Below are 56,423 nucleotides of genomic sequence, written 5' to 3' on the forward strand. Positions count from 1 at the left end.
GGGGATCATGGTGGATGGTTACGGCTATGAGTCCTTCTTTGTGTATGCGGCGGTGCTGGGTATTCCTGCGGTGCTGTTGGCGATATACATGATGTGGCGGGACAACAAGCCGAACACTCAGGTTTAGGGTTGCCAGCGATACTGTCGTAACGACACTTTGCCTCCCGTTAGCACAACCCCTTCGGCCAACAGGCGTTGTTGCTGTCGTATCCAGTTATCGGAGCCTGCAGGGAATGCAATCTCGCCTTTGCTGTTGATTACCCGCTGCCAGGGGATCTTGCTGCCTGTGGGCAGGTTTTTCAGCAGCGTTCCCACAAAACGGGCGTGGTTGGGTGCTCCGGCCATGCGTGCGATATCGCCGTAAGTGCTTACGCGACCTTTGGGGATTGAGCCAATTACCTGCAGCAGGCGTTGTTTTAATTCAGCAGAGGACATGGAGTAGAGGGTAGAGCAGATTAGGGAATGGGGCCACCGGAAAATCATCCTACAGAGGCAGGAGGATTTTCCGGCAGTAAAATAGGCGGTGCTTAGCGCAGGCCACCGTCCACTTCTACAACTCGACCTGTGAAATAGTCGTTTTCAAAAATGAAGGTAGCGGCTTTGGCGATGTTGCTGGCTTCACCCAAGCGCTTCAGCGGCACAGCACTGACCAGACGATCGCGGGCTTCTGGCTTCATCGCTGCAATCATGTCGGTATTGATGGTGCCGGGGGCAATGGCACCGGTACGGATGTTATAACGAGCCAGTTCTTTGGCCCAGGATTCGGTCATTGCAACCACACCCGCTTTAGCTGCGGAGTAGTTGGTTTGGCCGAAGCTGCCGTGACGGGCCAAGCTGGAAATGTTCACGATCACGCCTTCGTCTACGCCCAGTTCAATCATTTTGGCTGCCGCTTCACGGGCGCACAGGAACACGCCGGTCAGATTGACGTCGATAACGGTTTGCCATTGCTGGGTGGACATTTTGGTGATGACGCCGTCTTTGGCTTTGATCAACAAGCCGTCACGGGTAATGCCCGCGTTGTTTATCACGCCACTCAAGGTACCGAAATCTGCAACCACATCGGCGAACAGTTTTTCGACTTCCTCTTCCTTGGCAACGTTTACTTTATAACCTTTCGCCTTCACTCCCAGCTCTTCTGCCAGAGCAACGGTTTGTGCAATGTCGTCTTCGTTCAAATCCACTACGGCTACATTGGCGCCTTTCTGGGCAAACGCCAGAACCATACCACGGCCCAATCCGCGACCTGAACCGGTGATGACGACAACTTTATCTTTTAATTCCATGACTGCTTAACCCTCTATGTTCGTGACTATAGTTAGTCCGCTGTAGCTGTAATAGTCGGTTCGACTAGCGAGTCGCGATTATTCCCTGTTTGTGGCCGGATTTCCAGAGGGGAAAGGGTCAGCGGGGCCGGTGTCCGGGCCGTCATCACGCCCAGTGTGTGGTTGGCAGCGAATGAAAACTCAGTTAAGGTGCCGAGTCAGGGGGCTAACAAACCTAGGTGGCGCCTCCAAGGATGAAAGTTTAAGTCGGTTGAATAATTTAATCATGAGAAGGACAAATAGCATGAAGGCCAAGGGTATAGCAGTGAGGCTCGTAAGCATAATGGGTGCGTTGATGATTGTGGCTGGCCAGGCTCAGGCTGAAGTGCCAACCCGTGAAGACGTAACGTTGGTGAAGGTAACTGAGGTGGTTGAGGCGATCAATCACGAAACCCGCGAAGTCACTCTGCGTGGGCCAACCGGCAGCCTAAAGCAGATGACAGTTGGAGACAACGTCAAGCGCCTGGATGAGGTTAAAGTGGGCGATGCGGTCACTGTGGATTTCTTTCTGTCGGTGGCTTACGAACTGCGTGAACCCACTGATGCTGAGAAGCAGGAGCCGTTTGTAGTGCTGGATCAGGCGGTGAAGGCTGATGCTGAGCAATTGCCCGGCGGCGCTGTTTTGAAACAGTTTCGTGCCTTATGCACGATAGAGGGCCTTGATCGAGTGACGGAAACCGTAACCCTGAAAGGCCCCCGTGGTAACTATGGTTTGGTGGCCGTTAAAGATCCGGCCAATTTGCCCAAGCTGCGCATTGGCCAGTCAGTTGTGGTGACCTATACCGAGGCGTTGGCCATATCACTGGAAAAGCCCAGCAGCAGCCTTCCTAGTGCGCCTTCCGGCATGATGTTAAACACCACTAACTAACGGTTCAGAACGGTGTTCCGGCAAACAGGCGGATCACCGTGCCAAACGGGTTGCGCTGGACACCCAGCCCAACCCGGTTTACCTTTGTTATCCATAGATCGATAGGCTTCGGGGCATACAGTGATGCGCCAAGTTCGTAATTCAGATCCCTGGCCGTACGCGATTTGAACTGATCCGCATAGTCGATGCCGTTGTGGCTCCAGGATACCGATCCATACAGGGTAGGGATGGCCATACCGGCTTTCAGGCTCAGGTACATGCCGGACTTGTAATCGAAACCGGTCAGCAGTTTTACATAGTTGTCTTCCACGTTGCTGGAGAAGGTCCGGTATCCCGCCAGAATCAGTTTGTTCACCCAAACGTGGTTATCGATCTCGCCTTGGGTATAAAAGCGGGTATGCAGGCCGGTGGAGAACACTTGGGCTTCTTCTTTGGTGGAAAAGTTCTTGGCGTAGCCGTAATCAATGTGAGGAATCAGCTCCCAGCGATGGTTCACTTTGTAGACCTTTTCAACCCCGGGAATAAGGGTGAGGGTGCCGATGGAGTCCGGTATTTCCAGATCGCCGAGGTTGTCTCTGTCGTAGTCAAAAAAGCCGGCCGAGGTGGATAGGCGGATGCGAATGTCCTCCCGATCCCGCCACTGGAAGGTCATCGGGATATTGAGCACGAACAGCGTGCTATTGGTGGCACCGTATAAACCGCTGCCCATGTAGGTGGCAAAGGCATAGTTGGCTGGTTCTTCGGGCGGCGGTTCGGCGGCGTAACTTAAGCCAGAAAGCAGCATCGCCAGCATGGCGGCTGTCAAAATCCTTAACATGATGTTCGGCTTACTCTCCATCTCCTGAAAAAAACAGCAGGCATGTTACCATCACCTCATGATAAGCGCAGTCACTACCAATAGTAGTTATTGCCCAGGTATATAGAGAGGATGACCATGGAAGCAGGCAAGCGCGCCCGCACGGTGTTGCAATCGGTATTCAGTGGTGTGTTGAGTACACACTCGCAAAAATATGACGGTTATCCGTTCGGCTCTGTGGTGCCTTTTTGTCTGGATCAGACCGGCCAGCCCCTGATTTTGATCAGCCGCTTGGCGCAGCACACGCAAAATATTCGAGCTAACCCAAAGCTGTCACTGACACTGTTGGAGGCCAACCCCGATAAGGGGGATGTCCAGCAGGTGGAGCGCCTGACGCTGATTGCCGATGCCGAGCCGGTGAGCGAGACAGAAGCGGCGGCCCAGCTGTATTACCACTGCTTTCCCCAGGCTACCGGCTATCACAACCAGCTGGATTTTGAATTCTACCGGCTCAATCTGAAGCAGCTGCGCTTTATCGAAGGTTTTGGTCAGGCGCGCTGGCTGTCACCGGGCGATGTGGTGCAAGCCAGCCCGTTTTCGCTGGAACAATGGTCGCGTATAGTGGGTCATATGAATGAGGATCATGCAGATGCCATTCAGCACTATTGCGCATTGCAGGCCATTGCCAACCCGGATCGGGATGCCTGTATGGCCTCTATCGACGCAGAGGGAATGGTGCTGAGGGTGCAAGCCCGACTGTTCAGGGTTGAATTTGAACGAATTGTCACCACATCGGAAGAAGCCAGGGCGATTTTGGTGGAAATGGCCCGTACACCAGTCAAGCAGGATTAAAGCTATGGGATTTGGGCGCGTTTTTATTTTTATTTTTGTTTTCGCTCTGTTGGAGGCCATTGTGTTGGGGCAAGTGGCCCAGAGCATTGGCTGGGCGGTGACTATTTTGCTGACGGTGCTCACGGCGATGATGGGCTCGTTGCTGTTTCGCTGGCAGGGTGTAGAGACCTGGATCCGCCTTAATAAACGTATGCAGCAAGGTGAGATGCCCGGTGCCGAGATGGTGGAAGGGGTTATGCTGCTGTTGGGTGGTGCGCTGCTGATCACCCCTGGTTTCATTACGGACGCAGTGGGTTTTCTGCTGTTGCTGCCTCAAAGCCGTAAGGCTTTCGCCTCGTATGTTGTTAAAAAAGGCATGATGCAGGCATTTACCCGCGGCCCAGGCCAGGGCAATGTCTGGGTTTATCAGCGTGGCAGCTACGGCCCTGGAGCGACTCAACCGGATTCAGATCAGCAGCGGCCGACCGTCTACGAAGATCGTCAAGGCCATTTCGTAATCGAAGGCGAAGTGGAGAAAAAAGACGAAACCCCTTAAAAACTGCTGCTTTCTTCACCAGTATTCACTGATTTTTATAAAAAAAGTTCGATCAGCCCCTTGAAATCACTCTTCGCAGCCCCAGTTATGGGGCATCGCCGACAATGTGCCCGGAAAGGTAATCTGAGCTCTTGACGGAAGTTTTCGCGGCACTATTATTAGCACTCTTGGATTGAGAGTGCTAATAACTGGTATCGCTCTAATCGTTGTATCAACCTGGCTAGCTACTTGGCCAACATCAAGGTTAATTGGGAGATAAAAAACTCATGAATATCCGTCCTTTACATGATCGCGTCGTGATTCGTCGTGTTGAAGAGGAAACTAAAAGCGCAGGTGGTATCGTTCTGCCCGGTTCCGCCACTGAAAAGCCTTCTCAAGGCGAAGTGCTGGCTGTGGGTCCTGGTCGAGTATCAGAGACTGGCGAAGTTCGCCCTCTGGATGTAAAAGCTGGTGACAAAGTTATCTTCGGTCAATACGCCGGTAGCACCGTAAAAATCGACGGTGAAGAGCTGTTGATCATGGGCGAAAACGAAATCTTTGGTGTTCTGGAAGGCTAAGCCTCCGCCACATTTCACTCATTGAAGAAACTAACGAATTCTAAAGGATACAATCATGGCTGCTAAAGAAGTTAAATTCGGTGACGCCGCCCGCGTCAAAATGGTTAAGGGCATCAACATCCTGGCGGATGCGGTTAAGGTAACGCTGGGCCCCAAAGGTCGTAACGTTGTGTTGGACAAAGCCTTCGGTGCTCCCACCATCACCAAAGACGGTGTTTCCGTAGCGAAAGAAATCGAGCTGGAAGACAAGTTCGAAAACATGGGCGCTCAAATGGTTAAGGAAGTTGCTTCCCAAGCCAATGATGCAGCCGGTGACGGTACCACTACTGCAACTGTTCTGGCTCAGGCCATTGTTAGCGAAGGCCTGCGTGCCGTTGCTGCTGGCATGAACCCAATGGATCTGAAGCGTGGCATTGATAAAGCGACTTCTGCGGTCGTTGCTGAACTGCAAGGCATGTCTATTCCTTGTGAAGATTCAAAAGCCATCGCTCAGGTAGGCACCATCTCTGCCAACAGCGACACGTCTGTGGGCACCATCATCGCTGAAGCGATGGAAAAAGTGGGCAAAGAAGGCGTTATCACTGTTGAAGAAGGCAGTGGTCTGGAAAACGAACTGGACGTAGTGGAAGGTATGCAGTTCGATCGCGGTTACCTGTCTCCTTACTTCATCAACAACCAGGAAAAAATGAGTGTTGAGCTGGAAAGCCCATACATCCTGCTGGTTGATAAGAAAATCTCCAACATTCGTGACCTGCTGCCGATCCTGGAAGCCGTTGCCAAGTCCGGCAAGCCTCTGCTGATCATCGCTGAAGACGTTGAAGGCGAAGCACTGGCTACTCTGGTAGTGAACAACATGCGCGGTATCGTGAAGATTGCTGCGGTAAAAGCACCTGGTTTCGGCGATCGTCGTAAAGCCATGCTGCAGGATATCGCTATCCTGACCGGTGGTACTGTGATTTCTGAAGAAGTGGGTCTGTCTCTGGAAGGCGCTACTCTGGATGATCTGGGTACTGCCAAGAAGATCTCCATCACCAAAGAAAACACCACTGTAGTGGACGGTGCCGGTGTTGAAGCTGAAATCCAGGCTCGTGTTAAGCAGATTCGTCAGCAGATCGAAGAAGCCACTTCCGATTACGATAAAGAAAAACTGCAAGAGCGCGTAGCCAAACTGGCTGGCGGTGTTGCCGTAATCAAGGTAGGTGCTGGCTCTGAAGTTGAAATGAAAGAGAAGAAAGCCCGCGTTGAAGATGCTCTGCACGCTACCCGTGCTGCGGTTGAAGAAGGTGTGGTTCCTGGTGGTGGTGTGGCGCTGGTTCGCGCGCTGTCCAACATCTCCTCTCTGGAAGGTGCTAACGAAGATCAGACCGCTGGTATTCAATTGGCGCTGCGCGCTATGGAAGCCCCTATTCGCCAAATCGCGTCTAACGCTGGTGCCGAAGCATCCGTAGTCGTCGACAAAGTGAAAAGCGGCTCCGGCAACTTCGGTTACGATGCTGCCACTGGCGAGTACGGTGACATGATCGAGTTGGGTATTCTTGACCCTGCCAAAGTAACCCGTTCAGCGCTGCAAGCTGCTGCCTCTATCGCTGGTTTGATGATCACAACCGAAGCAATGGTTGCTGATCTGCCAGAGAAAGAAGGTGCAGGTGGTGGCATGCCTGATATGGGCGGCATGGGCGGAATGGGTGGCATGGGCGGCATGATGTAATCATTCCCCCGGCGCTTATACGCTGATATAAAAAAGCCCCGCTCAATTGAGTGGGGCTTTTTTTTGCCTGCTGTTTACTTACTGAGTGGTGTCGATGGCAAACCACAGCACCAGCGCTGCCTCGTTATCTCCGGTTTTCCACATGGCAGGGCCAAGGAACAAGCCTGGCGATACCTCCCGTAGCTCATCACGTATTTTGCGCACAAACCATGGGTTTTCTGGTAGGTCATAATCCAGATAGATGCAGTCCTTGCCGTCGATTACCGATGGCTCCACGCGAGTATTAAAGGGAAACCACTGTTGTTTTAGCAGGGTCAGATTGATGCGGTTGATGCCTGTGCCAGTGCAATCGCTGGTGGCGTTAAAGCTTTTGCCTTCCCATGGAAATACTTTGGCTTTGCTCAGCAGGCTGATAGGGCCAAACAGGGGTGTTTGATCCAGGGTTCGAATGGCCAGCATGCGCCCTTTGGGAGTGCCGTTCAGTGTGTTAAAGCTGGAGGGGAGGGTGCCTTGGCGGTAGAGCGAGTCCAGCTCGTCAACCTGCATGGACGATAGCTGATCCAGGTGCAGAGTATCATCGGAAATGGTTGATGCGGTTATTGTGGTCATGATGTCCCTCTTTATGTTTGCGAGTTGTGTTGTGGTGAGTCGATAGCGTGGGGTGGGCTGCGCTCATTTCAGCAGCATCTGCCAGCACACCTCCTCTGCCTGCCGCAGCACGCTGTGGTTGAGTCGGGCATAGCCCAATTTGCCAGCTTTCATCAAGCCGACGAATGCCCCCCAGATCATGGCCATCATGGCGTCCGCAGGCAGGCTCTTGAATAGCCCTTTGCGGCCGTATTCGATGCAGAACAGACTGATGGGGGCGAGCACCTCCAGTTCCAATTGTCGGCTGGCGTCATCCAGGTAGGGGGCGTGATCCTGAAGCTCCAAAAAGTGAAAGTCTTCAGGGTTGTCTTCGGTGAAGCGAATCAGGTTGTTCCAGAAACGATGGAACACCTGCCGTGGCTCATCGTCGAAATGGTCTTCATGCAGATAGTGTTTCAATTTGGCTTTGGCGCTGCGAAACACGGCGTTCACCAGCGCTTCTTTGTTGTCGAAGTAACGGTAGATCGTGCCTGACCCGACCGCTGCTTTCAGGGCAACCTGAGGTACCGCTGTGGCTTCATAGCCTTGGGTGGCAAACAAATGCAGGGCTGCAGTCAGAATGCGTTGTTCTTTTTCAGCGGCATTTTGGGCTTTCTTCGACATCAATACGGTTCCAATCATAAAACGGAATGAACGTTCATTCCGTTTTATGATATGGCTGCGGGCAGCCCCTGTCAAACCATAAGTTTGTTTAAGGCTACCCCTTTGCCTGCTTATCGCTAAAATGAATAGCTAAGCGTTTGAATAAATTAAGGAATGAGCAGGGATGTCAGTGGTGACACGCAAGCAAAAGCGAAGACGGAATGTGTTGGTGATGTTGTTTGGCCTGCCCTTTTTAGGTTTTGGCGTGGGCTTTGGCTACTTCAAGGTGTGGCCGGAATTTTCCTACTGGCTGGATGCCAGGAGCTGGCAGTATACCGAGGGCCAGTTGCTCTCATACCGTTTGAATACAGCCAAAGGCAGTGAAGGTGGTTCCACTTACTCCATCAGTGCCCGTTTTCGTTTTGAGGTATCGGGCCACATCTACGAGTCGTCGCGTTATGGCATTCATACCGGCAACGACAATATTGGCAACTATCACCAGCAGCAGTATCAGCGCTTGCAGCGGATTGAGCGTGACCAGTTGCCACTCACCGTTTGGTACGACCCCGCCGACCCCAATCAGGCCGTTGTGGATAGGGATCTGCGTTGGGGGTTGATGCTGATGCAGGCGGTGTTCGCCGTTGTGTTTGCCTTAGTGGGGTTGGTTGTGGTGATTGTTGGCTGGTTTGGCAAAGCTCAATCTACAGGCGTTGGCGCTGAACCCATGGCAGGTGAAATGGCAGCGCCGTTTGATTTCAGTGATCGTCAGCCGATATCGCCAAGTGTTACCGGGCAGCACTGGATGATGTGGCTGTTTGCCACCTTGTGGAACCTGATTGCTTTCCCGGCTTGCTTTGCAGCCATGGATGAGATCAGCCGCATTCAAAAAACAGAAGATTATCTGCTTCTGTTGATTTTGTTGTTTCCTCTGGTGGGCGTGTTTCTCGTCTGGCAGGCCATTAAGGGTTCAATCCTTTATGTTCGTTACGGCAAATCCCTGCTGCGACTGGATCCCAATCCTGGTCAGGCCGGGGGGCAGGTGGGGGGTGATATTGAGCTTAGCAAGCCACTGCCTCTGGATGCCCAATGCGAGATCCGGCTTGAGTGCCAGCATTCCTATGAGACCCGTAACAGCAAGGGGCATAAGCGCATTTCCACCAGTGTCAGTTGGCAGGATTCTATTACCGTGCGGGGCCGACGTGAGGCAGGCAAAACGCGGGTGCAGTTCTTGTTTGATGTACCGGCAGACTTGCCTGCGACTCAGCCCAAGTCCACCGACTGGCATCATTGGCAGCTCCATATTTGTGCCGACATCCCCGGTTTGGATCTGGCGCTGGACTTTGAATTGCCGGTTCAGAAGGGTGAGGCAAAAAGCCGCATTCGAATCCCCGGCCACGCACGGCAGCAGCAACTGCAGCGATCCCAACAGTTGGCTCAAGTGCTGAATGTAGAGCAGCGGGGGGATACGCTGTTTATGCATTCCCGATACGGGCGTGAGCTGGCGGGCTCTGTAATGGCGGCCCTGTTCGGGGCCATATTTTTTGGTGTGGGGGTTGGGATCGGTGTTGTGGATATGGGGGCTGGGTTGTTGGAATGGCCAGTGAAGTTGTTGTTCTGTACGGTCTTTGGTGGCATAGGCTTGTTGCTTCTGCTGGCGGGGATCGCTACTCCCACAACAAGGCTTGAGACCGCCATTGATCGCCACTCGGTGCACGTGCGGCGCTGGTTTTTGGGCAAGCTTGTTTACCAGAAAAGCATCGCTCTGGACGGAGTATCCCAGCTGGAAACCCACAAAAAAAGCAGCAACAGCAATGGCAAGCATATGCAAAACTGGTTTGAGATCCGTTTGCAGCACAATACAGGCAAGCAGCCTATCGCAGAATCCATTCCCGGACGGGTGTTGGCGGATGAAGCGCTTGCTTTTTTACGTAATAACACGGGTTTGCCATAAGATCTGCCCCGGTTTGCTATCATACTAACCCTTGGATATAGTTACCCGCCCGCGGTCAGCGGCGGTTGAGATTTTGCCCGTACCGGCCCATTATAATCGGCAGGGTTCCGGCTACCCCATTGGAGAGAAACATGAGCGCCACCGAAAAACTCATCATATTCGACACTACCTTGCGCGACGGCGAGCAAAGCCCTGGGGCCTCCATGACCCAGGAAGAAAAGCTGCGCATCGCCAAGGCGTTGGAACGCATGCAGGTGGATGTGATTGAGGCGGGTTTTGCTATCGCCAGCCAAGGGGATTTTGAATCCGTTAAGGCCGTTGCCGAGAGTATTAAAGACAGTCGCGTCTGTTCACTGGCCCGCGCCGTGGATGCCGATATTGATCGCGCTGGTGAGGCATTGAAAAATGCCACTGCCGGGCGCATTCACACCTTTATTGCTACTTCTCCTATTCATATGGAATTCAAGCTGCGTATGTCCCCGGATCAAGTGGTGGAACAGGCAGTGAAAGCCGTTACTCGGGCGCGTAACCTGTGTGATGATGTTGAATTCTCCTGTGAGGATGCAGGGCGCTCTGAAATCGATTTTCTGTGCCGAGTCATAGAAGCTGCTATCGATGCCGGTGCCCGTACCATCAATATTCCAGATACTGTCGGCTACGCCATGCCTCAGCAGTACGGTGACACCATTCGCCAGTTAATCGAGCGTATTCCCAACTCCGACAAAGCTATTTTTTCAGTGCATTGCCACAATGATTTGGGGTTGGCCGTGGCTAACTCACTGGCGGCGGTTACCTGTGGGGCCCGTCAAGTGGAATGCACGATCAACGGTCTGGGGGAACGTGCAGGTAACGCATCCCTGGAAGAGATTGTCATGGCGGTCAAAACCCGTGCCGATTTCTTCAATATTGAAACCGGCATCAACACCCGAGAGATCGTACCGGCATCACGACTGGTATCCTCTATTACTGGCTTCCCGGTGCAGCCCAACAAGGCGATCGTGGGTGCCAACGCCTTTGCTCATGAGTCCGGTATCCATCAGGACGGAGTCATCAAGCATCGCGAAACCTATGAGATCATGAAGGCTGAAGACGTAGGCTGGAATGCCAATCGTATGGTCTTGGGCAAGCACTCCGGTCGTAACGCATTTCGTGGCCGTTTGGATGAGTTGGGAATCAGCCTCAAATCCGAACAGGAGTTGAACGATGCGTTCCAGCGCTTCAAGGATCTGGCGGACAAAAAGCACGAAATCTTCGATGAAGACATCCAGGCCTTGGTAAGCGATACCCAGAAAGCCACTGAAAACGAACTCTATTCGTTGGTTTCGCTGAGCGTCTGTTCCCAAACCGGTGAAGTACCTAACGCCACCATCGTCTTGAACATTGGTAATGAAGAGCAACGCTCACAGAGCGAGGGGGCAGGCCCCGTGGACGCCACCTTCAAGGCGATCGAGCGTATCGTTAGCAGCGGCACCAGTCTTGAACTGTATAATGTCAGCGCCATCACCAGTGGCACCGATTCTCAGGGCGAGGTTACTGTGCGTCTTGAGAAAGGGGGGCGTATTGTGAATGGTCACGGCTCCGATATTGATATTGTGGCGGCTTCTGCCAAGGCTTATTTGAATGCGTTGAACCTGCTCAGCGCCGAAACCCAGAAAGCCCATCCGCAAACCTCAGGTGTATAAGCCTTGATGCTGGAAAGTGAGCGCCAAGCCTATTTGCACGCATTGGGTATCACCCAGTATGTTGCGCTGGATACCATTGCGGGCGCTCCGGTTTTGCCTGAGCTCACAGCCGAGCAAATTTGGCCTGCCGCCCCAACCCCTGCAATCAGTGCTGAGCCTGCTCAGCCTGATATCGCACCCCAGCCGCCTGAGTCATCACCTGCTGTCGCCGAACAGGCAGCTCCAATAAGCGAAGCGTCGCCCCGGCCAGACATCGAGGACGATGGCTCTATTCCACAATTGGACGTAAGCAAGCTCAGGCAGGAACAGGTTCAGCCCAAAACCGCACCCGCCAAGCCAGTGATAAAAGCGCAGCGATTTGCTTTGGCGGTGATTACCGTGCCCGAGCGATTCCGGTTATTTGTGGAGCTGACATTGCCTGACGCGCCAGGCCTGTCGGCAGTGGAACACCGCATGGTGTCAGATCTGCTGGGGGTGCTTGGCCATCATAATGCGTTAGATCAATACGGTGCCAAATTGTATCGCTGGCCCATGGTAGACAACCCGCGTATTGCCGCCGATTCACAAGCAGCGCGAGAAGGCTTGCTGGGCTTTGTAGCCAGCGCTCCCCCTGTTATCAAAAGTGTATTTCTGGGTACTAAGGCTGCGTCTGTAATCAGTGACGCAGCCACAGGCCAGTCGTTCGCGCTGAATGGCTCCGCTCTGGATGCCGTTGCCTGCTGCTCTCTTAGCGAAATGCAACATGATTGGACGCGCAAGGCTGAAGCCTGGGGCATCATTCATCCCTTCCTTAACAGCATCGATTAGGCTTAGCTCCCATGCAGATTGGCCTGCTTAGTTTCAGCCATCTTCCCCAGGTTATGGATATTGAGAACGAGGCTTACCCCTGGCCTTGGACAGAAGGCATGTTTGCCGACAGTATACGTAGCGGGCATCTTTGCTATCTGGCGTCAGACGGCGATCGTGCTTTGGGTTATATCGTCGCCTATGTGGCAGCAGGGGAGTGTCACATACTGAATGTGTGTGTGGATCCAGCAGAGCAAGGTAACGGCCTGGGCCGCAAATTGCTTCGCTACGCATTAGGCGTGGCACTGGATCTTGGTGCCAACGAAGCGTTTCTTGAAGTGCGCGTCAGTAACGACGCTGCCATCAATTTATATGAAGCAACGGGTTTCGAAGTGGTGGGCGTTCGTCCACGCTACTACCCGGCAGACGATGGGCGCGAAGACGCATTGGTGTACCGATTGGAACTGTCGACCATTAATCGATAGCAGGTATAGAAAGTGATGTTGATTAAAAAGATGTTTTGCAACCAGTGAATTAGGTCTTACTATCTGTTTTTCACAACATAATGCTCCTAACATCGAGACTGAAGAGGCGTAACCATGGAATTGGATAAAGTTAACGTACAGCCGATCATCGACAAAGCCGCTGAGATGGTCATGTTTTATGCACCGAAACTGTTATTAGCGCTCATTACACTTTTTATTGGCCTGTGGTTGATAAACATGGCCTGCAAAGGCGTTGGCTTTTTGCTAGAAAAGCGTGAGTTTGACGTGTCCTTGCGCAAGTGGCTCATCAGTATCCTCGGTGTAGCGTTTAAGGCCTGCTTGTTTATTTCAGTCATCTCCATGATCGGCGTGCAGACCACTTCGTTCATCGCCATTTTAGGTGCCGCAGGCCTGGCCATCGGTTTGGCGCTGCAGGGCAGCCTTACCAATTTCGCAGGTGGCGTGCTGATTCTAGTGTTTAAGCCCTACAAAGTCGGTGACTACATCAAGACGAATGGAGAAGAAGGCTTCGTTGAAGCCATTGATGTGTTCTATACGTTTCTGCATACCGTAGACAGTAAGCATGTCATCCTGCCCAATGGCCCCTTGGCTAATGGCAACTTGGTGAATTACACCAAAGACGCGAATCGCCGAGTTGATCTGTCCGTGGGCATCAGCTACCACAGTAGCTTCGAGCACGCAGAGGCCGCATTGCTGGAGATGATCAAGAAAGAGCCGCGAGTGTTGCAGGATCCACCCCCCTTTGTTGGAGTAACCGGTTACGGAGACAGCTCCATTGACCTTACTGTTCGTGCCTGGTGTTTGAACGAAGATTATTGGGGTGTGTTTTTCGAACTTAACAAGCGCATCAAGCCAGCCCTGGATGCCGCTGGAATCAGCATTCCATTCCCACAGCGCGACGTGCACCTGTTCCAGCAAAAAGGCTGATCCTCTCTGATTGCTTGGGGTTGTCCGTTTGCGGGCAACCCTTGCTTTCTCAGTCTTGCCCTGCGTTCTTATAATCGCAGGCTGGTGCGCCGCATTTCTGGCCTTTCATCATGATATGTCCACAGCCAGCAAGTGGCATGCTCCAGAACCTCCTCAATTGAGTCAAACAGATATTGGCTCAACCAGTCATATCGAACACTGCGGTTGTAACGCTCCACATACGTATTTTTCTGAGGGTTCCCAGGCTGGTAAATTCCAATTTGATCGCCTGCCTAGAAGCCCACTCTGCCAGTTTTCTCAGGGCGGGCGATCTATAACAGCGTATCTCCAGTCTGATCGCTTTGGCGGGTAGGGCTAGAGCTTGTTCCTAAGAAGGTCGTGCCTGCTATTAAGTCTATTGTGCGTAGTAGTATAAACATATTGTTGCGTCTATACCTGAAGTACCATCAATATCGTGAGGTGAGCTAGAAAAACTGAAGAAGGCAATGGACAGTATCGAGTAAATCAAGCCAAGTCCTTCTGCTGTTAAGGCGATTGAATCTTCTAGAGAGGCTTTGGAAAAGGTTGTTAAGACTAGTGCGATTTACCAAATAGAAGATGCCATCAAGCCTGAGGCGTTAGAGGCTATCAGGAAAACGACGCGTAAGATGAATAGCTTGCGCAGTGCGCTAGCGGGTCAAATGTCCGTTCATGCTTCGCTTGTCTTGACTCCGCTTATCGTCAATCTTAAGCCTCAAAAGCGGTTTGGATTTTGATGGATATTGGTACTCTAAGTACCAATATAGGCTGTTTTTTAAACTATGTCTGATCCTTTAAGAGATCAGACAGGAACATCGTGAAGGGCTCGATGTTTTGATCGACACTGGCGGCTTCCAGTGCACTCATATAGTCGCTTCGTCGCTCCACTGGAATAACAAGCCACGGATAGCCGCCAGCGGCTAACATGACATTCATTAGGAAGCGACCTGTTCTGCCGTTTCCATCCATGAAGGGATGGATATAAACGAAAATAAAATGTCCCAACACAACGCGAACTTCTGGGCTTTGTTCTTCTCTTAGCAGCTCAAAGAAGGCTGGTATTAAATCGCGTACCGCTTCTGGGCTTGGTGGCGTGTGCATTGATTGGCGAATATATACAGCTCTATTGCGATAGCCTGCTAAATCAGCCGCACCGATAATACCAGCCACTACGCTTGGCCCGAATAACTCTCGATACCATGCGCTGTAATCATCTTCAGCCGCCTCACCTGCGTCTTTGCCTTCAAGAACATCCTTGATGGTTTTCTTAACCGCTTGGAAGGCTTGCCAGTAGCCTCTCGCGGCAAGGGTGTTTTGTTGGTCTCTATCTCTTTGTGATTGGGGGTCGGCTTTGATGCTAGCGGGGTTCCAGTTACCTTCGCGCACACGCTCGATCAGTTCAGCGCTAACCTTATAGCCCTCAATCGATAGGGAGTGATAAGCGTCAGATGCATAGATGTCGTCGATCTGTGTCAGATAGGCTTTGATGTCTTTGGGTATATTGGTGGCAGGGGGGAAATGCTCCAGGATCGGTTCCCGAAAAGCCGCCCACATCATGCGTAGTCTGTTAACGTAGGGTGAGACTTCACGGTTGCCAAATAGTACCGTGGATTGTTCAGCAAAGGGATCAGTCTCATTAACCGTATGACCAGCACTGCGCATTGTATCTAGTATTGTATCGGCGATTTTTGTTCTGCCGATATTTCTAAATGCACCCGCTAGGCGTCCCGCAACTGTGCTGTGATTGCCTTCGAGCAATCTTCTCAGTACGTCAGAAGGTTCATTGATCATAGACAGCGCTGAGCGCATCTCTAATGGCTTCGCCGTATAATAATTCGGTGGGCAGGCGATGAGCGCAGCAGGTAGGCTCATGGTGCGAAGACCATCCAGCAGCACAATATCATCCTTATCTGGTAGCTCTAAGCGCAGATCAAATATAGACGTATCGTGTAGCAGTCCTGTGGGTTTGTTGCCGCCTTTGGGTGTGCGAACAAGTAACTGTCTTGGTACTGTCCAATTCCCTGAATGCAAAGCCAAAGATTGTTCAGGGGACAGGCACCAATCTTCATCAAAGCGGGAATTAAGATAATCTCTCGCAAAACCCCAGAAAGACGCATACCATGCCGTGCTCTCGCCTGGCGCTTCGTCAGCGCGGGCAGGGATATACCAGCCTTTCATCACTTCGCGAATAAAACCGTTCTTTAACAGTCGTTCGCGGTGGGTGCGCGTCATGTCGCCTGCGCGGATCGCGATTTGCCCTCTATCCTGAATTTCTTTGAGGACAGATAATGAGTGCGCAAGCTTTTCAGAAGGAGAGGCCATGACAGACTTTCTAGGTTTTTGGGTTTGTCGATATTTAGGTTATTAAGTATTTGTAATTTTAGGCTATTGTGTCAAGTGTTTTTTAGGTTATAATGCTGCAATAGTTGTAGGTCAGTCCGTGGGGCTGGCTAGTGAGCTTGTAGATAAGCCTTCGTTAGAGCATTGAAGGTGGTTATACAAACGGGTGTAAATTTAGGTGTAAATAGGGTTTGGTCGGGTATGGGCGATAGCAATTTTATTAATGAAATCAAAAAGCGACGCACGTTTGCTATCATCTCTCACCCCGATGCTGGTAAAACCACCATGACCGAGAAGCTGCTGCTGTACGGAAACCAGATCCAGGTGGCCGGTACAGTTAAAGGCCGCGGCTCAGACCGTCATGCCACCTCCGACTGGATGGAGATGGAAAAAGAACGGGGCATTTCGGTGACTACCTCGGTCATGCAGTTTCCTTATAAAGATTGCACCGTAAACCTGCTGGACACTCCCGGACACGAAGACTTTTCGGAAGATACCTATCGAACCCTTACTGCTGTGGATTCGGCTTTGATGGTGATTGATGGAGCCAAAGGTGTAGAGCCTCGAACCATCAAACTGATGGAGGTTTGCCGCCTGCGGGACACTCCGATTCTTTCCTTCATCAACAAGATGGACCGCGATATTCGCGACCCCATCGACCTGCTGGATGAAATAGAGAGCATTCTTAACATAAATTGCGCACCGATTACCTGGCCGATTGGGATGGGCAAACTGTTCAAGGGTGTTTACAACCTGTATCAAGATACCACCTATCTGTATAAAACCGGGCAGGGCCACACAATCCAGCAAGTGCGGGCAATCAAAGGCCTGGATAACCCTGAACTCGATGCTGCGGTGGGTGATCTGGCCGGGGATCTGCGGGATGAATTGGAACTGGTAAAGGGTGCCAGCCATGAGTTCGACATGCAGGACTTTCTCGAAGGCAGATTGACCCCGGTTTTCTTTGGAACCGCGTTAGGGAATTTCGGTGTGGATCATTTGCTGGATGGCCTGGTGCAATGGGCTCCATCTCCGCAAGGGCGCGAAACCGATACCCGGATGGTGGAAGCCAAGGATGAGAACTTCACCGGCTTTGTCTTCAAAATCCAAGCTAACATGGATCCCAAGCACAGGGATCGTATTGCCTTTATGCGAGTGTGCTCCGGCCATTACGAAAAAGGGATGAGAATGCGTCATGTGCGTCTGGGCAAAGACGTGCGCATCTCTGATGCGTTAACCTTTCGTGCCGGTGAGCGCGAACACCTGGAAGATGCCTGGCCTGGCGATATTATTGGCCTGCACAACCACGGCACCATCCAGATCGGCGATACGTTCACCAATGGTGAGGTGATGAACTTTCAGGGCATTCCTCATTTTGCTCCTGAGTTGTTTCGCCGGGTGCAGTTACGTGATCCCCTCAAGAGTAAGCAGCTTCAGAAAGGCATTACTCAGCTGTCGGAAGAGGGCGCGACGCAGGTGTTCATGCCTTTGCGTAACAATGACATCATTGTGGGCGCGGTGGGGGTGCTGCAGTTTGATGTAGTGGCCTATCGCCTTAAAGATGAATATAAGGTCGAATGCTCCTATGACAATATCAGTGTGGCTACGGCTCGCTGGGTGTACTGTGAAGACGCCAAGATGCTGGAAGACTTCAAGAAGAAATGCCACGATAACCTGGCCATTGATGGAGGCGGTTATCTAACGTATCTGGCACCCACAAGGGTGAATTTGGAGTTGACTATGGAGCGCTGGCCGGATGTTAAATTCAAGAAAACGCGGGAGCACTGATGGCCGGTTATTTGGTGGGATCACTGTTGCTGACCTGGGTGCTTTGCAGCGCTCTTAATGGTTTTATTGAATTTGCGGCGATTCGGGAGTGGCTGGATCGGGGCAAGGCCTTTGTGGGTATGATCCTGGGTGTGTTCGTAATTGCTGGGATGATGGTTGCTTTGTCTTTGTGGGGGCTGCCTGGCTCCCATCTGGCCCAGGACATAATGACACCGCAGCAGCTGACCATGGTCATCCGTACCAGTATTATCGTCAATGTGCTATTCGCGTTGGGTTATTGTGCGTTCCAGTTACGCCGCTTTTGGGATGAATAGCCTAATAAAACGTCGGCTTTTTTTACACGGATTCACTCAGTTGAAACTCCTTTTCCGCGCATCCTGCTTGATAGCGTGATTCTTTTATCCTTGATGTATCCACTTTCGTGCTTGCTGTATAAAAAACGCACTATAGCGGTGCTAATATTTTGTTCGAAATAGTCAATCAACCTACTCTATTGTCCTGTTGGGTTTACGCTTGCTATAGCGTCGAATTTACTTACATCTGGTACGCTGGTGCAATATATTATTGTGATATAAATCAACCGCTTATGCAGACTGGACTGGTAATTGCTTTATATGTTGCAGGCTTCTGTGAATGCTTGCTTGTCAGGTGTAATTGGGGCAAAAACAGGGAGGACATTGAACATGCTTTCCATGTTTTACTTACTACAAACTAGGGGTAATTATTATGAAAATTAAAAGCTTGATCGCTGCTGCTGCACTGGCTCTGCCATTTGCTGCTAGCGCTAACGTTATTACTACTACATCTTCTGTGACTGCGTCCGGCGCAGGTACCGTAGATTATGTATCTTTCAACCTGGATGCTTACAGCACTGTTCGATTGAACTCTTCTTCTTCATCTTTTGATACATATATGTATCTGTTCCGTGATGACGGATCGCTGGACGCTAGCGACTACATTACGGCTAACGATGATTATCCTTATTGCTGTAATTCTCAAATTACTACTAACTTGGCCGCTGGTAACTACATCGCTGCTATTGGCGACTTTTACCTGAGCCTGTCTGAGGCTGTTGCTGGCCTTAACGGTGGTTATAACTCCAGCGGTGCTTACAGCTTCCGTGCTGAAACTATTTCTGGCGGCAATGTAGCGTTTGGCGCTGCTGCCGTGCCTGAGCCAGCTACTCTGGCTCTGTTTGGTTTAGGTCTGGCTGGTCTGGGTGTTTCTCGTCGTCGTGCGGCGAAGTAATATCGGCTGATCACCAGCACTAATGAAAACGCCGGGGTTAATCGCCCTGGCGTTTTTTTATGCCAGATATTTATGGGCGTGAATACCGCATTCGGGTGCCTTTCTCGTTGGATAGCCGAATCTCTTCAGGCGAAAGCTCCTTGGGGAAATAGCACCCCGAAATCTTGGCATCACACAGGCTGGCACCTTCCAGGTTGGTGTTGCGCAGATCAACTCCGCGCAAATCTGCTCCCCGAAAGTAAGCATCCTGCATATCCAGGCCATCGGCATTCATATTGCGCAGATCAATGCCTCTGAACAGCGCGCCTTGCAGTTCAACGGTTTTGCCAGACTTGCGGGCATCGTTAAATGCCTTGATATTTTCATCCAGCAGCATCTTATAGAGCGGGTCGTTCGGGTCGTAGGCCATAATTTACCTTCCTTTTCTTAAAGTTATAGACGATCCTTCGCCGCTTTGCCGGTTGTTACATGGTAAATGGCGCTTGTAATGTGATTTAATGGCGTCGTAAACCGTTGTTGTCGCTCGCATTCAGGAAACCGTCGTGAATCGGATTTCAAAAAACCTCGGCCAGACTTTGCCCGTACGATTATTCCAGCGCGTGACTCGTGCTATTCCCATGGTGCGTAAAGCCACCACCGCACCACGGCGGACATCAACCGTACTGGAAAACGCCTATGAGGCGGTGGTGACCGACATCAAGCGGGAGACCTCCCGCTCTGTTACCGTTGAATTTGAGCTGCTGGAAGGGTATCGCTTGAGCTATAAAGCGGGCCAATGTGTCACGGTATCGCTGCCGGTTGGGCCAACCCTGTTTCAGCGTTGCTATTCGTTTTCCAGTGCACCCCATGAACGCCGCTATGCGATCACCGTGCAACGGATCTTTCATGGGCGGGTCTCGACTTATTTCAACAACTCCCTGAGCGTTGGCGATCGGTTTTACATCGACGACCCCATGGGCGAGTTTGTGCCGCCGGTAACGCATCCAGAGGATCAACGCTATGTCACGGTGGCCGCAGGCGCCGGTATTGTGCCGGTATTTTCCTTGATCAAGGATCTGCTGGGTAAGAATCCAATGGCAGACATACAGCTGATCTACGCCAGCCGCAATCAGGAGCAGGCGATATTTTATCGGCAGTTACAGCGCTTGGAGAAGGAGCATCCTGGGTTTAGTCTGCGTTTTCAGTTTACCCGCCGGGAAGGGGACGGACACGACCCTTACCGACGCTTGAATGGAGAAAAGATTCTGTCTCGGGTCGCAGATCCCACCAGCGCCCTGTTCTACATTTGTGGCCCCTATGGGTTGGTGAGCAAATGTACGGAAGCCTTTCATCATGCGGGTATCTCGGAGTCCAGGATTAACATTGAAACCTTTGGCTCGCCACCGGCCACCCTTATTTCCGACGAACTCAAGCCTCGCTCCATCACATTTTTGCCGCCAACGGTGCTGGGTAACACAATCAGGGTGCGTCAGCGTCAGGTAGAGACGGTTCTGGAAACTGCGCGGCGCAATGGCGTTAGCATTCCGCAGAAATGTACGGTTGGCAATTGCCAGACCTGTAAGGTGAAAATCAAGTCGGGGATGGTCATCATGGATGAGCCGAACTCGCTGTCCCTCGAGGATGCGAAAAACGGCTATGTGCTTGGCTGTATGTCGTATCCTTGCGAGTCACTTATTATAAAGCTGCCCGGTTCATGATGGGGTTGCCTTAGAGTTGCGTAAACAAATAGTCCATAGCAGGTGCAGATTTCTGATGCTGCAGCCGCAAAGCCAAGTGCTGCAGTCGTTGATTTATGCAGGGTGTGATCAGCTGTAGTTGCTGCTCACTGAATGCGTTTCCTGCCCAGTGAGGGGCGATGGCCATGGCTCCTTCCAGTGTTCGGGTCGTACCCTGAAATTGAACCTGAGCTACTTGATGCCCGTCCAGGGCGCACCATACCTTGGCTTCAAGTTCATTCATTTGTTCTTCTGTGTGGGGTGCATCATCCTGAGGTATGGTGATTACCTTGTCCTCAGCACTGTGATTCAGGGTTGGTTGTTTCATCAGGCTGAAAATGCCCAATAGACCGAGGGCAATTACCCAGCTGGCAGTAATGGATTTCATGTTCATGGTTTAATCCTGTTTGCTCTTTCGATCAGAGGCAAGCGTAAGCGGTCTTGTGTGCTGCATGTCCTTGTTTACTATTGTGCTCTGATCGGCAATCTTTTCTACTGAATAACATCCATGTAAATTGTGAAAAAATACCGTACCCGTATAGGTTGATCTGTATTTTTCTTGTAAGTTTATGAATTTGTGGGAAAAACCATATCATGCTAACTAGAACCATTCTCATTTGCCGAGGTCAAAGAGCGACGAATATCGGATCAGAGATGGTGTGGAGGGGATGTGGTAACAATTAAGAACACCGCCACCCGGTACGGCGTGGTTAGCATTGCAATCCATTGGGTATCATTTCTGATGGTGGCCGGGCTGTTTGGCGTGGGTGTGTATATGGTTGAACTGACCTATTACGATCCTTTGTATCACGAGCTGCCTGAGTGGCATAAATTGTTGGGCGTGATATTAGGGGGGCTGACGTTGATCCGACTGGTTTGGATCTGCCTGAGTCGGCCGCCCCGTGTGTTGTCTGAACATCGCTGGCAGGCTGTGCTGGCCAAGTTGGTTCATGGCTTGCTTTACCTGATATTGCTGCTGCTGGTGATCAGTGGTTATCTGATCTCGACGGCGAAAGGAACGCCATTGAGCAGCTTTGATGTACAGTTGCTGCCGGCGCTAATGAAACTCGCGCCGAATCAGGTTGATTTGATCGGTCTGATTCATCTTTGGGTGGCGTGGGTGTTGGTCGGCCTGGTTTCTGTGCACGCACTGGCCGCGCTCAAACACCATTTTATCAATCACGATCAAACGTTAACGCGCATTTTTACCATCAAGGGGTAATCACCCCGCTAAACCGCAACAGGAGCTGATTATGAGAATGAACTTTCACCGTGTGTTGACCGCCGCTATTGCCGGAGCGATGTTGTTGTGCTCTGGATTACTGCAAGCAGCACAGACGTACAAAATGGATACAGCAGGCAGCCATGCCTTTATTCAATTCAAGATTCAGCACTTGGGGTACAGCTGGCTGTTAGGCCGTTTCAATACCTTTGAGGGTGAGTTTGTCCTGGATGAGGCCAATGTTCAGAACTCCAAGGTGAACGTCACCATTGATGTGGCAAGCGTGGATTCCAATCATGGTGAGCGGGACAAGCATTTGCGCGGAAAGGATTTCTTTGATGTTTCCCAGTTCCCCAAGGCCACGTTTGTCAGCACTAAAATCGAAAAAACCGGTGATAAAACTGCCAAAATCACCGGCGACTTTACTTTAAAAGGGGTAACCAAACCGGTAACCCTGGATGCCGTATATGTGGGGGGAGGTAAAGATCCCTGGGGTGGTTATCGTCAGGGTTTTGAAGCAACGACGCAGTTGCGCTTAAAAGATTTCGGTATTGATTACAATTTGGGGCCAGCGTCTGAAGTGGTGGATATCTACATTTCCGTGGAAGGTATCAGGCAGTAAGCCTGCAAGCGCAAATGCTTTAAACAGCGCGTGAACAGCCAGAAGTGGGCTGTTCACGCGCTGTGTGCATCAGTTGAATTGGGAAAAGTCTGGCTTACGTTTTTCTAAAAACGCGCTAAACGCTTCCTTGGCTTCAGGGCCTTGCAGCATCTCGGTAAAGTAATCTTCCTCCATCTTCATGATGGCTTTGAGTTGTTCCGCATTACCCGTGCGCAGTAATTGCTTGGTTACCCGGATCGAGCGCGGCGGCAGCACAGCCAGTTGCTGAGCCTTGGCGATGGCGTGGGCTTGATATTCTTCCGCATCCACAACTTCATTAACTATGCCCATTTCCACCGCTTCGTCGGCGCGAAACATTTCGCACAGCATCAGCAGTTTGGCTGCTTTTCGATAGCCGATCAGCTGGGGGAACAGCAGGCTGGATCCTGCCTCCGGGCACAGGCCTAATGTGGCGAACGGCATTTGAAATTTGGCGCCCGGTGCGGCGTATACCAGGTCGCAATGCATCAACATGGTGGTGCCTACCCCTACAGCCGGGCCATTTACTGCGGCTACCAGAGGCTTGGTCAGGTTGGGGAGGGTGCGCAGAAAACGGCCCACGGGGGAGTCACCACCAATACTGGAGCTGTTAAGGAAATCCACCAGATCGTTACCAGCGGTAAAGCAATCCTTTGTGCCCGTGATCACGCCAACGCGCAGGTTGGAATCGTTTTCCAGTTGATCCAGAGCATCGGAGATGCCGTTGTACATGTCCCCGGTGAGGGCGTTTTTTTTGTCCGCCCGATTCAGTCGGATGATGATGATGTGGCCCTGAATCTCGGTGAGTACTTGTTCGGTCATGGGAGGGTCTTCTCTTTGTGGCTATTGTTGTGTTGATTGGGTTGTTCATCTACAGACGCATGGGCCGCAGCGATGGCTTGGGTTTCACTGCGTTGCGCCTGAACCAGCAGGTTAAGGTGCTGGGCGCTGTCGGGCAGTGTTGCGGGTGTTACCCCGGGTGCCATTTCTTTAAATGCTGCCAAGGGTGACACCCGTTTGCCAGTTTTAATGCTCACCATTGCCATTCGGATGACCGCAGCGGTAAATACGGTTTTGCGGTAAGTAAACAGTTGCTCCATGTAGATGTATTTTTCATCCCAGCTGCTGATGCGGGTTTCTACCTTGAAACGTTGCAGTGGGCGTATTTCTTTAACGTAGCTGATTTCGGTGTTGGCGATGAGGGCTTTAAAGCCGCGGCCATGCATTTCCTGCAGCCACGGCGTGTGTATCATGAACTCAACCCGCCCACGCTCCAGATATTTCAGATATTTCACATTGTTCATGTGAACGTTGGCATCCAGATCCCAGGGCATGCAGCGATAGCGTGCGAACACCCAATCCTGAAAGGTCTTGGTGGGTTTTATTTTCTGAACGTAAAGCGCAAAAATGAACCGAACTATAAACCACATGATACTACCTGCACTGGTTTGGGTTTGTTTGGTGTGCTGACTACGGCGTGGCCGTTACTGCATCGTCAGTACAACTTTTCCAACCGCCTTCCGTTGCAGCAATAAATTCATCGCATCCGCTACCTGTTCAAGCGGGTAACTGGCACACACGTAAGGCTTGATCTTGCCCTCCATCGACCACTGGAACAGTTCTTTAAAGTTGTCCTGATTGGCTTGGGCTTCTTTGGCCAGGGAAGCGCCCCAGAACACGCCCACTACAGAACTGCTTTTCAACAGAGTCAGGTTGGCTGCCAGCTGCGGAATATCGCCACTGGCAAAACCCACCACCAGCAGGCGGCCGCCCCAGTTAATACAACGCATGGCTGTTTGAGTGTATTCGCCACCCACTGCATCGTATATGACATCAGCGCCGTTACCGCCGGTCAATTTTTTCACTTGATCCTTCCAGTCCGCATCGTTGTAATTGACGATGTGATCCGCCCCGCGTTGTTGGCACACCGCCAGCTTCTCATTATTGCCACCTGCCGCGATGACCGTTGCCCCCATCAATTTACCTAATTCCACGGCGGCCATGCCCACACCGCCAGATGCACCCAGTACCAGCAGGGTCTCACCTGCTTGCAGTTGCCCTCGCTGCTTGAGCGCGTAGTAAGAGGTACCATAGATCATGGTGAAGGCGGCGGCCTCTTCGTAACTGAACGCCGACGGCATAGGGAAACAGCTGGCTGCTGGCACCACGATTTCTTCCGCGTAGGCACCCACAAAGGCAAAACCCATCACCTGATCGCCTGGTTTAACGTGGGTTACTTTGTCGCCTACGGCTTTCACGGTGCCCGCCACCTCTGTACCGGGGATGAAAGGCAGGGGCGGCTTGAATTGATACTTGTTTTCGATGATCAGCGTGTCGGGAAAGTTAATGCCCGCAGCATGTACGGCGATCAGTACGCCGTCAGCGCCAACACTCGGGGAGGGTACTTCTTCCACCACCAGTTTTTCCGCCGGACCGTATTCTTTACAAAGCACCGCTTTCATGGGTATGTTCCCTTTCGTTGTCGTATCGTTGTTGTCGTGGCAGAGAAGGTTACGCAGTCTGCAATTTTGAAGTCAATCAGAAGCGCGATCACTGACTGAAAAGGCTAATTAACTGTCAGTTTTGGCCAGTAGCGTGTTGATATTGCCCTGTGTATACTTTCGACCCGATAGTCACACCCATACTCAAATCATCAAAATTTATTATGTAGGCGAGGATTGAACATGGATTTACAAGGCAAGATTGCTGTCGTAACCGGGGGCGCGTCAGGTCTGGGTAGAGCGACCACAGAAGCGTTTTTGGCCAAAGGTGCCAAGGTTGTTATTTTCGATCTGAACGAAGATGCCGGTAATGCGGCTGTTGCTGAGCTGGGCGCTAACTGCCGATTCGAAAAAGTGAATGTGGCCGACGAAGCGTCTGTGCAAGGTGCCATCGCCAACGTATTAAGCGCTTTCGGTGCGCTGCATGTTGCAGTGAACTGTGCCGGTATTGGTTCTGCTATGAAAACCTACGGCAGCAAAGGCCCGCACTCGCTGGAAATTTTCCAGAAGGTTATTGCGGTAAACCTGGTGGGTACTTTCAATGTTACCCGTCTGGCGGCAGAAGCCATGGCTAAAAACGATCCGGTTACCGAAGATGGTGAGCGTGGAGTGATTATCAACACGGCGTCGGTTGCGGCGTTTGATGGTCAGGTTGGTCAGGTGGCGTATTCTGCGTCTAAAGGTGGTGTTGTGGGCATGACATTGCCGATAGCTCGTGACTTGTCTACCTACGGCATTCGAGTGAACGTGATAGCTCCGGGGATCTTTAATACTCCGTTAATGAATGCAGCCCCCGACGCGGTGAAACTGCCACTGGTTGAAATGACTCAGTTCCCCAAACGTCTGGGGCATCCCCCCGAGTACGGTCAGCTGGCCTGCCAGATGGTTGAAAATGGATTCTTTAATGGTGAAGTTGTGCGTCTGGACGGCTCTATCCGTATGGCGCCTCGCTGATCGAACCCACAAGGTTTGATGGCCGCTAAGCCCGCTTTTATAAGCGGGCTTTTTTGTGGATGACGTTTGATGGCCGCTGTACGGAATGAGGTGGAAGCGTGTAAAGTGAGGGTTTGACGGCTTTTGATATTCTGACCAAGGAACCTCACCATGATAAGAAAAATTGGATTGATTACTGTACTGGTACTGGCTGGTATCACCCTGTCTGGTTGCACCACTTGCGATGTGGCGCTTTGGCTGGGGGATGATGTTTGCGCTATTGGTAGTATTTGATTGGGCGTTGTTGCGGGCTGAGTGAAACGCAGCTTGGAGCGTAGGGAAACCGGTGAATTATCGTAACCTGATCCTTTTGGTATTGGGGCAATGTACCCTGGGCGCCACTGCACCCATGTTGGTGTTAATCAACGGATTTATCGGTACAGAGTTGGCTCCCACCGAAGCTTTGGCGACACTGGGAATGGGTACGTTGGTGGCGGGTACGGCGCTGGCCACTGTGCCTGCTGCCAGGTTGGCGCAGCGGCGGGGCCGCCGCTTTGGCTTTATGGTGGCAGCAATGCTGAGCATTCTGGGCTCGGCTCTGGCCATTGGCTCCATTCACTTCCACAGTTTTACCTTGTTTTGTGTGGCCATGTTTGTGCTGGGCACCACCTTGGCATTTATGCAGCAATTTCGTTTTGCCGCAGCGGAGAATGCCAGGCCAGACCAGATCAGCCTGGCGGTTTCCATGATTCTGTTTGCCGGAATTGGCTCTGCCATGATCGGCCCCCGGCTGGGGGTGGCCGCAGCGCCGTGGCTGCCAGAGCTGCCTTACGCTGGATCATTTGTTGCCCTTGCTGTGCTGGCATTGGCGTGTTTGTTGGTGATGTCCTTTTATCGCTCCCAAGCCCGGCCCAGTCAGAGCGAGCCCACTTCGGTAACCCGGGTGCAGCTGTGGCGTCCAGGTTATGTATTGGGTGTATTGTGTGGTGCCACGTCGTTCTCGGTGATGAGCTTGGTGATGACAGCCACACCCATCAGTATGCACCACCATCAGGGGTTGCCCTTGGCTGAAACCGCCGACGTGATTCAGTGGCATATTGTGGCCATGTTTGTGCCGTCTCTTTTTACCGGTTATCTAATCAAGCGCATAGGCGTGCAGTGGGTTGCACTACTGGGCATCCTGATCAATATCGCCTGCGTATTAATGGCGCTGTCGGGTGTGACATTGCAGCACTATCTGGTGGCGCTGGTGCTGTTGGGGCTTGGCTGGAACGCACTGTTTATGGCGGGAACCCACTGGGTCGCGGTTACCCATGCCGGAGAGGAGCGCTTTCAGGCGCAGGCCAATAATGATTTTATTGTGTTTGCTTGTCAGGGGGTTGCATCCCTCAGCGCGGGTTTTCTGCTGGCTTTGATTGGGTGGCAAGGGCTGAATTTGGTAGCGCTTGCCATGTTGTTGATTTGTATGATGGTGTGGTTCCACCTAGTATTGATCAGACAGGTTCACCGTCTAGGTGTGGCAACGTAGGTTCTAAGCAGGCTTTGTGATGTATACGCCGGATTCATTTTTGGTTTCTGAACGGGAAGTGTTATATGACTGGATCGAGCGCTGGAGCTTTGGCAAGCTGGCGACAACCCAGCGTGGACGCATAGAAATCAATTCGTTTCCGTTCTATCTGGATCGGGAGAAGCATGAGTTGGTGGGCCATATGGGGCGCACCAACAGGCAGTGGCAAAGCTTGATGCGGGCAGATGACCTCTTGGTGTGTTTTGACGGCCCCCATGGTTATGTTTCGCCGCGCTGGTACAGTCAGCCGGATGGTGTGCCAACGTGGAATTTTTTGAGTGTTCAAGTGGTTGGAGCGGCAGAGCTGATTAAGACAGAAGCCGAATCCGTATCGGTTCTACGCCATATGTCCGAAATAAATGAAGAGCACTATGGCGAGGGCTGGACGCTTGATGAGCTGGCTGCGGACAAGTTGAGCATGATGCTCAAAGCACTGGTGTTCTTCCGTATCAAAATCCAATCAATGGAGGGTAAGGCCAAGCTGAGCCAGAATCGCAGCAAAATGGATCGCGTAGGTGTGATTCAGAAGTTTGCAGCCAGCCCGGATACTCAACTCCAGGCATTAGCCCGTTTGATGAAGGATGCTCTCAAGCAGGAGCAGAAGTAAACCTTGCAGCTATGGCAGCAAAGTTGAGCTAGAATGTCAGAAGGATTCTTACACAGGGTTGGTGTGGGTTGCTTAGGCATATTCCTTTCATATTGTTGTTCTTTTTTATAGCTTTTTCTGCTTCGGCAGAAGAACTCAAGCCCCTCACTGTTCAACTTAAATGGCAACACCAATTTCAATTTGCAGGCTTTTACGCGGCCGTGGAAAAAGGCTTCTATCGTAAGGCCGGTTTTGAGGTAACCCTTAAGCAAGCCGCGGTGGGCGTTAACCCCATAGAAGTAGTCTTGAGCGGAAAAGCAGATTACGGTGTCGCCAATTCGGAATTACTGCTTTATCACCTAAAAGGCAGCCCTGTCACGGCGCTGGCCGTTCTGATTCAGCATTCCCCATTGGTTCTGGTAAGCCTTGAAAACTCGGGGATATACAGCCCTCAGGATTTGATTGGCAAACGCGTAATGTTTCCCGCTGGCCCCTACGGCGCCAATACGTTGGGGTTGTTGGCTCGAGAGGGTGTTGAAGCTTCACAGGTAAAGCAGGTGCCGATGTCGTTTAATGTGGATGACCTGATCAATGGCCAAGTGGATGCCATGGTGGGTTACGCGACGGATTTGCCTTATCAACTCAATGAAAAAGGTGTTGCCTTTAATCTTATCCAGCCGCGCAGTTATGGTATCGATTTTTATGGGGATACCCTTTTCACCTCGCGGGATCGGGTAGGCAACAAGAGTGAAGAGGTGCGCTTGTTTCGTAACGCGACCCTGGCGGGATGGCGCTACGCTTTGGAACACCCACAAGAGGTTATAGGTTTTCTGCAAACTCGCTTTCGTAGCTCGAAGGATTTGGAAGCGCTGCAATTCGAAGCAACCGCAATGCGGAAATTGATGGCACCAACCTTGGTGGACCTGGGCCATATGAACCCTGGGCGCTGGCAGCATATCGGCGAAACGTTTGCCGCACTGGGTATGGGCCCCAAAAAAATCGACTTGGATGGCTTTTTATACGACCCGAATCGTACGGTATTTAATGAGCGGATGCGGCAGCTGATTTGGTGGATGGTAATCGCTGCGGCGCTAGTGGGCCTGCTTTTATTGTTGCTGGTTGCGTTGAATTGGCGGTTAAACCGAAAAGTGTCAGCGCATGCGCTGGAGCTCGCCGAGCGCAAGCATCGGGAAATATCCCTGCGTTTGTTATCGAAGGCGGTGGAAAACAGTCACTCAGGCGTCTTGATCATCGACAGCAGCGAAAAGGTTGTCTATGCCAACCCAGCCTTTTGTGAGCAGTGTGGGTTAGATGCACCTGAGCTGCAAAGCATGAACCTGAGTGATGTGCGACGTTATCTGGCATTGCCCGAAATTGATTCCAGATGTTGGGAAGGCTCAGCTGAGCTTGCTGTGCCAGTGGAAGTGAAGGGCCGGTTTGCAGATGGAAGTGAGCGTTGGGTGCAGGTGGCGGTTTCGCCCATTTTAGAGTATCCAGATCAGGGGGTGGAGCTATACAGGGAGCCTGCTCCTGTCAGCCACTATGTGTTTTCATGCGAGGACATAACACCCCAGAAGAAAAGCCAAGAACAGATGGAAAAGCTGGCGTTTTACGATCAACTTACAGGCCTGGAATCTCGATTGCTGTTCAAGCTGCGATTGGAGAATGCACTGGCACGTTCTGCCCGTGATAACAAAATGACGGCCCTCATGTTTATCGATCTTGATTTGTTTAAGAAAATAAACGATCACTATGGCCATGACGTGGGGGATGAAGTTCTGAAGGCGGTGGCCACTCGAATCAGACAAACGGTGCGCAGTAATGACACAGTGGCTCGCATCAGTGGCGACGAATTTACGGTGATCGTATCCGATATTGTAGATCATACCGTGGTGCGCAGAGTGGCTGAGGATATTCTTAATTCCTTGACCAAAGCAATTAACGTGGCGGGCATTGAACACGTTGTCAGTGTCAGTATCGGCATTGCAATCACACCCAGTGATGCCAATGATGTGGAGACCTTAACCAAGCATGCCGATGTTGCCATGTATCAGGCTAAAAAAAGCGGGCGTAATGGCGTGCAATTTTTCTCCCATTCTATGAATGAGTGGGTTAGAGAGAAAAAGCAGTTAGAGCAGGACATGAGAGAGGCATTGTCCGAGCGCCAGTTCAAGTTGGTATATCAGCCGGTTGTAGAGCTGACTACCGGCAAACTGGTAGGGCTTGAAGTGTTACTGCGCTGGCAGCACCCGGTAAGAGGCAGTATTTCACCTGAATATTTTATTCCGTTGGCCGAAGAAAGCGGGTTGATATTGCCTTTGGGGAAATGGCTTGCTCATGAGTTGATTGCTGCCATGCAGCGGATATCAAGTGTGGGTGTTACCGGGCTAATGATGAGTATCAATATGAGCCCGAAGCAGGTGCGTGATGATGCACTGTTACGAGATGTCAGTCAGATATTGCAACGTCAGGGTGTCGACGATTTCAGGCTGCTGCTGGAGCTGACTGAACGTGCCCTGCGGGATGATGGGCGCAACGATGGCGTCAACCTGCGGCGCTTGACTGAACTTGGTTTCAAACTGGTTATTGATGAATTCGGCGAGGGAGGTGTATCGGTAAGAATGTTGAGCGAACTGCCCGCTGAGTACATCAAAATCAGCAGGCAGTTTGTTCAGGAATGTGCCTATAACGTTGCTTCACAGCAGGCGATATGTGCAACTCTGGCGCTTGCTCGATGCTTGGGCATACAAGCGATTGCGGTAGGGGTTGAATCCCTTGATCAGGTTAGGTTTCTGCGTGAACAGGGTTGTGCTCTGGGGCAGGGGCACTTGTTTTCGCCTGCCAGCGAACTCGAAGAGTTACTGGATCGGTTCAGCCCCGACAACGTCGTCATGTTCACGTCAGCGACCTGATTCGCTATTCGTTGTTTGTCGTTCCACAGGCTGTTTGCTTTTCTTTCTGGTCGATTGTTCTGGCTTTTCCCTTGGTTGCGGAGGTGCCTCGCGCACTACCTGATAGCTCAGGTTGACAATGCTCTCTGAGATTTTTGGGAACGCGTAGTAGCTTGCTAAGGCCGCCCGACCTAATGGCCCGACCTTGCGCTTGTTGCGAGTAATGATGATGTCCAACATCCAATCTACGGCTTTCTCTGGTGACATGGCCGGGGTGTAATCGTAGATTTTGGTGGGCTCAATCATGGGGGTGCGCACCAACGGATAATTGATGGTGGATACGGTTACACCAGTGTGAGCCAGTTCATTGGCGGCTACCCAGCTCCAGCCCTCCAATGCCCATTTTGAGCCAAGGTAGGCCGAGAAGCGGGCTGGGTTGGCTTGAATGCCCACAGTGGAAACATTAATGATATGGCCGTCACCTCGCTGCATCATTCCGGGCAGAAGATTCAGGGCCATACGTACAGACCCAAAGTAGTTTAGCTGCATGGTGCGTTCGTAATCGTGAAACCGATCCAGGCTGTATTTGATTGAGCGTCGTATTGAGCGGCCTGCGTTATTGATCAGGATATCCACGCCGCCGTGGTTGGAGATGACTTGCTGACACAGGCGATCCACATCGTCGCCATCTGCCAGGTTGCCCGTGTAAACGAAGGCTTTACCGCCGGCACGTTGAATAGCGTCCGCTATGGTGTCCAACTTATCTTTAGAGCGGGCCACCAACAGCAAGGTTGCACCGGCCTCGGCTAGCTGCTGCGCAACTTGTGCGCCAATTCCGGAGCTGGCCCCGGTGAGCAGAATAGTCTTACCATCTACTCGTTCCTGCAGAGCCGTCCGTGATTGGAACAGGCTTTTCGCATTCCACTTCCAATGATCCTGGGCTCGCTGCAAGTACGGGCGTAATTTCGGCTTGCGAAATAATACTTTGTCGGCCTCAGGCTGAGGCGCGGTGGAGGCTTTGGTTTGGGGTGAAAGATGCTGCCGCCAGTATTGCCATAACGCGGGCATGTACTGCTTCAGGTCTGGCGGGGTAATGCCTGAGCCTGCCAGCGCCTGGGCTGCGTTGCGGCGGTCAAAGGTGGTTTGATAGGTAATAAAGCTAAGCGCTTCTGGAGCGATATCCATACTTAGCAACAGCTTCTGAACCAGCTTTTGCTGCGCCAATGTAGGGATGGTGGATTCCGGAAGTTTATTCAGAATCTTATTGGGCAGTTGCCAGCGGAAGCCAGGTAAGTCGGAGGTGTCTGCAATCAGGTTGACCAGCTCACCCAGTGAGTAGTGCTGTGGATCTGTGAGGTTGAAGCACTGGCCATCCAGGTTGGGTTGATGAGCAATATAAACCATGGATTGAGCAACGTAGTCCACAGGCACAATGTTGAATTGGCCACCCTCGATGCCTGGAATCGGTGTCCATTTCGGTAGCCAGCGGCCGATGATTTCCAGCAGTTGGAATAGGTAATAAGGGCCGTCGACTTTGTCCATCTCGCCACTTTGGGAATGGCCAACCACCATAGATGGTCGGTAAATACGAAAGGGCACCTTGGCTTCATCCCGCACGCATTTTTCGGCCAAATGCTTGGTGAGGAAGTAAGGATTGGTGAAATGGGTGCCTTGGTCAAACATGTCCTCTGTGAACTGGCCTGGGTATTGGCCCGCTACGGCGATGGAGCTGACATGGTGGAAGCATCCCACCTGCAGGGTGTGCGCCGCCTGCAGCGTATGGCGGGTGCCTTCCACGTTGGCCTGCTGCTGAGCATTGGCATCGGCTTTCAGATCATAAATAGCCGCAACGTGAAACAGATGGTTTATCTGTCCTTTTAGCGGTTCTGCGTCTTCTGGGCTGATGCCCAGTCCGGGCTGGGTCAGGTCGCCGCTGATGGCGTGCAAGCGTTCTGCGGATTTGCCGAGCTGTAGCTTTACCTTATCCAGCTTATGCTCTGAGCCGGTGCGAACTACCGCATACACGGTGGCTTGGGGTTGCTTCAGCAGTTCTTCCACCACAAAGCGGCCTATAAAGCCGGTGGCACCGGTAATCAGGTAGTTCATAGTGTCTTCCATCGATAGATAAAGCTAACAAGTGTTAGTTAAGTTAATGTGCAGTTAAGCCCTTGTCAACCTGGGCTTGGTATAAAAAATTGTTCATTCCTATATTGAAGGATAAACTAACAGCTGTTTGTTCAAAAAAAGGCCAGCAGATGAATCAAGTCAGCACCCGAAACACCCGCTCCGATCGCAAGGAGGCTTCCCGGCGACGGATACTGGCCGCTGCCATGCAGCTGGTGGAAGAGGGGCGTTCGCCGGATGCACTAGGGCTGCGGGAGGTAGCTCGTATGGCCGGTATGGCGGCACCCTCCCTGTATAACCACTTCGCCGATATGGATGAATTAGGGTTGGCGTTGGTGGACGATTGTCTGATCCGGTTGCGGGCGGTGGCCCGTGGTGCCCGTAAAGAGATTATCAACAATGACACGGCAGTGGCCCTGAAAAGCCTGTTGCTGCAGTTTTCCGGCGCGGTAGCCCATTTCGAGCCGCAGTTGCGTCTGCTGATCATGCAGTGGTTCAACGTTAACCCCGAATATCGGCGCATTATCCGCCGTGAGCTTTCCATTATGCGCCGTGAGATGGCGGTGGACATGCGAGACGCTGCCGCTGGCCGGGGGCTGGCCAATCATGAATATGAGCTGGAGTCCGATACGATCTTTTCCTTGTTGATTACTTTCGTTCTGAATGCCCTTGATCTAAGTAAGGAAAAGCGTGAGCAGCGCCTGCTTATTTTAGAGCGCCAGATACTGATGGTCGTGATGGGCAGTCGCGCCCTCAACGTCTGAATGCCTGTTGATACGGGCCGCTTCCTGATATTCTATGCACCCTTAAACAAGCTTCGAATCATCAGGCACCCCAGCCTGAATTTTGCTAACAGACAGTAAAGCAGGAGAGCACCACATGCCGGCGTATCGTTCCAAAACCTCCACCCAAGGTCGTAATATGGCGGGCGCTCGTGCCCTGTGGCGGGCCACCGGTATGAAGGATGGCGATTTCCAGAAGCCGATTATTGCGGTGGCCAACTCATTCACCCAGTTTGTACCAGGGCATGTGCATCTTAAGGATCTGGGCCAGTTAGTGTGTCGGGAGATCGAAAAGGCAGGCGGCGTGGCTAAAGAGTTTAATACCATCGCGGTGGACGATGGTATTGCCATGGGACACGACGGCATGCTCTACAGTTTGCCCAGCCGCGAAATCATTGCCGATTCCGTTGAATACATGGTGAATGCTCACTGTGCCGATGCCTTGGTGTGTATTTCCAACTGCGACAAGATCACCCCGGGAATGCTGATGGCTGCCCTGCGTCTTAATATCCCGGTGATTTTTGTGTCCGGTGGCCCAATGGAGGCGGGGAAAACCAAACTGGCCGATAAAATCATCAAGCTGGATCTGGTGGACGCCATGGTGGCAGCCGCAGACCCCAATATCACCGATGAAGAGGCGGACATGTACGAGCGCAGCGCCTGCCCGACCTGTGGCTCCTGCTCCGGCATGTTTACCGCTAACTCCATGAACTGTTTGACCGAGGCGCTGGGTTTATCTCTGCCCGGCAACGGCACCACTCTGGCCACGCACAAAGATCGTGAGCGCCTGTTTCTGGAAGCCGGTCGCAGTATCGTGGGCATCACCAAGCGTTATTACGAGCAGGATGACGAAAGCGTGTTGCCGCGCTCCATTGCCAGTGTAAAAGCCTTTGAAAACGCCACCACTTTGGATATCGCCATGGGCGGCTCTACCAACACCATCCTGCACTTGATGGCGGCGGCCCAGGAAGGTGAAGTGGATTTCGGCATGGCCGATATTGATCGACTGTCCCGCAAGGTGCCGCAGTTGTGTAAGGTCGCGCCCAATACGCCGCAGTATCACATCGAAGACGTGCACCGTGCCGGTGGCATCATGGGTATTCTGGGCGAACTCAATCGTGCGGGTCTGTTGAACGCCGATGTGCCTACGATCCATGCGCCTACCATGGCGGATGCCCTGGCCAAGTGGGACATCACTGTGACCGATGACGAAGCTGTACATACCTTCTTTAAAGCGGGGCCAGCTGGCATTCCTACTCAGCAGGCTTTCAGCCAGGATTGCCGTTGGGATTCCGTGGATGCGGATCGTGCCAACGGCTGTATCCGTTCATTGGAGCATGCCTATTCCCGCGAAGGCGGTTTGGCAGTATTGACGGGCAATATCGCCCTTAACGGCTGCGTGGTGAAAACCGCAGGTGTGGATGAAAGCATTCACGTGTTTGAAGGCCCGGCCCGTATTTTCGAAAGTCAGGATTCTGCGGTGAAAGGCATTTTGGGTGACGAAGTTCAGCCCGGTGAGGTCGTGATTATTCGTTACGAAGGCCCCAAAGGTGGCCCCGGTATGCAGGAAATGCTGTACCCCACCAGTTATTTGAAATCAAAAGGCCTGGGCAAGCATTGTGCGTTGCTGACCGATGGCCGTTTTTCTGGAGGTACCTCCGGTTTGTCTATCGGCCATGTGTCGCCGGAAGCAGCATCCGGCGGTGCCATTGGCTTGGTGGAGCCTGGTGACCTTATTAAAATCGACATCCCCAATCGCACCATCGATGTGCTGCTGACCGATGAACAGCTGGCAGAGCGTCGTGCCGCAATGGACGCCAAGGGCAAGGATGGTTGGAAGCCTGCGGAGCAGCGCACCCGTAAAGTCAGTACTGCCTTGCGTGCTTATGCTGCGTTAGCAACCAGTGCGGATCGTGGTGGTGTGAGGGATCTTTCCCAGATCGAGCAGTAACAGCGGTATTCTATGCCCACACAAAAACGCCCCGCATCTGTGGGGCGTTTTTGTGTCAGTAAAACGTGAAACCGATTCTCGACAGATATTGATCTGGGTGTATTGCGTGACTGAGTGACTGTGTTATAAAAGTTGTTCATTAATATAAAGGATTGGATCTGTTCGTTATGTCTGCATCACAAGCCGGAATTCTGCAACCCGTACCCAAGGTGGCCCGTCATCTGATTTTTACCCACTCATTGGAGAGCGATCCTGTAGAGCAGCTACGTCGCTTGCAGGATGTGGCCGACGGCGACAGCATTGTGGTGGGGCTGGGGCAAAGTCTGTTGCTGCATTTAGGGTGCGACGTTAAAGGGATGCAGGATATGCCTGCCCTGTCTGGTTCATCCGTAGAAATACCTTCTACACCGGCCTCCCTGTGGATTTGGCTGCGGGGTGAAGATCGAGGTGATCTTGTGGTGCAAACCCTGGCGTTGAAGCAGCGCATGGCGGGGGCATTCGAACTGAGGGATGCGGTGGATTGCTTTATGCATCATGACAGCCGCGACCTTACCGGGTACGAAGACGGCACTGAAAACCCGGAAGGGGAGGACGCCGAGCGCGCGGCGTTGGTGTCCAGCGGTATCGAGGGGCTGGATGGCTCCAGCTTTGCCTCGATACAGCAATGGTTGCACAACCTTTCTCATTTCCAGGCACTACCACAAACCGAGCAGGACAACATATTCGGGCGTCATCGTGACACCAATGAAGAGTTCGATTCTGCCCCCGAATCAGCGCATGTAAAGCGATCCGCGCAGGAAAGTTTTACACCGGAGGCCTTTATGCTGCGTCGTTCCATGCCTTGGAATAACGCAACCCAGGAAGGCTTGGTGTTTCTTTCGTTCGGGCACAGCTTGGCCGCGTTTGACGCCATTATGCGGCGCATGGTGGGATTGGAAGATGGTATCACCGATGGCCTGTTTCGTTTTACCCGGCCGGTAAACGGAGCCTATTTCTGGTGCCCCCCCATGAAAGATGGAAAGTTAAATTTGAGCCTGTTGAAAATCAGTTGATGTTGTTCGTGTGGTTGAGCGGCTACTCTGTAAACATTTTTCTTCACAAATGTAGAACCGTCTGGTAGCTTTATCAGTGCAGTTGAATAGTAAAAAATGCACGCACTCCTGACGAGGTTCAGACATGCAAGCAGAACTGACGCTCAACCTGAAATGCCCCTCCTGTGGATCCCTCACCCCCAAATCCCTGACTGAAATCAAAGCGCAAAAAGCCTTTGATTGTGAGTGTGGTTTCCATGCGGATTTAACACCCAAGGCCTTGGCCAGGCCAGCTAGACAGCAGCGCGAAAAGCTGGCTATCCCGGCGTAGAGTCGCTCAGGGCAAATAGCCCGGCGTACCCGGTGGTGTGAACGCTCAACAGAGCTGTGGTTCTGGGGTGTCTTGCCCACTCAAAATTAACCAAACCCGGTGGATTCTCATTAATTCCCACCTGTGGTAGCCTGCCCCCTTTCAATACCTGCCCAGCATTGTCATGTCACTCATTCGTTCCAGACCGTGTTAGACGCCCATTGTTCGGTCAGGCCTGGATCTGAACGAGAACCAGTAAATCTTTTATTCATGCACTTTTGGCTGCGGGAGTAGTAAATGCTCAGTTATCGACACGGTTTTCACGCAGGCAATCATGGAGATGTGCTCAAACATTGGGTGCAGGTGTTATGTCTGCAGTATCTGAAACAGAAAGATAAGCCGTTTTTCTATATTGATACCCATGCCGGTGCGGGTATGTATTCCCTAACCGGGCCCTATGCCAAGAAAACCGGCGAGGCCAGCCAGGGTATCGGCCGCCTGTGGGATCAGAAAAAGTTGCCAGCAGGGCTGCAGGACTACGTCCAAATCGTAAAACAGTGCAATAAAGCCAAACTGGTTCATTACCCCGGCTCGCCCTCTATTGCGGCTCAGCTGATGCGCGAAGACGATCGCTTGCGCCTGATCGAGATGCACGGCGCGGACAGCGCCACGCTGCAAAAACACTTCGCGCGTGACCGACGGGCAAAAGTGGTGGAAGGGGATGGCTTTGTTGAGTTAAAAGGGCTGTTGCCGCCCCCAGTCGCCGGGGCTTGGTGTTGATGGATCCCTCTTACGAGGTGAAAACCGATTACAGCAAGGTGATCAAGTCCATTAATGAGGGGCTGAAACGCTTTGCGACAGGCCAGTTTCTGGTGTGGTACCCGCTGATCAATTCCGTTAATGCCCAGCGTTTCTCAGAGCAGTTGCGCAAAATTCCCTGTGAAAGCTGGTTGGATGTTCAACTGCGGGTTAGTCGGCCACCTCAAGGGCATGGCATGTTCGGCAGCGGCATGTTTGTGATAAATCCGCCCTGGACACTAAAAGAACAACTGGAACAAGGAATGCCAACGCTCACCCAGATACTGGGTCAGGATGATGGTGCGGAGTGGTTGGTGCAGGTTAGCAGTTAACTCTGTTGATGGTTAACTCAGCTGGTATAGATAAAGGCAAATATTCAGAAGGTAAATGCAATGAGTATCACTAAAGACACCGTGGTTCAATTTCACTACACCCTGACAGAAGGCGAGACGCAACTGGAGAGCACCGCAGGCGGTGACCCCATGGCGTATTTGCATGGCCATGGCAATATTATTGTCGGCCTGGAAAAGGCGATGGAAGGTAAAGCCCCAGGCGATACCTTTTCGGTAACCGTAGAGCCCGCACAGGCCTATGGTGAACGCAAAGCGGATGCCTCTCAGCGGATTTCACTGAAACATCTGCAAGGTGCTAAAAAATGGCGGCCGGGCATGATGGCATGGGTAGAGACTGACAAGGGGCAGCGACAGGTAACCGTGGTGAAAGTTGGCAAATTCAATGCGGATTGCGATCTGAATCACCCATTGGCCGGTAAAACCCTTACATTTGATATAGAAATTATTGAAACTCGCCCTGCAACGGCAGAAGAAAAGTCTCATGGACACGCTCATGGCGTAGGTGGCCATCACCACTAGACGTGGGCGGCTGAGTTTGGCTCGTAAGTGGATGCAATCTATGTGGAGTGGGCTACGCTTACAATAGGTGGGGCCTTCCCCACTGATTCTTTGTCCACTTTGGGTTTTGCTGTAAAGGATGAGCGATAAACCTTCACGACGCTGGTATGCGGCCGCCGACATTGTCCACAATGCTTATACTGCGTGGGTGGTGTTGTTATTGTCCCTGATTGTGACGCTTGGGGCTTATGTTGTTTCCGTTCGGATCATCGAACAGCGCCAGTCTGATCGATTCCAATTCAGTGCCTATGAGCTTGAAAAAGCCATCAAAAGCCACCTTAGCGTGTATGAACAAGTGCTGCGGTCTACCGTGGCCTTTGTATACTCAAGCGACCAGCTGGAACGATCTACCTTTGCTACCTTCGTCCGTAGCCTGGAGCTGAATCAATACTGGCCAGGTATTCAGGGCATTGGTTACAGCGTGCCCCTGCAGCCCTCAGAACTAGAGGCTCATACCCAAGCCATTCGCGATGAAGGCTTTCCCGAATATGCCATAAAGCCTTCCGGTGATCGCACCATTTACTCAGCCATTGTGTATCTGGAGCCATTCGATTGGCGTAACCGGCGTGCTTTTGGTTATGACATGTACAGCAATGAAGTCAGACGTATTGCTATGGATCGGGCCCGCGCCACCGGAGAGGCTTCGACCTCCGGCAAAATCACATTAGTTCAGGAAACTGAACAATATGTGCAAAACGGTTTTTTGACCTACATGCCGGTGTATCGGGCCAAAGCGACGCCTTATACCGAAGCGCAACGACTGGCGCAGTTCGAAGGCTGGATCTACGCCGCATTCAGGGCGGGTGACCTGATGAACGGTGTGACCGGTGGCGATGCTTTAATGTTGGAATACGAAATCTACGACGGCGCTAGCGTGGAACCGGCTGCCCTGTTGTATTCCTCTCACGGCAGGAACGTGGCTCGTACCGGCAGCATTGATCTGGTGGCGGTGCGTCAGATCGAATTGCAAGGCAGGCCATGGACATTGCGGGTAACCCCGGCAGACGGTTTTGCTCAGAGCGTAGAGCATATAGATCTGCCCCAGTACGTAGCAGTGGGGGGTGTCATTATTGATCTGTTGCTGTTCTACGTGATTCTTTCCCTGCACTTTGTCAGGCAGAAAGCGGAGACGATTGCCGAGCGGCGTACCCAGCAGTTACGGGCGACCCAGGAAGATCTGGAACTGCAGCGGGTGTTCGCCAATGCGGTGATTGATAGCCTGCCTTTGGTGCTGTTTGTCAGGGAGTATAAAAGCGACACCATCATGCGCATCAACCCCTACACGCGCAATGTGTTTGGCATCAATTCTGCAGCGGGTGGGGAGCTTTTGAATCGCTTTGTGGCGCGGGTGGAGAATCAGAGCCGACTGGCGGGCGTGGATAGCCAGGCCGACTACATGGCACAGCTGGATGTTGAAACCCAGACCGGCACACGCTGGTTTACAGTCAGCCGAACCAGCATTGACAACGGTCGGGGCGACCAGGAATACAGTTTGTGTGCGGCGATCGACATCACCGACCGGCTTGAGTCCGAAAAGCGCTTTACCACCCTGTTTGATTCTGCCCCCTGCGGATTGATGCTGGTGCGCAGCGATCAAACCATACAGCTGGCCAACAGGGCATTGTGTGAGCTGTTCGGTTACGGCCTTGAGGAATTGCCCGGCAACGAAATCGGTATCCTGGTGCCCCAGGATCTGCGTGCCAGTCACGGGCGGCAGGTGGCGGCTTATGGTCTTAACCCTTATCAACGCAAGATGAGCTCACGTTCCAGTTTGAAAGGGGTTACCAAAGATGGTCGCGAATTAATACTGGATATCGCCCTGCAGCCACTGAATTATGACAATCAGGGCTATGTGTTGGTGTCAGTGGCGGATATAACCAAACAGCACAACCTGGTTCAGCAATTGGAGCGCGCCAACCGTTACAAATCAGAGTTCCTTGCCAGCATGTCTCACGAGCTGCGCACCCCCTTGAATTCCATTATTGGGTTCACTGAGCGGGTCTTGAAAGGCGCAGGCGTCGGTTTAGGGGAGCGCGAGCGCGACGGGCTCGATACCGTGCAGCGCAATGCCCATCATCTGTTGGCGCTGATAAACGACATACTGGATCTGTCCAAAGTTGAGGCAGGCCGTATGGAGGTGGATTGGGAGCACTTCGATCTATGTAAGCTATTGGATGTTCAGCTGCAGGTTTTGACCCCTTCCGCCAAAGCGAAAGGGTTGCATATGAGGGTGAGCCTGCCCGAAGAGCCCATCATGATCACCACAGATCGCTCCAAGCTGCTGCAGATTCTTAATAATATGGTCTCCAATGCGGTTAAGTATACGCAGGAGGGTAAGATTGAGGTCACGCTTGAGCTCAACCAGATGGGCGATGGTATTGTCTTGCGGGTGACCGATACCGGCCTTGGGATTCCTGAGGTGGAACTGCGCAACCTGTTCAAGGAGTTTGTGCGGGTCAAGGAGGCACGACAGCAAAGCATCCAGGGTACCGGGTTGGGCCTGGCAATTTGTGCCCGTTTGGCAGCGTTACTGGGTGGCAAGATCAGTGCTGACAGTCGTCATGGCTACGGCAGCACCTTTACCTTGCGTTTGCCGTTAGAGCGATTCGACCCAGAGAGTAAGCAAAATCCCTGACACAGCTCGTGGACAGATCTGTGCAACTTGCGTAAGGTGATTTCCACGTGCCAAAACCATCATCTACACAAGTTGCTTCGGGGGAAGTATGGAAGAGAACAACACCCATTCCAAAGTTATTGGTTATATTCTGTGGATCTTCGGGTTTACCGGTTCCCATCGCTTTTACTACGGTAAACCCATCACCGCTACCATCTGGTTTTTCACCTTTGGCCTGTTTTTGATTGGCTGGATCATCGATCTGTTTCTGATACCTTCCATGGATCGCGCAGCGGATCGGAAGTATTCGCCCGGCAAAGTGGATTATACCGTTTGCTGGATTCTGCTGACGTTTTTGGGCCTGTTTGGTATTCACCGCTTTTACATGGGCAAGTGGCTTACCGGTTTACTGTATTTGGTCACTGGCGGTTTCTTCCTGATCGGTTATCTGTACGATTATTGGACGCTTAATGGCCAGATCGATGAGGTGAACCGCCTGCCCTAAGGCCGCTTCAGGCAGCGGCTTTGGATGAGTCAAAGGAGTAGCTCACACCAGTGAGCTGCTCTGATATTTCCCATAGCTTGCGTGCAATCTCTGGATTCCGAGAGCGACCTGTAGAGCTGGCGGGGGCCGGGTAGCCAAAAGCTTCATAGAATCCATCCGGCCCAATGTAATCGCCACCGTGCACGCCGCTTTCCGTGGCTGCATACAGGCTGGGCAGGGCCCCTTTTTCAGCGCTTTGAGTAATCAGGGGTGACACCGCTTTAGCCACATTCGCCAGCAGGGTAGATCCGCTTTGCTGGTAGCCCGGCACCGCCAGGTTGGTGCTGGCTGCTCCAGGGTGAACCGCTACCGAAATCGTTTGTGCCCCTGCTGCGTTCAGGCGTCTGTCCAACTCTCGGGCAAACACCAGGTTGGCCAGTTTGCTCTGACCATAGGCTTTGTGTTTGCCATAAGGGCGACGCTCAAAGAACAGATCATCAAAGTTCAGGTTGCCAGCCCGATGGGCAATGCTGCTTACCGTCACCACCCGTGACCCGGCCTGCTTCAGAAGAGCCGGCAGTAAAAGCCCCGTAAGGGCAAAGTGGCCGAAATGATTAGTGCCGATCTGGGATTCAAAGCCATCCACCGTTTGGCCTTTGGGCAGCCACATAACACCGGCATTATTAAGTAGCACGTCCAGTTTGTTGTATTGCTCAAAAAACATCTCACACATGTCCCGCACCGACTGCAGGCTGCTTAAGTCCACCGGCAGAAAGTGCAGAGATGCCTTTGGCGTTTGCTGGCGTATAGTGGCCATGGTCTGAATGGCCTTGCTCTCGTTGCGGCAGGCAAGAATGACATCTGCGCCCTTGGCCGCCATTACTTTAGCGGCTTCCAGCCCAATGCCACTGTTGGCCCCGGTGATGAGGATGCGTTTTCCCCGCTGGGATGGAATGTTGTCTTGGGTCCACTTGTTCTTACTGGCCATGGCTTGCTCACTTTACGCTTGGGATGGTCGATGCTATCAAGAGATGAAACCTGCTTTCAACGACTCTCACCATACCCCTAGTCAAATTCGTCTACACTTTATACATACAAATTGCATGAAGATCGTATAGTTATGTCAAATCAGCGTCGCCACTTGCGCACTGCTTTGCGCTGCAAATTTAAAATCTGGCATGATTCCATTGGTGAAAAGGTCGTTCAGACCCGAGATGTCTCCGATGGCGGTGTGTTTCTCATCATGGATCCAGTGGCAGAAGACATCCCCCCAATGGGAACAATACTGAAAGGTCAGGTGCAGGGTATGATGGACGATGCCCCCATTGTGACCCTTGAAGTGGTTCGTATGGCTCCTGAGGGCATTGGTTTACGGTTTGTTTCTGACACAAATTAATTCTTGTCATCTCCTTTGACTCACGATAGGTTAAGACCTCCGTTGCCCCGGTGGGGCTTTACAGTGCCTTCTTATAGGCCTATAAAACAAAAAAACTTATAAAAATCAATCGGTTTGGAGTTTATGGAATGTTAGTGGGTATTCCGAAAGAGATATACCCTGGGGAGAATCGTGTCGCGGTAATTCCCTCAGGTATACAAAATTTAACAAGCGCAGGCTTTGATGTTGTTGTTCAAAGTGGCGCCGGTGAAGCCTCTCATTATGATGACGATGAGTTTCGTAATGTTGGTGCCAGCATCGCTCCCGATGCCCAGTCATTGTACGCCCAGGCTGATCTGATTCTCAAAGTTCGCCATTTGGTGGATGATGAGCCCAATATGATCAAAGAAGGCTCCACGCTGATCTGCATGCTGGATGGCTGGTTCAATCTGGAGCTGGTTCAGCAGTTGGCAGCCAAGAACGTGCGCAGCTTTGCCTTGGAGTTCATCCCCCGCATCACTCGCGCCCAAAGTATGGATGTGCTCAGCTCCATGGCAGCCATTTCCGGATACCGTGCCGTATTGGCCGGGGCGATGGTATTGCCGCAGTACTTCCCCATGCTGATGACCGCTGCAGGTACCATTCACCCTGCTAAAGTGTTCATCATCGGTGCCGGTGTGGCTGGTTTGATGGCCATTTCTACCGCGCGCCGCCTGGGTGCTGTGGTGGAAGCCTACGATACCCGCGTGGAAGTAAAAGAGCAGGTTGAGAGTCTGGGCGCCAAGTTCGTTGAATTTGATCTGCCCCAGGAAGAGGGCACCAGTGCTGGCGGTTACGCTAAGCAGCAGTCAGAAGAGTTCTATCGTGCCCAGCGTGAGCAAATGCTGGCCAAGGTGGCTCAGTCTGATCTGGTGATCACCACCGCTGCCATTCCCGGTCGGCCCTCGCCGCGCCTGGTAACGGCCGACATGCTGAAGTGCATGAAGAAAGGTTCCGTGGTGGTGGATCTGGCCGCAGAACGTGGTGGTAACGTCGAAGGTACGGTGAAAAACCAGAAAGTGTATGTCGATGGTGTCACCATCATTGGCTACATCGATCATCCCTCCCGTGTACCTGTTCACGCGTCTCAGCTGTTCACCAAAAACATCTCAACCTTCTTGCTGAACATGGCAAAAGAAGGTGAGCTGAATCTGAATATGGAAGACGAAATCGTTGCAGCCACGCTGATTACCGAAGACGGTGAAATCAAACATGCTGGCTTGAAAGAAGCCATTGAGAAGGGGGCAAGTTAATGGAAATGTTAATGTTGACCTTCACGATTTTCGTGTTGGCAATTTTCGTGGGTGTGGAAGTTATTAACAAAGTTCCACCAACCCTGCATACCCCGTTGATGAGCGGAACCAACGCCATCTCCGGTATTGTCGTGGTGGGGGCCATCATCAGCTCTGGTGGTGGTGAACAAACCTCCGGCCTTTCCACTTTTCTTGGTGTACTGGCGATCGTACTGGCCTGCATAAATATTTTTGGCGGGTTTATGGTTACTGATCGCATGTTGCACATGTTCAAGAAGAAATAACGAAAAGAAGGAAGGCACATGCAAGTTTTTATCTATTTAGCTTATTTGATCGCGGCCGTATTCTTTATTTACGGCATCAAGGGGATGACCACTCCTAAAACAGCGGTGCGTGGTAACCAGCTGTCGGCAGTGGGTATGCTGATCGCGGTGGTTGCCGCATTGCTTGATCACAACGTAGTGCATTACTACTACATCATTATGGGTGTGTTGATCGGTGCCAGTATCGGTATTTTCCTGGCCAAAAAGGTACAGATGACCTCCATGCCAGAAATGGTGGCGGCCCTGAACGGCTTTGGTGGTGGTGCATCGTTGATGGTTGCCGTTGCCAACTACCTGGAAATGCAAACCGCATACGGCAGTGGTAATGCCGAACTGATTGCCACGATGCCTGCGTTGGATATGAAATGGTCCATAGCGGTTATTATCAGTATCCTGATCGGCGCCGTTACCCTGATGGGTAGTTTTGTTGCTGTGGGCAAACTGATGGGCAAGCTGGGCGATCCATCTTCCATTGGCATGTTCAAAATGATCGTTAAGGTGAGCTTGGCTTTGCTGGTGGCCGGTTCCATCTATTTCGTCAGCACCAATCCGCTGGAACAGTCTGATCTGCTTATTGTGATGATCGTGATCTGCTTGCTATTGGGTGTGGCTCTGGTTATCCCCATTGGCGGCGCTGATATGCCCGTAGTGATCGCGTTGTTGAACTCCTATTCGGGTCTGGCGGGTTCTGCCACGGGTTTCGTACTGGGCAACAATGGCTTGATCATCACCGGTTCTTTGGTGGGTGCATCGGGTTTGATCCTGACTACCATCATGTGTAAAGCCATGAACCGCTCTCTCACCAACGTATTGTTCGGTGGCTCCATGGCGGCCCAGGCCGGTATCTCTAAAGACGAGAACGATGCTTTCTATGAAGGCAAAGTGAAAGTCACCAGTGCGGATGAAGTGGCCATGCTGCTGGATTCTGCCAAGAAAGTGGTGTTCGTACCCGGCTATGGTTTGGCGGTGGCTCAGGCCCAGCATGCAACCCGTGAGCTGGCGAATATTCTGCAGGGGCGTGGTTCTGAAGTGAAGTACGCGATTCACCCGGTTGCAGGTCGTATGCCTGGCCATATGAACGTATTGCTGGCTGAAGCAGAAGTGCCATATGAGCAGTTGATTGAAATGGATACCATCAACCCCGAGTTTGCACAGACTGATGTTGCCATCGTATTGGGTGCCAACGACGTTACCAACCCGGCGGCGTCTTCGGATCCAAATTCACCAATCTTTGGCATGCCGATTCTGGAAGTACAGAACGCTAAAACCGTTATCGTGGTTAAGCGTGGCTTGTCTCCCGGTTTTGCCGGGATACCCAATGCGTTGTTCATTAATGATAACAGCCTGATGGTGCACGGCGATGCCAAGTTGGTATTGCAGGAAATCACCAGTGCGATGAAAGACCTGTAATACCGGGTCATATCAACAAAAAAGCACGCTTTCGGGCGTGCTTTTTTGTGTCTGTTGTTTTGCAGGGTTCAGATTTAACCAAACACCACCATGTTTTGACGGCTCAAGGCTATTGGCTCGCCGCCGGGGCCCCACAGCATAACCGATTGATGGGTATAGCCCTCGCCTGCGGCCATGAGTTCTGCATCCACTCGCCAATTCTCCAACGCCAAGCCTTGGTAATCCTCGTTCAGAAATTCCAGCATCCAGGTCATGGAGCTACCGGGGGCGGGGTTGGTGAGGTGGCAAATGGCGATGGGGGGAATGAAATCAGCCAGCGCGATTACATGGTATTCGTTGCAATCCGTCTCCCCAGGCATGGAGATCTGGACAATATGATGGGTTTCAGTGTCTCCTGTGAATGGCAGTGTGCCTTGTAGCCAAACGGGTTTGAAGTGGCGGGTAAAGCTGGGGACACCGCCAGCAGTGGGGAATTCAATCCGCTGGCTGCCGTTGCCAAGGCCGGTTTGAACCGGTTTGAGGTTTATCTGAGATTCCCGTGCCGCGCCGAAAACGCCCACCACCAGTGCGATGACATTGTTGTCGTCATCCAGTAGCCGGGATTCCACATGGGTTACGCTTTTGCCCGCCCGTACAATGTTGGCGTGGGCTGTTACTTGCAGGCTTTTGGCAGGCTGAACAAAGGTGGTTTGCAGAGAGCGCAAGGGTGTGTCTGGCAGTAGGCTGCGCATTGCGTGCAGGCACAGAATGGTTTGCAGGCCGCCAAACATGGCTCGGCCTTGCAACCAGTCCCCTGGATCGCTCAGGGTACTCTTGCCGGGCTTAGAGTCGATGCTGTTGAGAAGCTCACGGAATTGCATGTAGGTCACCGTTGATTGGCCAGAAAGTTGGATCATCTTAGGCCAGGGCAGGAAAGATGCCAATATAAAATGGCGCTATCGGTGTCTATGGTGCCAATAATGACGAAATTAGTCCGTTTTCACCTGCGCTGAGCTGGCATATTTGCTATCTAAGGTGCCCTTACTGACACGCAGGGAGTTGCAGTGTGTTAAGTGTGGATCTGGCAGAGGAAGGCCTAGTTCGAGCGTTCCATCATCAAGCCGCGTAGCGCGCCAGCCATGTCTTCTACGGAATGCAACGCAGACGCTGAACACAGAATATTGGCAAAGCCGTGCACCATGCCTGGGTATTCAATCCATTTTACTTTCACACCGGCCTGTTCCAGCTTTTTCGCGTAGTCCCGGCCTTCATCTCTCAGCGGGTCGAACCCGGCAGTGACCACAATGGCTGGCGGCAGCTTGTGAATGTCATCGGCGTACAATGGTGAAATGTCAGGATGGCTGTGATCCTGTTGTGCCGGGATGTAGCAGTTCTGATAGATGCGAATACTTTCACCGGTCAGCAGAAATCCATCGGCGAATAGCGTGCGGGAACCGCCTTGTCGAGGGCTATCGGCAGAGGGGTATATCAACAGTTGGGCCTGTGGCTGCTGAATGTCTGTGTGGGACAGTTGGCGTGCTAATACTGTGGCCAGTTTGCCTCCGGCGCTGTCACCACCAACGGCAATGAACGGAGCGTTCAAACCGAATTCCGGCAGCCGGGAAACCACATCTTCGTACGCTCTCATAGCGTCTTCTACGGCAGTGGGCCAGGGGTTTTCCGGTGCTTTTTGGTATTCAACCGAAAGCACCTTGGCCCCTGTAACCCTGGCCAGGTGTCGGCACAGGTTATCGTGGGTATCCAGGTTGCCATGCACCCAGCCACCTCCATGCAGAAAAAACAGCATCGCATCAATGTGTTGATCCGGGGAGTAGAGTCTGGCGGGCATTTTAGGTTGCCCTTGCCCAACCAGAATATCCTGGGTTTTCATCTTGACGATTTTACTCGCCACCACGCGGGTGCTGGCGTTGAAGGCGTTGCGACTCGCCTGCAGTTGTTTAGGGTCAAGGGAGGGGCGTATCGGTGGCTCCAGGTTGGAGAGCTTTACCAGCAGCTGCATGTCCAGATCCAGCTCCAGGCCATCGATTCGAATCGGTTTACCCGCGATGCGACGTTTGGCAAAACGCGGCAAACGCAGCAGCGATTGCAATGTATGTGCTTTCAGGTTCTCAATCAGTTTCATCTCAAAAATCCTTGCGGTTTCTCGTTGTGAGCCGAGGTCAGAGCCAGCGATCCAGTTCGATCTGCACGCTGCTGGTATCATTACCCAGAGACACTTCACCATCCATTATATTGCAGTGTAGTTGCATGGTGCGCGCGCAGAGTTGAGTGAGTTCTGCGCTGGTTCTAGGGCTAACATAATCGACGTGCACGTTATCCAAACAGCGAAATTTTTTCTGATTCTGCTCCCACCAGATGGGGGCGTTGCGCTCACCATAACTGTATACGATCACCTGATCGGCGCGATGACTGGCTTTGCGGATGCGTTTTTCGTCCGGTAGCCCTACATCAATCCACAGCTCAACGTGATCCGTTAGATCCCTGCGCCACAGGGCGGCATCGTCTTCGGTGCTGAGCCCGCGGCCAAAACTAAGGTTGTCACTGGCGTGCAGCGCAAAGGCCAGCAAGCGAATCATCATGCGCTCAATGGTTTCAGAGGGGTGCAATGCCAGAGTCAGGGTGTGGGGCTGGTAATAATGCCGGTCCATATCGGAAATCTGCAATTCCGCTTTATACACCGTGGATTTGAGAGCCATGAGGGTTCCGCCAGAGGTATCTGTTCATATTCTGGCGGGCATTGTACACCCAATTGGCAGCAAGGGGACGGTGTGATCCGTTAGCGGGGATTCACACCGTGTTAACACTCAATACCTAAGCGATGGTGGCTACTTGTGGTGAATGTCGGCGGCCACTTCCAGCTCGTGTATGCCATTATCAATGAAGTCCAACAACCGCTGCATGGAAGGCAGGGTTCTGCGGCATGCGGTAAGGCCGAATTCCAGCTGGTTTTCGTAACTCAGCAGGGTGATGTTCAGCGCGATTCGATCCATAGGAATCGAGACGGGATACATCCCTTCCAATTTGGCACCATTCCAATACATGGTTTTTTTGGGGCCAGGGACATTGGAAATAATTACGTTGAACGGTTGCCAGTTGGAAATCAGACCGGTGAGCATGTTGAAGCCAGCCGGTGCCATGGTGAGGGCCGTATAGTTCAGGGTTTCCTCAGGGGTCATGCTTTTATAGCGATCCTTGGACTCCTTGACGGACGCCTGAATGGTTTCCATGCGTAGGGCCGGGTCAGCGATGTGAGTGCCCAGGTTCACCAGAATCATGGCGATCTGGTTGCCGCTGTCGCTGTCGTCACTGCGTATGGATACCGGCACCATGGCCACCAGGGGCTTGTCCGGCAAGGCATGTAAGCTGATCAAGTAGTCGCGCAGAGCGCTGCCACAAATAGCCAGCACCACATCGTTCATGGTGCCACGAAACGCTTTGGCAACGTGCTTGATTCGCTCCATGGAGTAGGATTGGGCTGCAAAGCGTCGAGATCCAGTGATGGGCTCATTCAATACGCAGTTTGGAGCCTGAAAAATGGACACGTGAGATGAATCTTTGCGTGCGCTGCGAAACAGCTTGGCCACTTCTGACGCAACCTTGGGCAGTGTACTGATTTGTTTGCCTGCACCACCAAAGAAATCACCAAACCCGCTCACCAGATCCTGTGGTTTGATGAGAGCCTTGGGCGCTCGCTGTTTGGGCGGCATGGCCCAGATCGGCGGGCGGTTCATTTCCGTCGGGTCGTATGACAGGAACTTGATGCAGGTCTTCATGGCGGCAATGCCGTCCATCATACTGTGGTGAACCTTGGAGTACACTGCGAAGCGGCGTCCGCGCACTCCCTCAATCAAGTAGAACTCCCAAAGGGGGCGCTCCCGGTCCATCAGGTTGCTGTGCTCAGCCGAGATCAGCGACAACAGCTCACGGATCCGGCCTGGCTTGGGCAGTGCTTCGTGCCGGAAGTGGTGCTCCAGATCGAAATGGTCGTCTTCTTCCCAGTAGTATTGGCCCAAGCGGCGGCCAAGCCGCTGCCCATAGCGGCCTTCTGGGTGTTGGTAAGCGCGAAGCGATGCGGCCAGTTCGGTCACATACTTGGGGCCTGCGCCATCGGGGAAAGAAAACAGCATCAAGCCTCCCACATGCATGGGTTGCTGGCGTTTTTCAAGCCACAGAAAAAGCTGGTCAGCGGGACTCAGTGGGGTCATTCCGTTGCATTCCTTGTAGAAATCAAAGTTTATCCAAACGACACGAATCAGTGTGCCAACAAAAAATAGTCAAAACAGGGTTATATAAAGCAAAATGGGTCTTCACACTGATTCTTGTCATATTTCTACTCAGTGACACGCAAATTTTATTCCCACACGAACATGAATAACAGTGATATCTTGCTAATATTGACCTGTCGACACATTTTGTAGCGAAAACCTGGCCAGTAGCGGATTCCTTTGCTGCGCAGTCAGGCCAAGACAGTTAAACTCGAATCATCATAGAAGCAGGCGGCAAAAAGTTATCCATGTCTATGCAGCAGTTTGAATCAATTAGGCCTTATCACGATCATGAAGTTCCAGCTGTGATTGAGCGGTTGCTGCAATCAGATGCGTTGATTCAGGCTATTATTCATGTGCAGTTTCCACTGGTGCCACGCTATCTGGAAAAGCCCCTTGCCCGTTTCGTTCGATTTCGCATTCACAATAACCTCAAAGAGATTCACACCGTTGCCGACTTTCAGCAGCGTATGGAAGACTTTGTAGCAAGCACTATTGAAAAGAGCATTACCGAGTTCACGTTCTCTGGTCAGGACAATATCGAGCGAGGTGTGCCCTACGTCTTCATCAGCAATCACCGTGATATCACGCTGGATTCGGCGTTGCTGAACTATGCCTTAATGCAGGCGGGTCTGGAAACGGCAGAAATCGCCGTAGGTGATAACCTGCTGACCAATCCGCTGGTGTCTGATCTGTTAAGGCTGAACAAAAGTTTTGTTGTGAATCGCTCTGTTACTGGGGTTAAAGCAAAATATCGCGCCTTGATGGAGCTGTCTCATTACATCAGTCTGGCCAACGAACAAGGCAGCTCGGTATGGATTGCCCAGCGTGAAGGGCGTGCTAAAGATGGTTTCGATATCACCGATCCTGCCATCATTAAAATGCTGCATATATGGCAGAAAAAGCAGGGTGCTTCGTTTGCTGAAACCATTAAGCGCCTCAATGTGGTGCCGGTGTCCATCTCCTACGAATACGACCCTTGTGATGGACTCAAAGCCGCTGAATTACAGGCCCGTGCCGCCGAGGATTACGTAAAAAAGGCGGGCGAGGATGTTGAAAGCATCATGCGTGGCATCGCCTTACCGAAGGGGCGGGTGCACATCGAAATCGGTAAGCCTTTGCAAGGCGAGTTTGAGGATGCCGAAGCCGTTGCTCATGCACTGGATCAACAAATCATACAGAACTATCGCCTGTTCCCCCCCAGTTTACTGGCCATAGAGCATTTGCTGAGCCTAAGCAAAGCCATGCAGAGCCTGCGGGATGATTCCATTGCCCGATTCCAGGCGGTGGCCCAGCAGGCCAAAGACACCCTTGCTGCGGTGGATTCCCAGGATCTGGCGCGGCAGGCTTCCGAGTTTTCTGCTCGTCTTGCTCATTATCCTGCACAGTTGCAGCGAATTATTCTTGAAATGTACGCCAACCCACTGCTCAGCAAATATAAGTATTCCACTGACTAAGCACACCCCAAACTTGGTATGGATTGTGAATAAGCCCTGTATGGCTGTTAAGCTTGCTGCGGCTGGCTTACTATCTTATTGTAAGTCAAGTGAAATGCTTAGGGATCAACGTGTCAGATCAGCAGCGGGAAGCCATACAATCCACTATTGCCAACCTGATTCGACAGGAGCACCTGCCGGACGACTTTGCTGACACGGTCGCAGAGTATTTTTACCCCCTTGCCATTCGCCTTCGAGACCTGCAAAACCAACATAACATGCCGGTTATCATTGGCATTAATGGCGCTCAAGGTACGGGCAAGTCCACCTTGGCCTTATTTCTCGAAGTATTACTGACAAAGCACCTTGATTGCCCCTGTGCGCGCTTTTCCCTGGATGACATTTACCTTACCCGGGCAGAGCGTGAGGCGCTGGCTTTGGATGTTCACCCACTGCTAAAAACCCGAGGCGTGCCTGGTAGCCACGACATAGCGTTGGGCCATCGTGTGTTGGATCAACTATTGGCGGCCGACACCAACGATGTCGTGCCTATACCAGCATTCGACAAGTCCCGTGATGATCGCGCTCCAATGCAGGAATGGCCGCTTCATCGTGGCCCGGTGAAAGTGGTTTTACTCGAAGGCTGGTGTGTGGGGGCTATTCCTGAGCCGGAGCTACTACTTCAGCAGCCAATTAATGCTCTTGAACGCAGTGAAGATGCCAACGGTCATTGGCGTGGTTATGTGAATCAACATCTTGCCGGCGAGTATCAGCAGTTTTTTGCGCGCTTGGCATACTTGATCATGTTAAAGGCCCCCTCCATGGAATGTGTGCAGGAATGGCGCACCCTTCAAGAGCAGAAACTCACAGACCGAGTTGCCGCGCACCACGATGGTGCGCCCCATGTCGGGATAATGACCCCTCGGCAGATTCAGCGTTTTATCATGCACTATGAACGGCTTACCCGCTGGATGCTGGAGGAAATGCCTGCCCGGTCCGATACTTTGTTTGTGATTGATGAGCAGCATCGTATTCGAGAGGCACGCTATGGTGATTGAGCCGCAGATACTGGTGTTCACGGATCTGGATGGCACGTTGCTGGATCATCACAGTTACAGCTTCCAGCCCGCGCTGCCAGCATTGCAGCGGCTGGCAGCCCACAATATACCGGTTATCCTGAATTCCAGTAAGACCCGCCCCGAAATGGAGGCGCTCAAGCAGCAGTTAGATAACACAGCGCCTTTTATCGTAGAAAACGGTGCCGCAGCCATAATCCCCTCTGGGAACCTGAGTGAAGAGCCAGAGGAAATACTGTTTGCTGCTCCTCGGGATGTGATATTAGAGCAGCTGCATTGGTTGCGCAGCAAAGGTTATGAATTTCGCGGCTTCAACGACATGAGTGCAGCGGACGTGGCGGATGTCACCGGGCTCACAATTCAGGCCGCCACCGCAGCCAAACAGCGCATTGGTACTGAGCCACTTATGTGGCAAGGCGAGGAATATCAGCTGCTGGAAATGAAAAGCCTCCTTGAGCAGGTGGGCTTGCAGCTTATCAAGGGAGGGCGTTTCTATCACGTCATGGGCCAGTATGATAAAGCCGATGCCATGCAATATCTGGCACAGCGTTATCAAGCCATTAACCCGCAAAAGCAGGTAATATCCATCGCGTTGGGTGACAGTCCCAATGATGCCCGGATGCTGGAACGCGCCGACTATGCTGTCATCATAAAAGGCGTTAATTCCGATAAGTTAATGATAACGGGCGCGGGTCATGTCATGCGCTCACAGGGCGAAGGCCCAACAGGCTGGAACGAATGCATCCAGTCGCTCCTTAATCAGTTGCTGCCGGTGGCGCACTGAGTTAATTCACTGTTTAGGAAAGGCTAAAAAATGGGTGATTTTTATCAAAATGGAATTATAACCACGCTCCATAATTTGCGTAGCCGGTCATTGGAAGACCTGGAAAACGAATTGATGACATTCAAGAAGCACCGCCCCATGTCTTTGGTGCTGCCCTCACTTTTTTCTGAGCTGGAAGGCCCAGCGTTAAAAAATATCGTGCAGGAACTTACCAAAGTTCCCTATCTGGAGGAAGTCGTCATCGGCCTGGACCGGGCAGATCAGAGTCAATTCGAGCATGCGCTAGAATACTTTTCTGAACTGCCCCAAACACACCACGTGCTGTGGAATGATGGCCCCCGCCTAAAAGCCTTGGATGCGGAGCTGCGAGCCCATGATTTGGCTCCCACAGAGCTGGGCAAAGGCCGCAATGTCTGGTATTGCTTTGGCTATGTGCTGGCAGCACAACGCAGTAAGTCTGTGGCCCTGCACGATTGCGACATTCTGACCTACCAGCGTGATCTGATTGCGCGGCTGATCTATCCTGTTGCCAACCCTAACTTCAACTATATGTTCTGCAAGGGCTATTATTCCCGCGTGGCGGATTCCAAAATGAATGGCCGTGTCAGCCGCTTGCTGGTTACCCCTTTGATTCGGGCGCTGAAAAAAGTGTGCGGACCATCTGACTTTCTCGATTATCTGGACAGCTATCGTTATCCTCTGGCTGGCGAGTTTTCCTTCCGCACCGATGTGATCAGTGATCTTCGCATTCCCAGTGATTGGGGCTTGGAAGTCGGTGTGCTGTCAGAAATGAAACGCAACTATGCCACCAACCGCCTGTGTCAGGTGGATATAGCGGATACCTATGATCACAAACATCAGGATCTCTCTGCAGAGGATGCGTCTGCCGGGTTGTCGAAGATGAGTACTGACATCTGCAAGGCGTTGTTCCGTAAGCTGGCTACCAACGGTGAAGTGTTCTCTAATGAGAAGTTCCGAACCATCAAGGCCACCTATTACCGTATTGCTCTGGATTTTATTGAAAGCTATCAGAGTGATGCCATAATCAACGGCCTCAAATTTGATCGTCATTCAGAAGAGCAAGCCGTGGAATTATTTGCCCAGAACCTGATGGGAGCGGGAGCCTATTTCCTGGATAACCCCATGGATACGCCGTTCATTCCCAGCTGGAATCGTATCATCAGTGCTGTTCCCGACATTATGGAGCGGCTGCAGGATGCAGTCGAGCAGGACAACCGGGAATTCGGTGGGTAACCAATAAGTAGGGTTGAATCACATGCTAGAAGAGCTTGCAAAAAAGCTAACAGGATCACTGGATTTTATCTATCCCGATATTGATACTGACTATCTTGCTCAGCAATTGATAAAGACAATGGGGTTGGATAAACAATGCCACCAGCCCGGTGATCATCAGAATAATTGGGATGAAGCGGATATTCTGCTGATCACCTACGCCGACTCCATATTGAATCATGCCAAGCCTGACGAAAAGCCACTGCAGACGCTCTATCATTTTTTAAAGGATAAACTGCAGGATAATATTTCCGCAGTCCACATCCTGCCGTTCTTTCCTTACAGCTCGGACGATGGTTTCTCGGTAATGGACTATCTGGCAGTAAACGAATCACACGGTGAATGGGAAGACATCAAGCGAATATCATCCGAGTTCAAGTTCATGTCGGATCTGGTGATAAATCACATGTCGGCTCGAAGCCGCTGGTTCGATAATTTCAAAAAGCGGATTGATCCAGGCAAAGATTACTTTTTTGAAGCCAGCCCTGACGCGGATGTGAATGCAGTGGTGCGGCCTCGTACCTCGCCTTTGTTGAACCCGGTGCAAACCGAAGACGGTGAGCGTTACGTGTGGTGTACGTTCAGTGAAGATCAGGTGGATCTGAACTTCAAGAATCCTAAAGTGTTACTGGAATTTGTAAATATCATTCGCCACTACATGGAAAACGGCGTTCAGATTTTTCGTTTGGATGCGGTGGCCTTTCTCTGGAAAGAAGTAGGCACGCCCAGTATTCATCTACAGCAGACCCACGAAATCATCAAACTGCTGCGTTTGCTGATTGCACACTACAACCCCAATGCCGTTATTATCACGGAAACCAACGTACCCAACCGAGAGAATCTCACCTATTTCGGTAACGCCAACGAAGCCCATGTGATCTACAACTTTTCGTTGCCACCACTGTTGATTTACACATTGATATCAGGCGACTGCCGCCATTTAAAAACTTGGCTGATGAGCATGCCGCCGGCGCAGATGGGTACAACCTATC

54 protein-coding genes and 4 pseudogenes (2 of these 58 only partly in view) are annotated in these 56,423 nt (G+C 52.0%); 40 read left to right on the forward strand and 18 right to left on the reverse strand.

Annotated elements, in window-relative coordinates:
• A protein-coding gene (locus tag Kalk_RS17640; protein ID WP_101895504.1) for an AmpG family muropeptide MFS transporter crosses the window boundary here: on the forward strand, positions 1-127 show its final stretch. Its footprint begins 1,226 nt before the window's first position; the window shows 127 of its 1,353 coding nt (coding positions 1,227-1,353); its start codon lies beyond the left edge, outside the window; the stop codon is at positions 125-127.
• Here the strand turns inward: Kalk_RS17640 and Kalk_RS17645 are convergent.
• Together Kalk_RS17645 and Kalk_RS17650 are read right to left on the reverse strand one after the other, a co-directional pair.
• Complete coding sequence (locus Kalk_RS17645) at positions 124-435, reverse strand: MGMT family protein (RefSeq protein WP_101895505.1); 312 nt, start codon at positions 433-435, stop codon at positions 124-126. The genes Kalk_RS17640 and Kalk_RS17645 overlap by 4 nt on opposite strands.
• Positions 436-527: 92 nt before the next feature.
• A complete protein-coding gene (locus tag Kalk_RS17650) occupies positions 528-1,286 on the reverse strand; it encodes an SDR family oxidoreductase (protein ID WP_101895506.1) in 759 nt (252 codons plus the stop codon).
• A 283-nt stretch (positions 1,287-1,569) separates the two neighbouring features.
• On the opposite strand from Kalk_RS17650, the gene Kalk_RS17655 reads away from it, so the two are divergent.
• Positions 1,570-2,193 (forward strand): hypothetical protein, encoded by a 624-nt coding sequence (locus Kalk_RS17655; RefSeq protein WP_158643558.1) that lies wholly within the window; start codon positions 1,570-1,572, stop codon positions 2,191-2,193.
• A gap of 4 nt (positions 2,194-2,197) precedes the next feature.
• Here Kalk_RS17655 and Kalk_RS17660 read toward each other — a convergent pair whose 3' ends face one another.
• Positions 2,198-3,010 (reverse strand): hypothetical protein, encoded by an 813-nt coding sequence (locus Kalk_RS17660; protein WP_101895508.1) that lies wholly within the window; start codon positions 3,008-3,010, stop codon positions 2,198-2,200.
• A 111-nt stretch (positions 3,011-3,121) separates the two neighbouring features.
• On the opposite strand from Kalk_RS17660, the gene Kalk_RS17665 reads away from it, so the two are divergent.
• From Kalk_RS17665 to groL, 4 genes are all read left to right on the forward strand, one after another.
• Positions 3,122-3,841 carry a HugZ family pyridoxamine 5'-phosphate oxidase gene (locus Kalk_RS17665; RefSeq protein WP_101895509.1) on the forward strand — a complete coding sequence of 240 codons (720 nt, stop codon included), beginning with the start codon at positions 3,122-3,124 and terminating at the stop codon, positions 3,839-3,841.
• Positions 3,842-3,845: 4 nt separating this feature from the next.
• Positions 3,846-4,376 carry an FxsA family protein gene (locus tag Kalk_RS17670; RefSeq protein WP_101895510.1) on the forward strand — a complete coding sequence of 177 codons (531 nt, stop codon included), beginning with the start codon at positions 3,846-3,848 and terminating at the stop codon, positions 4,374-4,376.
• A 266-nt stretch (positions 4,377-4,642) separates the two neighbouring features.
• A complete protein-coding gene (locus tag Kalk_RS17675) occupies positions 4,643-4,933 on the forward strand; it encodes a co-chaperone GroES (RefSeq protein WP_101895511.1) in 291 nt (96 codons plus the stop codon).
• A gap of 55 nt (positions 4,934-4,988) precedes the next feature.
• On the forward strand, positions 4,989-6,641 hold the full coding sequence (groL, locus tag Kalk_RS17680; protein ID WP_101895512.1) for a chaperonin GroEL: 1,653 nt from the start codon (positions 4,989-4,991) through the stop codon (positions 6,639-6,641).
• 78 nt (positions 6,642-6,719) lie between these two features.
• Here the strand turns inward: groL and Kalk_RS17685 are convergent, their stop codons facing one another.
• Positions 6,720-7,250: a hypothetical protein gene (locus Kalk_RS17685; RefSeq protein ID WP_101895513.1), complete on the reverse strand. Its 531-nt coding sequence runs from the start codon at positions 7,248-7,250 to the stop codon at positions 6,720-6,722.
• A gap of 63 nt (positions 7,251-7,313) precedes the next feature.
• The gene (locus Kalk_RS17690) at positions 7,314-7,892 is read right to left on the reverse strand and encodes a TetR/AcrR family transcriptional regulator (RefSeq protein WP_158643559.1); all 579 of its coding nucleotides are present in this window, start codon (positions 7,890-7,892) and stop codon (positions 7,314-7,316) included.
• Between the two features lie 163 nt (positions 7,893-8,055).
• Between Kalk_RS17690 and Kalk_RS17695 the strand changes: the two genes are divergently transcribed.
• The 5 genes from Kalk_RS17695 (at position 8,056) to Kalk_RS17715 (ending at position 13,723) form a co-directional block, all read left to right on the forward strand.
• Complete coding sequence (locus tag Kalk_RS17695; RefSeq protein ID WP_101895515.1) at positions 8,056-9,822, forward strand: DUF3592 domain-containing protein; 1,767 nt, start codon at positions 8,056-8,058, stop codon at positions 9,820-9,822.
• A 131-nt stretch (positions 9,823-9,953) separates the two neighbouring features.
• Positions 9,954-11,504 carry a 2-isopropylmalate synthase gene (locus Kalk_RS17700; RefSeq protein ID WP_101895516.1) on the forward strand — a complete coding sequence of 517 codons (1,551 nt, stop codon included), beginning with the start codon at positions 9,954-9,956 and terminating at the stop codon, positions 11,502-11,504.
• 3 nt (positions 11,505-11,507) lie between these two features.
• Positions 11,508-12,311 (forward strand): hypothetical protein, encoded by an 804-nt coding sequence (locus Kalk_RS17705; protein ID WP_158643560.1) that lies wholly within the window; start codon positions 11,508-11,510, stop codon positions 12,309-12,311.
• An 11-nt stretch (positions 12,312-12,322) separates the two neighbouring features.
• Positions 12,323-12,775: a ribosomal protein S18-alanine N-acetyltransferase gene (gene rimI / locus Kalk_RS17710; RefSeq protein WP_101895518.1), complete on the forward strand. Its 453-nt coding sequence runs from the start codon at positions 12,323-12,325 to the stop codon at positions 12,773-12,775.
• Positions 12,776-12,889: 114 nt separating this feature from the next.
• Positions 12,890-13,723, forward strand: a complete 834-nt coding sequence (locus Kalk_RS17715) for a mechanosensitive ion channel family protein (RefSeq protein WP_101895519.1) — start codon at positions 12,890-12,892, stop codon at positions 13,721-13,723.
• Between the two features lie 68 nt (positions 13,724-13,791).
• On the opposite strand, the pseudogene Kalk_RS17720 reads toward Kalk_RS17715, so the two are convergent.
• Positions 13,792-14,015: pseudogene (locus Kalk_RS17720) on the reverse strand (integrase core domain-containing protein); the annotation flags it as partial.
• A gap of 506 nt (positions 14,016-14,521) precedes the next feature.
• Positions 14,522-16,063, reverse strand: a complete 1,542-nt coding sequence (locus Kalk_RS17730; protein ID WP_101895522.1) for a Fic family protein — start codon at positions 16,061-16,063, stop codon at positions 14,522-14,524.
• Between the two features lie 219 nt (positions 16,064-16,282).
• Between Kalk_RS17730 and prfC the strand changes: the two genes are divergently transcribed.
• The 4 genes and pseudogenes from prfC to Kalk_RS21815 all read left to right on the forward strand — a co-directional run.
• Entirely contained in the window at positions 16,283-17,869 is a 1,587-nt protein-coding gene (gene prfC / locus Kalk_RS17735) for a peptide chain release factor 3 (protein WP_101895523.1), read from the forward strand.
• Positions 17,869-18,183 (forward strand): hypothetical protein, encoded by a 315-nt coding sequence (locus Kalk_RS17740; RefSeq protein WP_101895524.1) that lies wholly within the window; start codon positions 17,869-17,871, stop codon positions 18,181-18,183. Before prfC ends, Kalk_RS17740 begins: the two co-directional genes overlap by 1 nt.
• A 412-nt stretch (positions 18,184-18,595) precedes the next feature.
• Positions 18,596-18,976, forward strand: a pseudogene (locus Kalk_RS21380) (DVUA0089 family protein); the annotation flags it as partial.
• Positions 18,977-19,027: 51 nt separating this feature from the next.
• A pseudogene (locus Kalk_RS21815) lies at positions 19,028-19,117 on the forward strand (PEP-CTERM sorting domain-containing protein); the annotation flags it as partial.
• 70 nt (positions 19,118-19,187) lie between these two features.
• On the opposite strand, the gene Kalk_RS17750 reads toward Kalk_RS21815, so the two are convergent.
• Positions 19,188-19,526: a pentapeptide repeat-containing protein gene (locus Kalk_RS17750; RefSeq protein WP_101895525.1), complete on the reverse strand. Its 339-nt coding sequence runs from the start codon at positions 19,524-19,526 to the stop codon at positions 19,188-19,190.
• 133 nt (positions 19,527-19,659) lie between these two features.
• Between Kalk_RS17750 and Kalk_RS17755 the strand changes: the two genes are divergently transcribed.
• The gene (locus Kalk_RS17755; protein ID WP_101895526.1) at positions 19,660-20,814 is read left to right on the forward strand and encodes an iron-sulfur cluster-binding domain-containing protein; all 1,155 of its coding nucleotides are present in this window, start codon (positions 19,660-19,662) and stop codon (positions 20,812-20,814) included.
• A 10-nt stretch (positions 20,815-20,824) separates the two neighbouring features.
• Here the strand turns inward: Kalk_RS17755 and Kalk_RS17760 are convergent, their stop codons facing one another.
• Positions 20,825-21,226, reverse strand: coding sequence for a hypothetical protein (locus tag Kalk_RS17760; RefSeq protein WP_101895527.1), 402 nt, complete (start codon positions 21,224-21,226; stop codon positions 20,825-20,827).
• 276 nt (positions 21,227-21,502) lie between these two features.
• Between Kalk_RS17760 and Kalk_RS17765 the strand changes: the two genes are divergently transcribed.
• Positions 21,503-22,054 (forward strand): cytochrome b, encoded by a 552-nt coding sequence (locus tag Kalk_RS17765; RefSeq protein ID WP_199767953.1) that lies wholly within the window; start codon positions 21,503-21,505, stop codon positions 22,052-22,054.
• 31 nt (positions 22,055-22,085) lie between these two features.
• Positions 22,086-22,676, forward strand: a complete 591-nt coding sequence (locus Kalk_RS17770) for a YceI family protein (protein ID WP_324772529.1) — start codon at positions 22,086-22,088, stop codon at positions 22,674-22,676.
• A 69-nt stretch (positions 22,677-22,745) separates the two neighbouring features.
• On the opposite strand, the gene Kalk_RS17775 is transcribed toward Kalk_RS17770, so the two are convergent.
• Genes Kalk_RS17775 through Kalk_RS17785 form a run of 3 tightly spaced genes read right to left on the reverse strand, consistent with a single transcriptional unit; the run spans position 22,746 to position 25,156 of the window.
• Positions 22,746-23,516, reverse strand: coding sequence for an enoyl-CoA hydratase (locus Kalk_RS17775; protein WP_101895529.1), 771 nt, complete (start codon positions 23,514-23,516; stop codon positions 22,746-22,748).
• Positions 23,513-24,124, reverse strand: a complete 612-nt coding sequence (locus tag Kalk_RS17780) for an acyl-CoA thioesterase (RefSeq protein ID WP_101895530.1) — start codon at positions 24,122-24,124, stop codon at positions 23,513-23,515. The genes Kalk_RS17775 and Kalk_RS17780 overlap by 4 nt, the downstream gene beginning before the upstream one ends.
• A 54-nt stretch (positions 24,125-24,178) precedes the next feature.
• Complete coding sequence (locus Kalk_RS17785) at positions 24,179-25,156, reverse strand: NADPH:quinone oxidoreductase family protein (protein WP_101895531.1); 978 nt, start codon at positions 25,154-25,156, stop codon at positions 24,179-24,181.
• 222 nt (positions 25,157-25,378) lie between these two features.
• On the opposite strand from Kalk_RS17785, the gene Kalk_RS17790 reads away from it, so the two are divergent.
• From Kalk_RS17790 to Kalk_RS17805, 5 genes are all read left to right on the forward strand, one after another.
• A complete protein-coding gene (locus Kalk_RS17790) occupies positions 25,379-26,149 on the forward strand; it encodes a 3-hydroxyacyl-CoA dehydrogenase (RefSeq protein ID WP_101895532.1) in 771 nt (256 codons plus the stop codon).
• A 150-nt stretch (positions 26,150-26,299) separates the two neighbouring features.
• Positions 26,300-26,422: a hypothetical protein gene (locus Kalk_RS21620; RefSeq protein ID WP_267892401.1), complete on the forward strand. Its 123-nt coding sequence runs from the start codon at positions 26,300-26,302 to the stop codon at positions 26,420-26,422.
• 52 nt (positions 26,423-26,474) lie between these two features.
• A complete protein-coding gene (locus tag Kalk_RS17795) occupies positions 26,475-27,656 on the forward strand; it encodes an MFS transporter (protein ID WP_101895533.1) in 1,182 nt (393 codons plus the stop codon).
• Positions 27,657-27,675: 19 nt separating this feature from the next.
• Complete coding sequence (locus Kalk_RS17800; RefSeq protein ID WP_101895534.1) at positions 27,676-28,302, forward strand: FMN-binding negative transcriptional regulator; 627 nt, start codon at positions 27,676-27,678, stop codon at positions 28,300-28,302.
• Between the two features lie 95 nt (positions 28,303-28,397).
• Positions 28,398-31,193 carry an EAL domain-containing protein gene (locus Kalk_RS17805; RefSeq protein WP_267892445.1) on the forward strand — a complete coding sequence of 932 codons (2,796 nt, stop codon included), beginning with the start codon at positions 28,398-28,400 and terminating at the stop codon, positions 31,191-31,193.
• Here the strand turns inward: Kalk_RS17805 and Kalk_RS17810 are convergent.
• Positions 31,182-33,278 carry an SDR family NAD(P)-dependent oxidoreductase gene (locus Kalk_RS17810; RefSeq protein ID WP_101895536.1) on the reverse strand — a complete coding sequence of 699 codons (2,097 nt, stop codon included), beginning with the start codon at positions 33,276-33,278 and terminating at the stop codon, positions 31,182-31,184. The genes Kalk_RS17805 and Kalk_RS17810 overlap by 12 nt on opposite strands.
• Before the next feature lie 149 nt (positions 33,279-33,427).
• Here Kalk_RS17810 and Kalk_RS17815 point away from each other — a divergent pair, with 149 nt between their 5' ends.
• The 8 genes and pseudogenes from Kalk_RS17815 to Kalk_RS17850 all read left to right on the forward strand — a co-directional run bounded on the left by Kalk_RS17815 (position 33,428) and on the right by Kalk_RS17850 (position 42,198).
• A complete protein-coding gene (locus tag Kalk_RS17815) occupies positions 33,428-34,060 on the forward strand; it encodes a TetR family transcriptional regulator (protein WP_158643562.1) in 633 nt (210 codons plus the stop codon).
• Between the two features lie 115 nt (positions 34,061-34,175).
• A complete protein-coding gene (ilvD, locus tag Kalk_RS17820; RefSeq protein WP_101895538.1) occupies positions 34,176-36,029 on the forward strand; it encodes a dihydroxy-acid dehydratase in 1,854 nt (617 codons plus the stop codon).
• A 167-nt stretch (positions 36,030-36,196) separates the two neighbouring features.
• Positions 36,197-37,081 carry a Dyp-type peroxidase gene (locus Kalk_RS17825; RefSeq protein ID WP_101895539.1) on the forward strand — a complete coding sequence of 295 codons (885 nt, stop codon included), beginning with the start codon at positions 36,197-36,199 and terminating at the stop codon, positions 37,079-37,081.
• A 124-nt stretch (positions 37,082-37,205) separates the two neighbouring features.
• Positions 37,206-37,391: a hypothetical protein gene (locus Kalk_RS17830; RefSeq protein ID WP_101895540.1), complete on the forward strand. Its 186-nt coding sequence runs from the start codon at positions 37,206-37,208 to the stop codon at positions 37,389-37,391.
• Positions 37,392-37,805: 414 nt separating this feature from the next.
• Positions 37,806-38,500, forward strand: a pseudogene (locus Kalk_RS21540) (23S rRNA (adenine(2030)-N(6))-methyltransferase RlmJ).
• 60 nt (positions 38,501-38,560) lie between these two features.
• Positions 38,561-39,040: an FKBP-type peptidyl-prolyl cis-trans isomerase gene (locus Kalk_RS17840; protein WP_101895541.1), complete on the forward strand. Its 480-nt coding sequence runs from the start codon at positions 38,561-38,563 to the stop codon at positions 39,038-39,040.
• A 118-nt stretch (positions 39,041-39,158) separates the two neighbouring features.
• Positions 39,159-41,714 (forward strand): CHASE domain-containing protein, encoded by a 2,556-nt coding sequence (locus Kalk_RS17845; RefSeq protein ID WP_101895542.1) that lies wholly within the window; start codon positions 39,159-39,161, stop codon positions 41,712-41,714.
• 88 nt (positions 41,715-41,802) lie between these two features.
• On the forward strand, positions 41,803-42,198 hold the full coding sequence (locus Kalk_RS17850; protein WP_101895543.1) for an NINE protein: 396 nt from the start codon (positions 41,803-41,805) through the stop codon (positions 42,196-42,198).
• 7 nt (positions 42,199-42,205) lie between these two features.
• Here Kalk_RS17850 and Kalk_RS17855 read toward each other — a convergent pair whose 3' ends face one another.
• Complete coding sequence (locus Kalk_RS17855; protein ID WP_101895544.1) at positions 42,206-43,165, reverse strand: oxidoreductase; 960 nt, start codon at positions 43,163-43,165, stop codon at positions 42,206-42,208.
• Positions 43,166-43,297: 132 nt separating this feature from the next.
• Here Kalk_RS17855 and Kalk_RS17860 point away from each other — a divergent pair, with 132 nt between their 5' ends.
• From Kalk_RS17860 to Kalk_RS17875, 4 genes are all read left to right on the forward strand, one after another.
• The gene (locus tag Kalk_RS17860) at positions 43,298-43,573 is read left to right on the forward strand and encodes a PilZ domain-containing protein (protein WP_101895545.1); all 276 of its coding nucleotides are present in this window, start codon (positions 43,298-43,300) and stop codon (positions 43,571-43,573) included.
• 128 nt (positions 43,574-43,701) lie between these two features.
• Positions 43,702-44,844 carry a Re/Si-specific NAD(P)(+) transhydrogenase subunit alpha gene (locus tag Kalk_RS17865; RefSeq protein WP_101895546.1) on the forward strand — a complete coding sequence of 381 codons (1,143 nt, stop codon included), beginning with the start codon at positions 43,702-43,704 and terminating at the stop codon, positions 44,842-44,844.
• Complete coding sequence (locus Kalk_RS17870) at positions 44,844-45,128, forward strand: NAD(P) transhydrogenase subunit alpha (protein WP_101895547.1); 285 nt, start codon at positions 44,844-44,846, stop codon at positions 45,126-45,128. Before Kalk_RS17865 ends, Kalk_RS17870 begins: the two co-directional genes overlap by 1 nt.
• Before the next feature lie 18 nt (positions 45,129-45,146).
• Positions 45,147-46,577, forward strand: coding sequence for an NAD(P)(+) transhydrogenase (Re/Si-specific) subunit beta (locus Kalk_RS17875; RefSeq protein ID WP_101895548.1), 1,431 nt, complete (start codon positions 45,147-45,149; stop codon positions 46,575-46,577).
• Positions 46,578-46,651: 74 nt separating this feature from the next.
• On the opposite strand, the gene Kalk_RS17880 is transcribed toward Kalk_RS17875, so the two are convergent.
• The 4 genes from Kalk_RS17880 to Kalk_RS17895 all read right to left on the reverse strand — a co-directional run bounded on the left by Kalk_RS17880 (position 46,652) and on the right by Kalk_RS17895 (position 50,782).
• Positions 46,652-47,437 carry a thioesterase family protein gene (locus tag Kalk_RS17880; RefSeq protein ID WP_158643563.1) on the reverse strand — a complete coding sequence of 262 codons (786 nt, stop codon included), beginning with the start codon at positions 47,435-47,437 and terminating at the stop codon, positions 46,652-46,654.
• 215 nt (positions 47,438-47,652) lie between these two features.
• On the reverse strand, positions 47,653-48,699 hold the full coding sequence (locus Kalk_RS17885; RefSeq protein ID WP_158643564.1) for an alpha/beta hydrolase: 1,047 nt from the start codon (positions 48,697-48,699) through the stop codon (positions 47,653-47,655).
• Positions 48,700-48,736: 37 nt separating this feature from the next.
• Positions 48,737-49,273, reverse strand: a complete 537-nt coding sequence (locus Kalk_RS17890; RefSeq protein WP_101895551.1) for a YaeQ family protein — start codon at positions 49,271-49,273, stop codon at positions 48,737-48,739.
• Between the two features lie 129 nt (positions 49,274-49,402).
• Positions 49,403-50,782 carry a WS/DGAT/MGAT family O-acyltransferase gene (locus tag Kalk_RS17895; RefSeq protein ID WP_101895552.1) on the reverse strand — a complete coding sequence of 460 codons (1,380 nt, stop codon included), beginning with the start codon at positions 50,780-50,782 and terminating at the stop codon, positions 49,403-49,405.
• A gap of 308 nt (positions 50,783-51,090) precedes the next feature.
• Here Kalk_RS17895 and Kalk_RS17900 point away from each other — a divergent pair, with 308 nt between their 5' ends.
• The 5 genes from Kalk_RS17900 to Kalk_RS17920 all read left to right on the forward strand — a co-directional run.
• Complete coding sequence (locus Kalk_RS17900; protein WP_233716697.1) at positions 51,091-52,299, forward strand: 1-acyl-sn-glycerol-3-phosphate acyltransferase; 1,209 nt, start codon at positions 51,091-51,093, stop codon at positions 52,297-52,299.
• Between the two features lie 110 nt (positions 52,300-52,409).
• Complete coding sequence (locus Kalk_RS17905; RefSeq protein WP_199767956.1) at positions 52,410-53,336, forward strand: hypothetical protein; 927 nt, start codon at positions 52,410-52,412, stop codon at positions 53,334-53,336.
• Positions 53,326-54,138, forward strand: a complete 813-nt coding sequence (locus Kalk_RS17910; protein ID WP_199767957.1) for an HAD-IIB family hydrolase — start codon at positions 53,326-53,328, stop codon at positions 54,136-54,138. Before Kalk_RS17905 ends, Kalk_RS17910 begins: the two co-directional genes overlap by 11 nt.
• A gap of 30 nt (positions 54,139-54,168) precedes the next feature.
• Positions 54,169-55,392 (forward strand): glycosyltransferase family protein, encoded by a 1,224-nt coding sequence (locus Kalk_RS17915; protein ID WP_101895553.1) that lies wholly within the window; start codon positions 54,169-54,171, stop codon positions 55,390-55,392.
• A gap of 22 nt (positions 55,393-55,414) precedes the next feature.
• Positions 55,415-56,423: the 5' portion of a sugar phosphorylase gene (locus tag Kalk_RS17920; protein ID WP_101895554.1), read on the forward strand. Its footprint extends 728 nt past the window's final position; the window shows 1,009 of its 1,737 coding nt (coding positions 1-1,009); its start codon is at positions 55,415-55,417; the stop codon falls past the right edge of the window.

This window comes from Ketobacter alkanivorans, from assembly GCF_002863865.1.
GTDB lineage: Bacteria > Pseudomonadota > Gammaproteobacteria > Pseudomonadales > Ketobacteraceae > Ketobacter > Ketobacter alkanivorans.

Bases quoted from the DNA above. Each gene is read 5' to 3' on its own strand.
- Kalk_RS17645 (WP_101895505.1), bottom strand. From the start codon at position 435: ATGTCCTCTGCTGAATTAAAACAACGCCTGCTGCAGGTAATTGGCTCA.
- Kalk_RS17650 (WP_101895506.1), bottom strand. From the start codon at position 1,286: ATGGAATTAAAAGATAAAGTTGTCGTCATCACCGGTTCAGGTCGCGGA.
- Kalk_RS17655 (WP_158643558.1), top strand. From the start codon at position 1,570: ATGAAGGCCAAGGGTATAGCAGTGAGGCTCGTAAGCATAATGGGTGCG.
- Kalk_RS17660 (WP_101895508.1), bottom strand. From the start codon at position 3,010: ATGTTAAGGATTTTGACAGCCGCCATGCTGGCGATGCTGCTTTCTGGC.
- Kalk_RS17665 (WP_101895509.1), top strand. From the start codon at position 3,122: ATGACCATGGAAGCAGGCAAGCGCGCCCGCACGGTGTTGCAATCGGTA.
- Kalk_RS17670 (WP_101895510.1), top strand. From the start codon at position 3,846: ATGGGATTTGGGCGCGTTTTTATTTTTATTTTTGTTTTCGCTCTGTTG.
- Kalk_RS17675 (WP_101895511.1), top strand. From the start codon at position 4,643: ATGAATATCCGTCCTTTACATGATCGCGTCGTGATTCGTCGTGTTGAA.
- groL (WP_101895512.1), top strand. From the start codon at position 4,989: ATGGCTGCTAAAGAAGTTAAATTCGGTGACGCCGCCCGCGTCAAAATG.
- Kalk_RS17685 (WP_101895513.1), bottom strand. From the start codon at position 7,250: ATGACCACAATAACCGCATCAACCATTTCCGATGATACTCTGCACCTG.
- Kalk_RS17690 (WP_158643559.1), bottom strand. From the start codon at position 7,892: ATGTCGAAGAAAGCCCAAAATGCCGCTGAAAAAGAACAACGCATTCTG.
- Kalk_RS17695 (WP_101895515.1), top strand. From the start codon at position 8,056: ATGTCAGTGGTGACACGCAAGCAAAAGCGAAGACGGAATGTGTTGGTG.
- Kalk_RS17700 (WP_101895516.1), top strand. From the start codon at position 9,954: ATGAGCGCCACCGAAAAACTCATCATATTCGACACTACCTTGCGCGAC.
- rimI (WP_101895518.1), top strand. From the start codon at position 12,323: ATGCAGATTGGCCTGCTTAGTTTCAGCCATCTTCCCCAGGTTATGGAT.
- Kalk_RS17715 (WP_101895519.1), top strand. From the start codon at position 12,890: ATGGAATTGGATAAAGTTAACGTACAGCCGATCATCGACAAAGCCGCT.
- Kalk_RS17730 (WP_101895522.1), bottom strand. From the start codon at position 16,063: ATGGCCTCTCCTTCTGAAAAGCTTGCGCACTCATTATCTGTCCTCAAA.
- prfC (WP_101895523.1), top strand. From the start codon at position 16,283: ATGGGCGATAGCAATTTTATTAATGAAATCAAAAAGCGACGCACGTTT.
- Kalk_RS17740 (WP_101895524.1), top strand. From the start codon at position 17,869: ATGGCCGGTTATTTGGTGGGATCACTGTTGCTGACCTGGGTGCTTTGC.
- Kalk_RS17750 (WP_101895525.1), bottom strand. From the start codon at position 19,526: ATGGCCTACGACCCGAACGACCCGCTCTATAAGATGCTGCTGGATGAA.
- Kalk_RS17760 (WP_101895527.1), bottom strand. From the start codon at position 21,226: ATGAACATGAAATCCATTACTGCCAGCTGGGTAATTGCCCTCGGTCTA.
- Kalk_RS17770 (WP_324772529.1), top strand. From the start codon at position 22,086: ATGAGAATGAACTTTCACCGTGTGTTGACCGCCGCTATTGCCGGAGCG.
- Kalk_RS17775 (WP_101895529.1), bottom strand. From the start codon at position 23,516: ATGACCGAACAAGTACTCACCGAGATTCAGGGCCACATCATCATCATC.
- Kalk_RS17780 (WP_101895530.1), bottom strand. From the start codon at position 24,124: ATGTGGTTTATAGTTCGGTTCATTTTTGCGCTTTACGTTCAGAAAATA.
- Kalk_RS17785 (WP_101895531.1), bottom strand. From the start codon at position 25,156: ATGAAAGCGGTGCTTTGTAAAGAATACGGTCCGGCGGAAAAACTGGTG.
- Kalk_RS17790 (WP_101895532.1), top strand. From the start codon at position 25,379: ATGGATTTACAAGGCAAGATTGCTGTCGTAACCGGGGGCGCGTCAGGT.
- Kalk_RS21620 (WP_267892401.1), top strand. From the start codon at position 26,300: ATGATAAGAAAAATTGGATTGATTACTGTACTGGTACTGGCTGGTATC.
- Kalk_RS17800 (WP_101895534.1), top strand. From the start codon at position 27,676: ATGTATACGCCGGATTCATTTTTGGTTTCTGAACGGGAAGTGTTATAT.
- Kalk_RS17810 (WP_101895536.1), bottom strand. From the start codon at position 33,278: ATGAACTACCTGATTACCGGTGCCACCGGCTTTATAGGCCGCTTTGTG.
- Kalk_RS17815 (WP_158643562.1), top strand. From the start codon at position 33,428: ATGAATCAAGTCAGCACCCGAAACACCCGCTCCGATCGCAAGGAGGCT.
- ilvD (WP_101895538.1), top strand. From the start codon at position 34,176: ATGCCGGCGTATCGTTCCAAAACCTCCACCCAAGGTCGTAATATGGCG.
- Kalk_RS17825 (WP_101895539.1), top strand. From the start codon at position 36,197: ATGTCTGCATCACAAGCCGGAATTCTGCAACCCGTACCCAAGGTGGCC.
- Kalk_RS17830 (WP_101895540.1), top strand. From the start codon at position 37,206: ATGCAAGCAGAACTGACGCTCAACCTGAAATGCCCCTCCTGTGGATCC.
- Kalk_RS17840 (WP_101895541.1), top strand. From the start codon at position 38,561: ATGAGTATCACTAAAGACACCGTGGTTCAATTTCACTACACCCTGACA.
- Kalk_RS17845 (WP_101895542.1), top strand. From the start codon at position 39,159: ATGAGCGATAAACCTTCACGACGCTGGTATGCGGCCGCCGACATTGTC.
- Kalk_RS17850 (WP_101895543.1), top strand. From the start codon at position 41,803: ATGGAAGAGAACAACACCCATTCCAAAGTTATTGGTTATATTCTGTGG.
- Kalk_RS17855 (WP_101895544.1), bottom strand. From the start codon at position 43,165: ATGGCCAGTAAGAACAAGTGGACCCAAGACAACATTCCATCCCAGCGG.
- Kalk_RS17860 (WP_101895545.1), top strand. From the start codon at position 43,298: ATGTCAAATCAGCGTCGCCACTTGCGCACTGCTTTGCGCTGCAAATTT.
- Kalk_RS17865 (WP_101895546.1), top strand. From the start codon at position 43,702: ATGTTAGTGGGTATTCCGAAAGAGATATACCCTGGGGAGAATCGTGTC.
- Kalk_RS17870 (WP_101895547.1), top strand. From the start codon at position 44,844: ATGGAAATGTTAATGTTGACCTTCACGATTTTCGTGTTGGCAATTTTC.
- Kalk_RS17875 (WP_101895548.1), top strand. From the start codon at position 45,147: ATGCAAGTTTTTATCTATTTAGCTTATTTGATCGCGGCCGTATTCTTT.
- Kalk_RS17880 (WP_158643563.1), bottom strand. From the start codon at position 47,437: ATGCAATTCCGTGAGCTTCTCAACAGCATCGACTCTAAGCCCGGCAAG.
- Kalk_RS17885 (WP_158643564.1), bottom strand. From the start codon at position 48,699: ATGAAACTGATTGAGAACCTGAAAGCACATACATTGCAATCGCTGCTG.
- Kalk_RS17890 (WP_101895551.1), bottom strand. From the start codon at position 49,273: ATGGCTCTCAAATCCACGGTGTATAAAGCGGAATTGCAGATTTCCGAT.
- Kalk_RS17895 (WP_101895552.1), bottom strand. From the start codon at position 50,782: ATGACCCCACTGAGTCCCGCTGACCAGCTTTTTCTGTGGCTTGAAAAA.
- Kalk_RS17900 (WP_233716697.1), top strand. From the start codon at position 51,091: ATGTCTATGCAGCAGTTTGAATCAATTAGGCCTTATCACGATCATGAA.
- Kalk_RS17910 (WP_199767957.1), top strand. From the start codon at position 53,326: ATGGTGATTGAGCCGCAGATACTGGTGTTCACGGATCTGGATGGCACG.
- Kalk_RS17915 (WP_101895553.1), top strand. From the start codon at position 54,169: ATGGGTGATTTTTATCAAAATGGAATTATAACCACGCTCCATAATTTG.